A 57,671-nucleotide genomic window follows, 5' to 3' on the forward strand; every position below is an offset into this window, starting at 1 on the left:
CACGCGTTATTCGGAGCAGGGAAAATCCAGACAGTTTCCTTCTTCAACCCAGAAACTCTGAAAACAGGTATATACTGTGCCGACGAAGGCTGAGCCGCATTCCATGCGCAGTTCACAACACTGAAACTTCTTTCAAAACGCTGTCAGAAAGATAATCGGTCTATGACACGGGAGCTTAGATTTCTAGGAGTTACCGGAGTGGAAGTCGGTGATCGCGTCCTTTCCAAATTGTTTTGGAAAAAGGATGTTGAAAGGGTAATACACCTCGACTGAGCGGTTTTTACAATTAACGCTTCAGCAACTGCTTCTGAATTTCCCTAACCCTCTCGCTCCTGTGTTCGTCACCGAGAATTTCAACTTCGATAAGCAATAAATTGGGAATTGTCCTAGTCAAAGAAATTGCCTCTTCTACAGGCACTTCAACGCTATCCGGCCCAAAAACCACTGCTTCGTGGGACTGATCATTTTCATCCCGCAGCGGCGTGTCCAACCAGTACCAGCGAGACCTCGTTCGCGCATAGCCGGATTCTGGATCGATGTAGAACAAAGGAGAGGTCATGACGTCCTGTTCAATGCGTTCCGGGTGACCCGTGACCTGGCCCCACAACGCGACACGCGCTCCGTTTTTACGGTGATCCATTTATGGATGGTTGGAGCATGGCCAAGATTTCTGGAACGCTTCACCTCAACAACATCTCGCAAGATATCTATGGCGTAGTCGATCTCATTTAACACCAATCTATCGTTCATTTTACTCTCCTTGCTTTTGGGAATTGATTGACTTTCAATAGGTAGAATTTCCGGTCAGCATTCTGAGGCTTGGTTAGAAGTGGGGCGCTGGTAACTTGTCGTTTGACAGCAAGTTGGTGAGACGATCACCCGCCAGTACACCTGATTTCATGAGCTCTTCGGCTGCGGTTACAATTTGGGGGACGAGTGGTTCGAGCAGCTGTTGCGCCGCCGTCTCGGCTCTCGACACGAGTTCCGCGACTTCGAGTTGGTGATTGCGCGCGACGACCTTGAACAAGTTGTCTAAGTAGCTGGCTCCCAACCAAATTGGACCATTTTGCCCCAACCCATAGGCGCCGATTTCATTAACGGCTGAGAACATGATCAGGCCCAGATCATGCGATCTCTGTACAGGGTTTCGGCAGTGTGGATGGGCAACTGCCCAGATACGTTGCACTGCGCGCTCTGTGGGTATGCACAAACGTATACGACCGTCAGCGCAGGAAATGCGTTTGCCGCAAAAGCATGCCCGCATTCATGAACCGCCATCCGGAAACGAACATCCTCGGGGTAGCTCATAATCTCGCCAATCAAGGCGCGCGTGATGCCCTCTGTCCTAAGCGGCCGATTTGACCGTCGAGCAGCAGCGCCCCTTGCGTATCGCTGCAGCACAGTCTGCACCTGTCTTTCCAACAGCATGAACCGCACAGTTTTCAACGTCGATATCGCGTTCAGAAGGCCTTAAATGCTGGCGCGTGATCTCCGCCAGATCGGCCAGGCTTGGCAATGGTATGTTCACAACGTCATCGAACCGTCCGGCCCGACGAATTGGTACTGGAATGGGCCCAAGCTGATTGGCAGCGGCAATAACTACTATTCCTTCACGTCCACGGATACCGTCTAGCTGCTCCAGTAGGCCTTTGGTCGCCTTTTGATCGTAGCTTGAATTCTTCCCCAACAGATCTTGTTGAAAGCCATCCAACTCATCGATGAATAAAATACATGGTGCTTTTGCCTGGGCGTTCTCAAAGGAGTCAGGCATGGCCTTCAGGAAGGATCCGAGGTGATTTCCGCACTGCCATTCGGAATATGATGCCGCTTCAAAAGAAAGGCCCGCAGTTTGCGACATGGCTCGCGCAAGTTCAGTCTTTCCGGTTCCTGGATCGCCGACAAGAAGGCCCTCGAGGAACATCTTGCCAATCTAAACGGCCCTCTAGATAAGCCTCAAGCGCAACGATAATGTCCTGAGCTGCGGTTTTAGCAGAGCCAAGCCCGACGATCTCATCGAGCGGCACAACGGCTTCTGCGATCTCATCCGCGCTAGCAGTTTTCTGGATTGGCGCATCTACGTCCATTTCTTGGAGTAGTGCATTGATCAGATTAGCAGCGTCCAAAGCAGATTCCGCGCGGAATGCCAAGATCAAATCATCAAAAGACAGACGTGTAAGATCATTGTCTTCAGGTAATTGATGCAGTGCTTCACCAACTGCATTTTGATCGAGGCCTGGGTATTCGAATGCAAGCGCAATGCCGACAATCTCACTGGGTATAGGTTGAAGCTCAATGACATCGTAGGAACACTGTGGGAGGAGACTCTCTGGCTCACCAGTTTGGTCTAAAATCAAAATGATTGGCTCCCTTCGCGCGAAGAGAGGTTTGAGCTCCTCACTCTTGCGCTCTGTACTCGGGTGCAGTCAATTTGGCGTAGGTAGATGCTGTCGCTTGAGTCCCTCATATCGTAGCGACAGCTTTTTATCCCTTTGCCTCTCTGGGCAAGGATCGCCAGCGCTTTGAAAAAGTCATCTAAAGGCAGATCCGTCCGGATGCATGTGACGGCTTTATCCCGGAAAATATCTCGCGGCTTTGCGGAGATTGCACGGCTAAGAAGAAGAATGAAGAGCCTCGAGTCTATCTCTCCATTATGGAAGATTTCAAAATCCCCGATATTCTCCCCGTTCCGCCCGTTTGCCGACGAAAGCGCGGGCATGTCGTTCTCTTCTGCAAGGAACTCCAAATACTCAGAGATCTTGGCAAAGGCCGTGCGAGGCCAATTCTCATTGGGCTGCTGATTAGGCATGTTCATCCTCCTTCAGGCAAAGCGATTGCGTTCACGAAAACCGTGTTTCAGACCAAACAATCTGTGGTGATTTGACGGCTGAGAATTCCCCTCCGCCGCACAGAACATAGTATGAACATTCAGGCCGGAAAAGAGGGTGCTCGCGAAATAGTCCAGGCAATAAATTGAAATTACATGACTTTCTCAGATTTTTCGCAAACGCACATCAATCGTAATTTTACAATGTGGTTGGGAAGATCGCAAAAAATCGCACGCAAAAAGCGGCGTTTTTCGCAAACGGGTTTTTGGTCAAAATTAAAGTACAAATCTATTGGTCAGCGCGTCAAATCCGGCCCCGTGCGATAGGTGGGGAAGTGTCAAGAACAACGAACAGGGCAATTAGAGTAAGTGCTCCAAACCGTGATTCTTGTCGCCTATTTAGTAAGAATTTAAGCACTGGAGTTCGCATTCTTAACCCCCGATAGGGGGTCCTCCGATTTGGTTAGCACACCCTGACATCGCAACATTCGAAGAAAAACAGACATTCTCTGCCGCCCTAGCAGATGGCGGCTATGCGGACGAAGCCGTCGTTCGCTGCGACTGCGCTATCGCAAAGGCACTACAAGTTTCTTCAGGTCAGCCGACCTTCGCTGCGGTCGCGAACCGGAAGGACAGGTGCAGAGAAGCAGACTCCGTCTCCGTCGAACACTCGCTACGTTTTGCACGGCCGCCAGCCGACGGAGAGCCATTTTTTTCGATTTCTGCGGTTGGAGTGGTCCGCATCTCAATTCCTGGTCAGTAGGAGATTTACAGTGCACTTGTGAGGGTCTGGATCGCCAAAAACCAAGTAAGCGCGCCTTGGCGGTAACCTACCCTCGATCCGCGGCACCGAATAAATTACCTCCAACTGGAATGACGGTAACAGTGTCATCCAGCCTTATGCAGCCAGGCTTCGGATGAAACACTGTTGTCTCGGCAGGAATCACCATTCCGCACTGCAGCTTTTCATCTGCGTCAGCAGTTTGCCAAAAAAACTTTGTAACAGGTGACTATCTGACGGGTGTGGAAGCAGTTTTCGAACCATATTCAGGTGGGTTTTGTCGCCGATCAGTAGTTCGATGAGCAGCTTTTGGTTCCGACGTTTAGCGATGCTTTTCAAACGGTTGACCGTCAAATTTGGTTCGACCCAAACCCAATGCGAGACTTTGGAAACGGAGCTCATAATATAACTGTTTTTCATATCCCGATGAAAATTTCGACCTTCTTAGAATAGCAAAGGCTGTAATATAGATGTGATGTAATCGGCGATTCGCAGATTCCGGAGCCCACCGCTGTAACCGGTCTGCTTGCCGACAGGAGTTAGACCGTTAAACTCAGAGGAGACACGCGAAAGGAACTAGACGCAACCTGTCTTAGGGCTTTGTGAAATTCAGCCAGAGCCATCGTTGCGGGGTTGAATAACCCAGAGCGCGATTGTTGCCGTGATTTATTACCATCCGGCCACGCAACGATCTCACTCAGTGTCGAGCATTTCGGCCAAACCGGCTCCTTCGGCGATCATGCTTGTCGTTTTGTTTTGGACCGACATGTGTCACGGATTCGGCGAGCGGGTTAGCAGTCGGTCGGGGGCCCCGCGGGATAGGCCAAAACGAATTGGTTGCTCCGAAAAATAGGTTGCCTCAACAAAACCGGTTCCTTTGGGAGCCCTGCGGATACATATCAAATTGAAGGACATTAAATGACATCCCTGGGAATCGACGTTGGCACATCCGGCTTGCGCGGCTTGCTCATTGGCGAAGATGGCGGGGTCGTAGGATCCGCCGAACGCAGCTACAGTGCAACCTCCAAGCAGCAGGGTTGGTCTGAACAGGACCCCACCGATTGGATCGCCGCGCTGAACGAAACTGTCGATGAACTGCGTCAGAAATTTCCAAGTTTCAGCCAATTGCGCGGGATTGGTGTGGCGGGCCACATGCACGGCGCGACGCTGCTTGATGCAGCCGGGGAAGTCCTGCGGCCTTGTATTTTGTGGAACGACACGCGGTCACATGTCGAGGCCGCCAGATTGGATAGCACAGAGGGTGTTCGCGCGACGTCGGGCAATATTGTCTTTCCCGGTTTTACAGCGCCAAAGCTCGAATGGGTGCGCAAACATGAACCGGAAATCTACGCCAAGGTGCACAAGGTCCTGCTGCCTGCGGCCTATCTGAATTACTATCTGACCGGTGATTTTGTGGCAGATATGTCTGACAGCGCCGGAACATCCTGGTTGGATGCCGGGCAACGGGCTTGGTCGGATCACCTGCTCAATGCAAGTAACATGCGCCTTGATCAGATGCCAAGGCTCGTTGAAGGCAGCGAAGCCGCAGGCACGCTGCGTGCAAAACTTCAAAGCGATTGGGGGCTGGACGGAGCTGTCACCGTCGCGGGTGGCGCGGGCGATAACGCCGCCTCTGCCTGCGGTATCGGCGCGCTCAACGAAGGACAGGGGTTTGTGTCGCTTGGCACCTCTGGCGTGTTGCTTGCGGCGCGCGATGGCTATCGGCCCGCTCCGGAAACCGCCTTGCACACGTTTTGCCATGCTGTTCCGGATCGTTGGTATCAAATGGGGGTCATGCTTTCAGCAACCGATAGCCTGAACTGGCTGTCCCGAATGGTTGGCAAGAAGCCCTCGGAATTGACCGCAGCCTTGGGTGAGACAATTCAGCCGCCTCAGAATGTTCGGTTTCTGCCTTATCTGTCGGGCGAACGAACACCGCACAACGACCCGGAGATCCGGGGAAGCTTTACAGGGTTGTCCATTGCAACGACGCAAGAAGACTTGACGCGCGCGGTTCTGGAAGGCGTGGCCTTTGGGTTAAGAGACAGCTTTGAGGCCCTGAAGGCGACAGATGCCAAATTGACGGATGTGTTTGCAATCGGCGGCGGAAGCGCGTCACGCTATTGGCTGCAAGTGATCGCGACCTTGATGGACATGCCGTTGAAATTGCCTGGGTCCAGCGAATTTGGCGGTGCCATGGGGGCCGCAAAGCTGGGCCAGATCGCGGCGACGGGCGCGTCGATTGAAGCGGTAATTTCGGTCCCTGAGGTGCAGGCCGAGATCGAACCAGTGCGCGCATTGAGCGATGCTTTTGAGGAGAAGTATCAGGCCTATCGCCGGGCCTACGGGGGCATCAAAGCCATACAGTAAACACAGGGCAATCCAAGGGTTGCTGAAATTTGGAGACAGCGAATGAACTCTATTCCCAATCTAACGATGGCTGATAGGCATACGTTGCCGCAAATCGGTTTTGGCCTGTGGCAGGTCGAGTCAGGCGGTGCAGCTGATGTCGTTCGCGGGGCGCTGCAGGCTGGGTACCGCCTGTTGGATGGTGCCTATAAATACATGAACGAAGAAGCGATGGGCGAAGGGCTGCGCGCGTCCGGCATTCCGCGCGACGATGTATTTGTGACAACCAAGATATGGAACAACGAGCACGGCAAAACCGCTGCCCGAGCGTCTGTTGAACGTAGCCTGCGCCAGATCGGCGTTGAGCAACTCAACTTGTGCCTCATTCACTGGCCTGTCCCGACACAGGACCTGTATGTCGAAACCTGGGAAGCATTGGTTGCGATGCGCGGCGAAGGGCTGATCGCATCCATTGGGGTTTCAAACTTCAATGAGGACCATCTGGACCGCTTGATCGCCGAGACCGGCGAAACTCCAGCCGTCAACCAGATCGAAGTGCATCCGCAGCTGCAACAACCTCAGATGCGGGCAGCAAATGCACAACGGGGGATTGTGACCCAAGCCTGGACGCCGCTTGGCAATGGGGCGTCCTTCGAGGCTCCACCGGTGGCAGATGTGGCCAATCGAACCGGCAAGAGCCCGGCGCAGGTGATCCTGCGCTGGCATTTCCAATTGGGCCACGCGTTTTTGCCACGGTCGTCAAACCCCGAACGGCAGATTCAAAATCTGGATATTTTCGACTTCGAACTGACAGACGCTGAAATGCAGAAAATGAAGACGCTCGATCTTGGAATGCGCACCGGGCCGGACCCCTCTGTGTTCAAGATGATGTAGCTTGGCAATCACCCGTTAGGGCTAAGGATTCGACATCAGATCAACAAGGTGACCAATGGGGCCGTTGTTGTATTCTTCCGGCTTATAGACGACGGCCGAGTCTAGGTCCCACAACTCCCACGAGTTTGGCGGAATGCGGCTCAAGCCGAACTTTTCGGCTGTAGGACCAAAGTCGTCTGGCAGCACGACAACATAGTCGCCCATGCTGGCGAGGCTGAGGATCGTCGCCATCGAGCCGCTTCTCATTGGGATTCTGGGAAGTGCCACGCCCTCAGCCGCACAGGCTTCCGCAACGCTGGTAGCAAACACTTTGTTGTTAAAGAATCCCATCCACGGAAAGTCAACGAGGTCGGCGAGCGAAACGCTTGGCTTTCGCGTCAAAGGGTGATCCGATCTGACATAGGGCCATTGCCGGACCGGGGAAAATCGGCGTTCCTTGAACCCGTTCGGAAGCTGCGAATCCGCGATCTCACCTACCGCAAGGTCGATGCGCCCAGCATCAAGTTCGTCGAGAAGTAGTTTCATCGGCGCGGTCATCAAATCGACGGTGACATTCGGGAAATCGGCCAGCATTTGATGCAGCACGCGGGGCATGCGCAGCCAGCTCCACATGGGGCCGGCCCCTATCCGGATATTCCCGCTGAGACTGTGATCGAAACTGGACATGCGCAACAGGGATTGGCGGGTTTGCGCCTCGATCTTGATAGCACACTCATAAAGCTCGCGGGCCGCAAGAGTTGGCTCCAACCCGCGGTTCTTTCGCTCAAACAGGCGGATACCAATGTCGTCTTCGAGCCGCGACAGGCTTTTAGACATTGCGGGCTGCGTCATGCCCACGGCGTCCGCTGCGTGTTTCAGGTTCTTTGTCTCATAGGTCGCGACAAAGTTGGAAAGGCAACGGTCGTCAAGATAACGTATTGGCATTTCAGTACCCAAACTAAATTTCAGTTATCACTGTATGAAGTTTTAGACGTTTAAGGAAGACCTGAACGCATGTAGGTTTGGAAAAACCGCCTCGGTCGCGGAAATTTTTTCAGGGGGAAAACATGACCAAAACCAGCCAACCCAATATTTTGCTCGTCATGGTTGATCAGATGTCGCATTTTGTGCTGCCGATCGCGCAGCCGGAATACAGAACGCCCCATCACCAAGCCATTGCACCCAATATTGCCGCATTGGCCAAAGGTGGCATGACGTTCACGGACTGCTACACCGACTCGCCGCTCTGCGCCCCTGCGCGGGCGTCGATTGCCACCGGAATGCACGTTCGCGAACATGGCGTTTGCACCAACGGTGACGAATTTCATGCTTCAACGCCCACTTTCATGCACAGCTTGCAGGAACTGGGATATCGCACGACGGTCTCGGGCAAAACCCATTCCATCGGCCCCGACCAATTGCACGGCTTCGATGATCGCCAGACAACCGACATCTATCCGTCTGATTTCATCTGGCAGCGCGACTGGTCGCAACCGGTTCAGCATGACCCCGGCACATCGGTCAAAAAGCTCTCTCAATCCGGGATCATCCGCACATCCATGCAGATGAACTATGACACCGAAGCCAAGAACCGCGCGGTTGAATTCATGCAGGAGCACGTGCTGAACACCGACAATCAGCCGTTCATGATGATGGTGTCCTTTACCCAACCTCATGAGCCGTTTCAGGCGCTGAAAAAGCACTGGGATCTTTACGACGGTCAGGAGTTCGACGCACCAGGCCCCGAGTCGCGTGGCGACGGCGCGGATCATCCCTACAACAAGGGGCTGGAGATCTATCACGGCATCAACCTTGATCCCCCAGGCGATGACCGTATCAAGACTTCGGTGCGTGCGCATCTGGCCATGATCAGTCAAATCGATGATTTCCTTGGCGAAATGATGGACGCATTGGATCGGTTGCAACTGACCGAAGACACGATTGTTGTATTCACCAGCGACCACGGCGAGATGCTGGGCGCCCACCAGATGTGGTTCAAGCGATCCTTCATGGAAGAAAGCGCACATGTGCCGCTTGTGATGTCATGGCCGGGCAAGATCAAACCGGGTGTGTGCTCAGAGCCTGTCAGCCACGTCGACGTTGGCCCGACACTTGTAGATATGGCGGGTGGCACACCAGCAACCGTCAGCGTAAAATGGAGCGGCGACAGCCTGAAGACCATGTTGCTTGACGGTCAAGACTCCGACTGGCGTGGCACGGCCATGGTGGACTATTGGGGCGACGGGACGAACACGCCGATGATGGTTCTGCGCGAAGGCGATTTGAAACTCGCCTATTTCATCGATTATGAGCCGGTTTTGTTCAATCTGCGCGAAGACCCCTACGAGATGACAAATGTCGCGTCGGACCCGAAATATGCGGATCAGATGGCATCAATGATCGCCAAGATGACGGACGGTTTCGATCCGGCTGCCTTCAAGGAAGAACAGATCAGATTGCAAAAGAACCGCATGATGATCCAGCGCGCACGCCTGAAATCTGACAGCGACAGGCTCGGCTGGGACTATCAGCCCAAGCGTGACGCAGGCAAGCAATACGTGCGTGCGGCTGTCAATGTCACTCCCGCTAAATGAGGTATCCGAAATGACTCTGACAGGTAAAATCGCGATCGTAACCGGTGCCGGAAAAGGCATCGGCCGGGCAACAGCAGTGCTTCTGGCAGAACGCGGTGCCGAGGTTGTCGCGATCAGCCGAACCCAGGCTGATCTGGACGGGCTGAGGGCCGATATTGGCGGGCGCTCGATTGCCGCAGATCTGGGCAGTGCCAAAGGTGCCCACGCAGCAATGATCGAGGCAGGACGCGCGGACTTTCTGGTCAATTGCGCCGGTTTGAATGTTCCGGAAAGCCTGCTGGACCTGACGGATGACGGCTATGACCAGGTGATGGATATCAACCTGCGGGCTGCGCTTATCTGCATGCATCACTTTGCCAAACAGGCGGTTGCGGAGAAAACCGGTGGTGCGATAGTGAATGTCACCAGCATTTCTGGGCACCGCGGATATCCCAATCATTTGGCATATGCCGCATCCAAGGCCGGACTTGAGGGCGCAACACGGGTGGCAGCAAGTGAGCTTGGCGAGCATGGGATTCGCGTGAACGCGGTCGCGCCCACGGTGACGACTACCCGCCTGGCCAAAGCATGGATGATCCCCGAAAACCGTGATCGGATGATGCAGCGCCATGCAAGCGGGCGCTATGCCGAAGCCGAAGAAGTCGCCAGCGTGGTGGCCATGCTACTGACCCCGGATACAGCGATGGTCACCGGGGCTGTAGTGCCGGTTGATGGCGGGTTCCTGGCGCTTTGACACTCTCAAATTAAAAGGCAGTACGACGAAATGAAATCTCTGGTCCTTGAAAAAGTAAACGAATTGTCTCTGCGTGATTTCCCGATCGAGAAATCCGAAGAGACGCTTGGCGCGCATGATGTGCGCATCAAGATGCATACGGTCGGCATTTGCGGCTCGGACGTGCATTATTATACCCACGGCAGCATCGGCCCCTTTGTTGTCAAAGACCCGATGATCCTTGGGCACGAGGCATCCGGTACGGTGATTGAAACCGGTTCGGCTGTTTCGACCCTGTCCGTTGGCGACCGCGTCTGCATGGAGCCGGGTATTCCGGACCCAAATTCAAAGGCCACGCGCCTTGGCATGTACAATATTGACCCGGCCGTCAGATTCTGGGCGACACCGCCGGTTCATGGCATCCTGCGTCCGACCTGTGTTCACCCCGAGGCGTTCACATTCAAGTTGCCCGACACTGTCAGTTTTGGCGAAGCTGCGATGGTCGAACCTTTGGCTGTCGGTGTGCATGCCGCCACAAAAGCGCAAGTGAAGCCCGGCGATATTGCTGTGGTTTTGGGAGCGGGGCCGATTGGCCTTGTCACTGCTCTCGCCGCAATCGCAGCAGGCTGTGCGCGGGTCTATGTGACGGATATCGTTGAGCGCAAACTTGAAATCGCCGCCAGCTTGCATCCGGCCATCACCAGCGTGAACGTGGCGTCGGAAAGCATCGCAGATCGGGTGTCTAAGGATACCGGCGGCTGGGGTGCCAACGTCGTGTTCGAGGCCACGGGTTCGCCCCGCGCAGCCCAGGGCATTTTTGAACCGCTCTGCCCCGGTGGCTGTGTGGTTTTGATTGGCGGACAATCCGAGCCCATCGCATATGACGCAGGAGCAGCAATGGTGCGGGAAGCGCGGGTCGAGAATATTTTTCGCTATGCGCATGTGTTCCCGCGCTGCGTTGACATGCTGGCATCCGGCACCATCGACGTGAAACCACTGATCACTCGGACGTTTGAATTCGATCAATCGGTTGAAGCGTTCGAAATTGCGGCATCCGCTCCGCCATCTGATGTGAAGATGCAAATCCTGTTGCCGCAATAGGGTTTGGGTCAACCGACTCAAGCCAAAGACGATAGCCGGCCCGTTACAAGAGCGGGTTGGTTGAAACTGAAATAGAAAGTCAGGGAGGAAACCAATGACGTTTTTCAAAACACTTATGGCGGCCGCAGTCGGTTCGCTTGTCACTTTTACCACCGCAGCGGTGGCGCAGGATGACTATCCGAACAAACCGATCACACTTGTGGTCTCGTTCCCGGCTGGCGGCAATGCCGACATCATCGCGCGGCTGAATGCCGAAGGTCTGAGTCAGGAACTCGGTGTGCCGGTCAATGTGATCAACGTGCCCGGGGGCGGCATGATCCCGGCTGTGATGAACGTCCTCGAAAAACCGGCAGATGGCTACACGCTCTTTCGCTGGACCACGCCGTCGGTTGTAATCGGTCCGCTTGTCCGCAACGCGCCCTATGATCCGATGGCCGACATGACCCCGATCTTTGCGGATGAAACGGTCGCAAACGCGCTTTACGTCAGCGCCGATTCTGAGATCGAAACGTTTGAACAATTCATCGAGGTTGCCAAAACCAAAAAGATGAAGATGGGAGTCAACAACATCGGTGCGCCGCCCCATTTGTCCGCAGTGCAATTGGGCCAGGAATTCGATCTGGAATTCAACAATCTGGTCATGAAAACTGTACCGGCAAGCCTTCTGGGTCTGGTCGGTGGTCAGGTTGAGGTGGCCGTGGGACAGGTCGGCTCTTTCAAGACAATGGGCGATGAAATCCGTCCGTTGGTGATCCTTGATAACGACCGCAAGGATTTCTACGAACGCGATCTGCCGGGTGTCTCTACAGTGGGCGAAGTGTTTCCGGCCAAGAACGCAGCGACGTGGATCAAGGGCGGAGTTGCGGTCAAGGCAGGCACCCCACAAGCCGTCATCGACAAGCTGGTTGCAGCCAGTGAAGCGGCCTTTACCACCGATGAATTCATTGCGCAGGTCAACAACCTGACAGCTTACAGCTGGGTTATCGGTGTCGAGGATACGACCGCGACAATTCAGGAAGGCATCGATCTTTACAAGCCGTTTCTGGACGAACTTGGTCTTCTTGCCAAATGATCAGCAAGTCGGTCTGACACAGCCGCAGGCAGGGGTTTGCCTGCGGTCTTCGAGAAAACAGGTGGGGTTACCATGCTATCGCAACGCGTTGCAAATATTGTATTTTCGGTCTTTTTACTGGCGGCTTGCGGCTATTTCATCAATGCCGCGATTGGGTTTGATGACCTTAGCCTTCCGGGATCGACCCAACTTTCATCAAAATTCTTTCCGATCACCATTCTGCTGTTCATCGCGGGCTGCTCGGGGATCGTTCTGGTGCAGTACATCCTCGACAAAGGCGATGGACTGCGGTCCGAAGAAACGGTTTTTGGCAGTAAGATGGGCGCTTTGCATGGTCTGTTGACCTTCGCCGTGATCGTTGGCTGCCACCTGATTTGGCGCAATTACGGCTTTGTCCCTGCGGCACTGGTCCTTGGACCGGCGGCGGCGCTGGCCATGGGCGTGCGCAAGCCCGCCATATACGTCGCCTTGGTTGTGATCAGCATGATCATCTATTTCGCATTCACCCGGCTCCTGGCCGTTCAACTGTAGGAGACAACCATGTTTGGTGGTTCTGAAGCAATCCTTGCAGCCCTCGCATCACTGGGCGATCCTACCACGATCATGTTGATGGTCGGCGGCATCACGCTGGGTATCATCATCGGTATCCTGCCCGGTCTGGGCCCGCCCATCGCCATTACCATTGCCCTGCCATTCACGTTCTACATGGACGCGGTACCGTCGATCATTCTGCTGCTTTCGATCTATTCCGCGGCGGTCTACGGTGGCTCGATTTCGGCCATTGCCGTGGGGATACCCGGCACCGGGGCGGCCATCGCAACTGTAATCGACGGTCACGCGATGTTCAAAAAGGGCCGCGGCGGCGAGGCGTTGGGCCTGTCCCTGACGGGGTCGATCATCGGCGGCATCTTCAGCGTCATATGCCTTGCCTTCATTGCTCCGCTTCTCGCACAGATCGCGATCAAGTTCGGGCCGCGCGAGTTTCTGGCGATCAGCATCTTCGGGCTTGTCGTAGTTGTGCGGGTCGCTGGCGAGAACCTTTGGAAGGGGCTGGCAATCGGGGGTGTGGGCATTTTCCTGACCACATGGGGGTTGGACGAAGTCAACGGGACCGAGCGCTATACCTTCGGCTCCTACCACCTGTACGAAGGCATTCCCTTTGTCGCCTTCCTGGTTGGTGTGTTCGCCCTGTCCGAAGTCATGATGAACGCTGAAACCGCGCTCAGGAAAGTTGATTTCGACAAGTCGAGCCTATCGGTCAAGCTGCCCGGGATGAAGACGCTGGCAAAGCTCAAGGGCACGATCATGCGGTCTTCTCTTCTTGGCACTGTCATCGGCATCATTCCGGGAGAAGGGGCCGCTGTCGGCGCGTTCTTTGCCTATTCCGAAGCCAAGCGCAGGTCCAAGAACCCAGAGGCATTTGGTACGGGTGAGCCCGAAGGCGTGATCGCACCGGAAACCGCGAACAATGCCACTGTCGGCGGGGCCCTGGTGCCGACACTGACGCTTGGCGTGCCCGGCAGCCCCGCTGCAGCGGTCCTGCTTGGGGCATTCCTGATCCAAGGCCTTGCGCCCGGACCGCGGCTGTTTGCCGAACGCCCGGATCTGATGTACTCGATCTTCATTGGCTTGCTGATCATCAACGTTCTGATGATTTTCATTGGCCTGATTGCCATTCGATTTGCCGCGCAGCTGATCAAGGTGCCCACGTCGGTGATCGTGCCGAGCGTCGTGCTCCTGTGCTTTGTCGGGGTCTTCAGCGTCAGCAACAGCCTGTTCAGCGTCGGCGTCATGATCGCATCGGGCTTTCTTGGCTACACAATCCGAAAGCTAGGGTATTCCATCGCGCCCCTCAGTATTGGCTTTGTGCTTGGCCCCATTCTGGAGCTGTCGTTGCGCCAGTCGGTGCAGATCAGCGATGGCAGCGTGTTCGAGTTCTTCGCAAGCCCGATAGCGCTTGGCATCTACGGCGTCCTTGCCTTGACGATCCTTTGGGGACCGATCCGCGCCCGGGTGAAAAAGCCGATGGAGGGTGTCGACGACGCCTGAGGCGTCCCGAAAACCACCCGTATGCCTTGGATAGATTCAGGAATGCTAAATGACCAATACCGCTAAAAAACACCCCAATATTCTGATAATCTACCCGGATCAGATGCGTTATGACACCATGACCTGCAGTGGGAATCCGGTGATCAAGACGCCAAACATCGACCGTCTGTCGATGGAAGGCGTGCACTTTTCCGAGGCGTACACCTCTTATCCAATCTGTTGCCCGTTCCGCGCATCCATGCAGACAGGCAAATATGCCCAAGGCCATGGCATGGTTCAAAACCATTTCCCGTTGCGCGGAGATCAGACGTTCTTGGCGGATTGCCTGAAAGGTGCAGGCTACCGCACAGGCTACATCGGGAAATGGCATCTGGAAGGTGGACCAAAGCCGGGTTTTGTGCCGCCCGAACGCCGGTTCGGCTTTGAGCACTTTGTCGGCTTTAACCGTGGCCATGATTATCAGGGCTCGATCTATTTTGACGATGCCGGACAGGCCTATCATTCAAAGCGTTACGAGCCAGACTACCAGACCGATCAGTTGATGGAATTCATCGACACCGCCACCAAAGCAGATGATGGCAAACCGTGGTTTGGTTATGTCAGCTATGGCCCGCCGCATTTTCCGATGCAAATGCCCGACCACCTGCGCAAGATTTACAGCGCTGACGAGGTGCCCCTGCCGCCCGGTGTTCCCAACGCCGCATTGCAAGAAGAGTACCAACGCATCCGTAGCGAACAATATTGCAAAGGTGACCCGCGCAGCCCGCATAAAAGCCACGCCGCATATGATAAAAAACCCAAAGGCGAGCCCGAGACAGAGGACGAAATTCGTCAGTTTATCGCCGAATATTACGGGATGATTCACAATGTGGATTGGAATGTGGGGCGCGTTCTGAACCAGTTGGATGCACTTGGAATTGCCGATGATACGATGGTCATCTTCCTCAGCGATCATGGCGATATGTTGGGCCAGCAAGGGTCATTCTGCGGGATAAAGTGCGAAGGCTACAGGGCGGCGATGCATGTGCCGCTCATCATTCGCTACCCTGCGCGATTCAAACCGCACCTGTCCGAGGCAATGATTGATGTTGGCGTCGATATGATGCCAACCCTATTGGATCTTTGCGGGATTCCAGGGCCGGATGACATGCACGGGATCAGCTATCTGCCGGTTCTGGATGGCACGTCGGATCAGCATCGCGACACGATCTGGTTTCAGGTCTTTACCCAGGACGACGGACAGATGGGGGAATTCACGCCCTATGCGCAACGTGGCGTGCGCACCCGCGACTGGCTTTACGTCCGTCACAAGGACCGTCGCGTGATGCTCTACGATCAGCGCGGTGATTATGACGAGCAGAACAATCTCGTCGACCGTCCCGAACATAGCGCTTTGATGGATGATTTCGACGCTCGGATCGCTGCACATATGGCGGCAACCGGCGACGATTGGGACATGGCCGCAAATTTTCCGCCGCCAGACTTTATGAGCCACGCGGAGGCGAAGGAATATCTTGAGAACGTTCTGCTTCCAGCTGCAATTGAAGTTCCCTGAAATCCAATCCCTGGAAGGATTGATGTCTTATGACCGAGAGCGAGAAAAAGGGTTCAAGTGCGTGCTGCGGTCCCGCTCGGGTACGCGACGACCACGCGCTTGGGCATCAGACCTTTCCTACCAGCGATGACTCCGTCGAACACGATATCGTCGACATTCCGGGCGGGACCGGGTTTCTTGGCACAGACAGGCCGGAACTTGCCATTGATGGCGAGGCCCCCTTTCGCCAAAGCAAGGTCAAGCCATTTCGGATCGACACGACAACGGTTACGGTTGCTCGCTTTGCCGCATTTGTTGCCGCGACAGGCTATAAAACAGAGGCTGAACGGCTGGGAGATTCATTTGTTTTCAGGGGGTTCCTTTCCGGCAACGCATTGAATGCGCCATCCGTTCCAGGTGCGCCTTGGTGGCTGATGATTAAAGGAGCCACTTGGCGCGCCATTTACGGCCCCGGTTCCGAAGCGGATACCAACCCTGACCATCCCGTCGTTCATGTGAGTTGGAATGACGCAATTGCCTTTGCGTCCTGGGCTGGTGGCAGACTGCCGACAGAGGCCGAGTGGGAACATGCCGCACGCGGCGGACTTGGAGATATTCGTTTTCCTTGGGGTGACAAAGAGCCCGACGACACCAACTACTTTCCGTGCAACATCTGGCAAGGGCGTTTTCCAGACAAAGACATGGGCCGCGATGGATATATCGGCACTGCACCGGCGCAGTCATTCGAGCCGAACCCTTATGGTCTTTTCAACATGGTGGGAAACGTCTGGGAGTGGACATCCCAGCCTTTCACCGTTCGGTCGCTCAAAAAGTCAGTGAAACGCGCCCATCGCGGCAAAGCCGGGTTCAAGATCACTAAAGGAGGGTCGTTTCTGTGCCACCTAAGTTATTGCTATCGCTATAGAATAGCCGCGCGCACCGGGACTTCTCCTGACAGCGCTATGTCACATCAAGGGTTCAGGTTGGTCTATGATGTCAAAGCTTAACACCCAGCGAAGTGCATAAGATGGATACCCGCCAACTCACCGCTAATTTCAGTCTGAGACGCCCCTGGTATGGGGAAGTAAATCGCGCCACGTTGAAAGACGATGCGGTTGCAGGGCTGACCAATGCCGCAATCGTTTTGCCCCAAGGCGTGGCCTTTGCCGTTATTGCCGGTCTGCCGCCGGAATACGGATTGTTCACGGCGATGATCACCCCGGTTATCGCGGCCATTTGGGGCACCTCAATGATCATGGTGTCGGGGCCGACGACGGCGATTTCCGCGGTCATGTTTGCGACCCTGTCTCAGATGGCCCCTGCCGGAACACCGATCTACATTCACATGGCATTGACCCTTACCATCATGGTCGGGCTGTTTCAGTTGCTCGCGGGTGTCTTTCGGCTTGGCGGTCTGATTTCTTTCATTTCCCATTCCGTCATGGTCGGGTTTACAACGGCCGCAGCACTGTTGATCGGTGCCTCACAGATCGGTGGCGCGCTTGGTATCCAAACCGAAGGGGGTGGTGGTGTCGTCGAGCGCATATGGCAAGTGGCCGAGCACTTGGAGGGCTTCAATCCTGTCGCCTTGCTGATCGCGGGGGGAACGCTTGCGACGATTGTCATAGTCCAGAAAATCAACCGCAAACTCCCGGCCTACCTTTTTGCGCTGGCTGTTGGGGCGGGCTTGGGTGAAATCCTGGACGCGCGCACCTCTGGCATTGCGATGTTTGAGAGCCTGCCTTCGGTGATCCCAAGCCTGAGCATACCGGAAACGTCTATTTCTCAAGTTGTTTCGCTGCTTCCGAGTGCGGTTTCCATTGCGTTCATCGGTCTACTGGAAGCCATCAGCATCGGACGTGCATTCGCAATGCGGCGACACGAGCGATATGATTCAAACCAGGAGATTATCGGCCAGGGGCTGTCCAATGCCGTGGCCGGTTTTTTTCAGGCCTATGCCGGGTCCGGATCGTTCACACGGTCTGCCTTGAACGCGGAAGGTGGTGCAAAAACTCCGATGTCTGCCATCTTTGCGGCGGGCTTTTTGTTGATCATGTTGCTCGTGTTGGCGCCTTTTGTGGACCGGATTCCCAAGCCTGCGATGGCCGGGATCATCATCTTTGTCGCGTGGCGTTTGATCAATTTCGCGGAAATCAGGCACCTGATTGCGAACAGTCGAAGCGAAACGCTAATCCTGCTGCTGACCTTTGTAACCGGGGTCGCTACCGAACTTGAAAATGCGATTTTTGTCGGCGTGGTTGCTTCGCTTGCTGTCTTCTTGCACCGTAGCGCCCGCCCGCATGTCGCGGTGCTTGCGCCGGTCATGTACCATGGTCGCCGTTTGATGCGCGGCGTGCCATTTCATAATCTCGAGCAGTGTCCGCAAGTCCTTGTGCAGCGGCTGGAAGGCCCTTTGTTCTTTGGCTCGGTCGAGCATATTGAACGTGAATTCCGCAGATATGAAACGGCCTATCCAGAGCGAGATTACAAGGTCCTCGCTTTGAAAGGGCTGGGCAAGATTGACTTGTCGGGTGTGGATTTGCTGATGGCAGAGGCTCTGCGCGCACGCAAGAACGGCGGGGATTTTCACCTTGTCGTCGCGTACATGGAGACAGTGCGCGCTTTGGACGAGATGGGTCTTTTTGACGTGTTGGGCCGTGACCATATCCACCCAACCAAGGCCGAAGCCATCGCCGCAGTCGTCGCACAAGTGCGCGACAGTATTTGCCGGGACTGTACAATCCGGGCCTTTTCCGAATGCGGTGCCAAGCCTGCACCACAGGGGGCCGACAAACAGAAACCGCCCCCCGAAATTGAACAGATTTATCGGTTTTAGCGATCACAAAAGTCGCGTCAGCATTCAGCAATATCACAAGTCCAATGATCACCCCAATCAGGGAAGACCTAATATGAGCGAACCAGAAAAAGCCCAGTTGAGTTCCAGTCAGCTGCGAGTACAAGCAAATGTCATTCGTGGGTTGGCGATTGATGCCGTGGAAGAGGCCGGGCACGGCCATCCCGGTGCTGCCATGGGAATGGCCGACATCGCGGCCGTTCTTTATGCGAAACATCTGCGGTTTGACGGGGCCAATCCGGATTGGCACGATCGCGACCGGGTCATTCTGTCAAACGGACATGCGTCTATTTTTCTCTACTCGCTGCTCTACCTGACAGGGGTGCCGGGAGTCGAACTCGATGATATAAAAGCCTTTCGCAAAGCCGGATCCAAGACGCCGGGGCACCCGGAAGTAGGACATACGCCTGGTGTGGAAGTCACAACCGGTCCGCTGGGACAGGGGCTTGGGATGTCGGTCGGAATGGCGCTGGCTGAACGTCGTTTGCGCGACGAGTTTGGCGCCGACGTCTGTTCGCACCGAACCTGGGTTTTTGCCGGGGATGGTTGCCTGATGGAAGGCGTAGGTCAGGAAGCGGCATCTCTGGCCGGGCATCTGAAGCTGGGGCATTTGAACGTACTTTACGACATGAACAGCATCACCATCGACGGCAGTACTGATTTGTCCTTTTCCGAGGATACAGCGGCAAAATTCAAAGCACTCGGGTGGCATGTTGTGACGGCCTGTGGTCACACACATGATGAAATTGATGATGCCCTGGCTGCCGCTATCGTAGAAACGACGCGCCCCTCGATCATCTTGTTTCGGACAACCATTGGCTTTGGCGCGCCGACAAAATCCGGTACATCGGGCGTGCATGGATCAAAGCTTGGGTCAGATGAGGCGGCTGCGGCAAAAGCGGCTTTGAATCTTCCTGCTGCGAAATTTGAAATACCGGATGATCATTTGGCGACCTGGCGCGCCTTTGGCACCAGAAATGATGCCGAACACAATGCGTGGCGCAACAGGTTGGCGCAATTGTCAAAGGATACAGCGGCGTCTTATGACCGACGGATGTCGGGGCAGTTGCCGGACGATCTGGGTCAGCTGGCCCAAGACACAAAGGCAGAATGGGCGCAATCAAAACCCAAAGTCGCCACGCGCAAAGCGAGCCAAATGGCGCTGCAAGTCCTGACCACACATTTGCCCGAGATGATTGGCGGGTCAGCCGACCTTTCCGGATCGAACCTGACAAAAACGACCGCGATGTCGACCGTGTTCAGCGCAGAGGGATCAGGGCGTTACGTCAACTATGGCGTCAGAGAGTTTGCCATGGCCGCAGCAATGAATGGCATCGCCATGCACGGCGGATTTGTGCCCTATGGCGGCACGTTTCTGGTCTTTTCCGACTACATGCGCAACGCGATCCGTCTCTCTGCCTTGATGCAGGCGCGGGTCATTTACGTCATGACGCATGACTCGATTGGATTGGGTGAAGATGGTCCAACGCACCAACCCGTTGAGCACCTTGCCAGTCTGCGTGCCATCCCCGGACTTCACGTGTTTCGGCCGGCAGACACCATCGAAACGCTAGAGGCATATGAGACGGCGTTGACGCTGAATGCACCGTCGCTTTTCGCGTTGTCGCGTCAAGGCACGCCAGCATTGCGCACCGAAGCTACCGCAGAAAACATGGTTTCCAGGGGCGGTTATCTCATTCGCAAACCGAGCGGAAAACGCGACCTTACAATTCTGGCGACCGGCACAGAAGTCGCCATCGCGCTGGATGCGGCAGAACAACTCGCCAGGGAATCCTTCGAGGTTGCGGTCGTATCGCTCGCCTGTTGGTCCTTGTTTGATGCGCAACCCAAAGCCTATCGCGATGAAATCCTGGGCGACGCGCCAAGGCTGGCCGTCGAGGCCGCGAGTTCTTTCGGTTGGACACGTTATGTGGAAAGCGAAGATCACGTCATCAGCGTGGATCGCTTCGGTGCCTCGGCAAGCGCAGAAACCCTTTACGAAGAATTTGGTATCACGGCGCAGGCCATTTCGGAGAAATGCCTGCGCCTTCTGAACAATCATCGCGCACAGAAATCTGTGCAGCGTCAAACGGGAGAGCTCGCATGAAAAGCGCATTGGAACAACTGCAAGAAATGACGGTCATCGTGGCGGATACGGGTGACGCTTCGCTCGTGAAACAACACAAGCCACAGGATTGTACGACAAACCCGTCATTGGTGCTGGCGGCGTTGAGCGCAGATGACGCACAGGGCCTCATTGCCTCCGAAGTCGCGACGGCCAAGAGCCGGGGAATGGATGTGGCGACCCTGTGCAGGACGTTGACCGTTGCCATTGGTGCAAATCTCACAACATTGGTTCCAGGCAGGGTTTCAACCGAGGTGGATGCACGGCTATCGTTTGATGTCGAAGGCTCCATTCGTCAAGCAAATGAGATCGTTGAAGACTATGCAAACCGCGGCGTCGGCAGCGACCGCATCCTGATAAAGCTGGCGTCGACGTGGGAAGGCATTCGCGCCGCAGAGCAGTTGCAGAAAGCCGGAATTGACTGCAATCTCACGCTTCTTTTTGCCATGGAGCAGGCTAAGGCTTGCGCGGATGCAGGTGTTTTCCTGATCTCGCCCTTTGTCGGTCGGATCACCGATTGGTACAAAAAGACAACCGGGGTTGAAGACTATCTGCCTGAGGAAGACCCGGGCGTTAAGTCTGTTCGGGGGATCCATGAGTATTACAAATCACACGGAATCAACACGATTGTCATGGGGGCATCTTTTCGCAACATCGATCAGATCAAGTCTCTGGCAGGCTGTGATCGTCTGACCATTTCACCCAAATTGCTTGCGGAGCTTGGAAAAGACACGAACCCGGTCCCGAGGATGTTGAACGAGCTGTCAGCTTCGACAGAAGGAAACAAGACGGTTTTGCGCGAATCTGACTTCCGCTGGGGCATGAACCAAAGCGCGATGGCGACCGAGAAACTGTCCGAGGGCATTCGCAATTTCAATGCTGATCATCAAAAGCTTCTTGGGTTGCTCGCACAAAAAATTTAGGCGACCAAACGGTTTTCTAACCCAAACAACCGGCCTGATTACCGGCAACAAGGCTTAGACGGTGCGATCAGATGTGCTGTCGTCAGGGGGACCCGCCGGCGCGGGAAAACCCCCTGGCTGACAGCGCCAAAACTCCGATGTCGATGTTCTGGGAGGCAGCTCTGGCGCCGGATGTCCGGTGCCAGAGGCCAACGCCCGGTCCGAAAATGATTGATCAGATGTCAAAATTCGTGGGCAAAACCACTATGTCGCGAATGGTGATGTTGCGTGGCCTCGACAGCATGAAGACTATTGCCTCTGCCACATCGGACGATTCGATAAGACTACCGTTTTCGCGTGCCTTTTTCAGGTTTTCTTCCGGCCAGTCGGCCAGCAACGCCGACACCACCGGACCGGGGGAAACCTGACCGACCCTGATCCCCTTTTGGGACAATTGACGTCGCATGATCTGTACAAAACTGGTCATCGACCATTTGGACGCCGAATAGACTGGCTCCCACCCGATGGCAGCGTGCCCGGCGACAGAGCAAGTGGCAATGATATCGCCCGCACCACGTTCCGTCATATGCGGGATCACGTCATGCACATTCTTGATCACAGCATTGATATTGAGGTTCAACATCCGGTCGATCGCAGTTGATGTTGCTTCAATCAAATCCCCGCCGATATAGCTTCCTGCGTTGCAGTGAAGGATGTCAATCTGGCCGGTCTTTCCCAGAATTTCAGGCACCATGGCAGCGCAGTTGTCGGGATCAAGCAGATCCGTCACTTGCGCCAACGCCCGTCCGCCCAGTCGGTCGGTTTCCTTTTTTAATGCGGCCTCATCACGATCTACCAGCACAACCATCGCGCCTTCCGCAATCAGCGCCTCGGCGGTTGCCAGGCCGATTCCCGAAGCCCCACCAGTGATTACTGCGATCTTTTTAGAAAAATATCCGGCCATCCGATTCTCCATAAAATGATCTCCGCGTCTTACCATTTAGCCTGACATTCCATGAAGCTCGCAATAATCATGAAGGAGTGAATTATTTTCATGCCAAGAAATTCTACACGCGGTCGCATGGGGGACGGGAAACAAGAGACAGTGTGACGTGCCAAACGGCAGAAAGGTCAGCGGCTACGTTTCCCGTGCAATCATCGCATTGCCAATTGCGGTTGCCAACGCCCGGACACGCCGCGGCTGGGCACGACCGGGCGGGAACATCATCTGGAGCGGATTGGCCGGCGGTGCATAGCCTTCCAGGAGGGCGACAAGTCTTCCGGACTCAAGATCAGGAGCCACGTCGAGTTCCGATTTCAGAATGATGCCACACCCTTCCAAGGCCCATTGCCGTACCAAAGAGCCGTCGTTGACCGTCTTGTTGCCGCGCACGGTCACGGTTTGCGGTTTTTTGTCGGTTCCAAAGCGCCAGACATTGTCCAGGGTCGTCCCGAACCGCATGATCAGGCAGTTGTGCTGGGCCAGATCGGCCGGCTTTTGCGGCGCGCCATGCGCATCGATGTAGCTAGGTGACGCGCAGACAATCCGTCGGAAATGGCCCAGATTTCGCAATCGCAACGTGCTATCGGTGATCGTGCCAAACCGCAACGCCAGATCAAACCCTTGCCCGACGATATCCACATAGCCGTCCGACAAAAGCAACTCGATTGAAATCGCGGGGTTTTCGGTCGTAAAGCGTGAGATGACCTCCGACACGATACAGCGGCCAATGTCGATTGGTGCACTGACCTTGATTGGCCCCGAAAGGGTATCGGCCCCGTGGCGGATACGCGTTTCTAGATCTTCGATTTCTCCCAGCACCAGCTTCGCCCCGCTCAACAGTGTGCGCCCCTCATCGGTCAGGCTGAGTTTGCGCGTCGTTCGGTTGAACAGCACAACACCGTAATGCGCCTCGAGGGCGGCCAGTCGCTCCGAGACCGTGGTGGCGGACAGCCCGGCCTCGCGCCCGGCGGCGACAAGGCTGCCCTTCTCGGTGATGGTCAGGAACAAGCGGATGTTATCGATCAACATTGAACGGAATTTCCGGATTATCATTTCGAGTGTTGTCTGTTTATCCGCAAATACCCGCGCTGTATATCTCCCTCATCAGAACAGACATTCAAAGGAACAACCCAATGTCCAAGCTTACAATCGTCGCCAATATTCACGCCAACGCCGACAAGATCGACCTGGTCAAAGCCGAGCTGCAGAAGCTGGTCCCGATCACTCGCGCCGAAGAGGGCTGCATCAACTACGATCTGCATCAGGATAACGAAAACCCTGCGCATTTCATGTTCTACGAAAACTGGGAAAGCCGTGAACTCTGGCAGACGCATATGAACGCGCCGCATCTGGCCGCTTACATGGCCGCCACCGATGGGGCTGTTGCGGAATTCATTCTCAACGAGATGTCCCATATCGACTGAGCGACGCCACGACAACCGGAGACCGCATCATGAAAACGACCCACGCCACCACAGCAGAAATCCAACCAAAGAACTTAAAACGCCCGGACGCGCGGCTGTCGCCACATGACATAGCGGGTATCCGGAACCGTGGGTCAGCGGCATCCGCCGTCGATCTGGCGGGGTGGTTACGACGCGTCTTTCGCAAGTAGCCGTTTTACCGACTAACACAAAACCCTTTCCCGTGATTACCAAAAATCTGGCACCTGCGTGCCGGATCACGGGGAGGTGTGCCTCACATATCCCCACTCCGAAGTCCCAATCGCTCCTCTGAAAGGCACCTCCCATGACACCGACAAAACTGCTCACATCCGCAATTGCTTTGTCCTTCGCATTCGTCGCGCAAACATCTGCCGATACCACCGCTGACCTAATAACCTTTGCGGAAATCAGCGACACGCGCCCCGGCAACATCACCGTGACACCGGACAACCGCGTGATCATCACACAGCAGCCGCTGGATGGCCCCACTTTGCGCGTTGTCGAAGTTCTTGAAGACGGCACCAAGGTTCCGTTCCCGACGCAGGACTGGGCAGATGGCCCCGAAGCGGGCGACGTCGGTATTGCTGGCACCATCGGGATCAAATCGGATGCAAACGGCATCGTGTGGATCCTCGACATGGGTAGCGCGGACAGCGCACCGAAACTGGTTGGTTGGGATACACAGGCCGACGCGTTCCATAAGATCATTGAAATCCCGTCCGACGTCGTCACACCGATCTCTTTCCTTCAGGATTTCGCCCTCGATGAAGAGCGCGGCAAAATTTACATCGCCGACATGACTTTCACGGCACCAGCGGCCGACCTGAAGCCTGCGTTTATTGTGATCGACCTTGAAACCGGCACTGCACGCCGCGTTCTGGAAGCATCCGGGACACTGATGCCATCTGACGAGGATGTAGTCATCGATGGCAATCTGGTTGGCTTCAAAGACGCCGATGGCAACGCGACCCCCTGGCACCTGTCGATGAACGCGATCACAATCGACCCGACGTTCGATAACGTTTACTTCGGTACGATGAATGGCCGCGACATCTGGCGCATCCCCGCTGCCGCTTTGGCAGATGCGGCGCTGGACGATGCCGCGCTGGCGGGCCAGATAACCCGCTACGCCGAAAAAGGCCCGAACGACGGCTTTATCATCGACGGACAGGGCCGAGTGTTCTCCGGCGACGTCACCCGCAATGCCGTGACGGTGTCTACACCGGACAGCTTCGAAATCTTTGCGCAGGACGACAAGCTGCTGCGGTGGGCCGATGGCTTTTCCTTCGCACCGGATGGCACGATGTACATCGTCGCCAACCAGCTGCACACGCACCCCGCGTTGAACATGGGCGACGATGGCAGCAACCACAGCTATGTCATCCTGACCGCGAAACCCTGATCCAACACCTTGCGGCACCGGACAAACGGTGCCGCTCCGATTATTCCAGTCTCGGAGAATGAAGATGAAAGCCATCGGCTATACCACCAACGGCGCCATTGATCGCGCCGACGCCCTGATCGACCTTGAGATCGAACAACCGACCGCAAAAGGCCACGACATCCTAGTCAAGGTTGCGGCGGTGTCGGTCAACCCCGTCGACACGAAGGTTCGCCAGAACCGCCCTGCAGAAGGCGACACGCCCGTGATCCTCGGCTGGGATGGCGTGGGTGAGGTTGTTGAAATTGGCGGCAAGGTCAGCCAGTTCAAAACCGGCGACCAGGTCTGGTTCGCGGGCGCGATCAACCGCTCCGGCACCAATGCCGAATATCACCTCGTCGATGCCCGTATCGTCGGGCACGCGCCAAAGACAATCGAAACCTCTGCCGCCGCCGCGCTGCCGCTGACCACGCTCACCGCGCAGGAGATGATTTTTGACCGCCTGAAGGTTACCGATCCGGTGCCAGGTGCTGCGAATGCCATTGTGATCATTGGCGGCGCGGGAGGCGTTGGATCCATCGCGATCCAGCTTTTGCGCCAGCAGACGGACCTGACGATCATCGCGACAGCCTCGCGTGCCGAAACCCAGGACTGGGTCAAGGAACTGGGTGCGCACCACATAGTAGACCATTCCAAACCGCTGCCCGAACAGATTGCCGCGCTAAACATAGGCGCACCTGCCTTCGTGTTCTCGACCAACTATTCTGAAACCTATGTATCGCAGATCGCCGAATTCATCGCGCCGCAGGGCCGCTTTGGCCTGATTGACGACCCCAAGGGCTTTGACATCATGCCGTTCAAGGGCAAAGCCGTGTCGATCCACTGGGAGTTGATGTTTACCCGCTCGCTGTTCACTACCGACGACATCGCGCGTCAGGGTGAAATCCTCGATACCGTGGCTGGCCTGATCGACGCAGGCAAAGTGCGCTCTACCGCGACCGTGAGCTTCGGTACAATCAATGCCGAAAACCTGAAGCGCGCCCATGCACTGATCGAAAGTGGCAAGGCAAAGGGCAAGATCGTACTGGAAGGCTTCTGAGATCCAGGTGCGCAGACTTGATCACGTCAACATCCAAACCACCCAGGTCGAAGCGTTGGTGGCCTGATACGGCGACATATTGGGCCTGCACACCGGCCCGCGCCCGAACTTTCCATTCCCGGGCGCCTGGCTTTATGCTGGCGACGCCGCTGTCATCCATCTGGTCGGGCATGGCGGTGATCCGGCGGACGGTTCCGAGGTGAAACTCAAACTCGAACATTTCGCCCTGACCGCGACAGGCAAAGCAGATTTTGAGGCAAAATTGAGTCACAGAGCCGTTTCTCATCAGCGCTTCGAACTGGACGAGATCGGAGTTGTGCAGTTCCACCTCCGCAGTCCCGATGGCAATCACGTCTACATCGATTTCATTTCGCAAGAATGACGAGCAATGGCGGTCGGCAGTTTTATTAAGGTATCCTGCGCCGTGAAAGCGAAGCAATTTTGGATGTCACAGATTTAGTCCCGACGAAAACAAATATGGCCCGCCATCCTATTTATACGTTTTAAAGCAACAAGCTGAATGGTTCCGCCTAGTATAGTTTGGTGCCTGTGAGTGATCGCGCTTCAGAAGCCCGGTGCAGCACAAAACAGCCATTGCTACGGGGCGGAGGGCCTTCTGCATCGGCGATAGCCACTCCGGAGATATGTCGGATTTTTCCGCGCAACCGTTATCGAGCCTGTAAGAATGCTGTGCGATGGATGAATGGCTGGAATGCGAAAGCTGCGGTGCGGCGCTCGACGTGGAGGTGAGTGACCGGTCTGAGCCGTCGAGGCCTAAGTGTTTTTCTGTGTTTGCAACATTCTGCAGCTGCGAGCGTGGTAGGTATGGGCTCATTTTTCTCTTTCGCCGCGCTCTGGTCGAAGGTCCGCTTTCACAAAACAACTGGCAAATCCGCTTTTGCTCGGAAGCTCCATAATGGTATCAAGCGTGCGCGAGGCTATGGGCGTAACGTGCTGTCTAAAATATTCTAGGAATCAAATATTTTTGGTTGTCCTATAAGTTGAGATCAAAAAATCGATCGGCTAAGACATCAAGTGTCTGACGTCATCGCTTATGGGTCCAATTAGGGCAATTTGATAAGAGCGTGTTCTTGGCTCATCGTAACCACCAAGGAGTGGACGATGAGAAAGACAAGTAAGAGCCCCGGCGAGAAGTTCTTTATGAGCAACTGCGTCAATGGGCGAAGGAACCAGTGAGCCGAAGCGCACTAACTATCGAAGAGATCAATCAGATAATCTCATTTCTTTCATCGCTCGAGTATGTCTCAAGGGTCGAGGTTATTAGCCCGAAATAGCGATCAAACCCAAGCTGGATCAGAAACTACCTTTCGCCCTAAGCGGCCGTTGATGTTTAACGGAGCGAATACGGAAGTCTGCTTTTGCGCATTGCCGACATTTGTTCAGACCGCAGCAAAAGACCGCTTTCCGCCCCATGAGTTACGGTTAGTCGATCGCTGCAATGCCACTAATAAATATAGGATCTCTAGTAGTTTTCGGTATTCTGTATCAGCAAGTACTTTACTTCCGATCTACGGTTCAGCCATGAGCCATCTTTCCAACGATCTACCGACCGTTGTCATTCGACAAACCGAGGGCTGTCTACCGATATAGCCTTCGACCATATCCAGTGATGAATCGGAAATGGCAACAGTCCGATCAATTCCTATGCCCAGACTTGGTGCAGCTCTCTCGACGAATTCCATAACGTCGTCGACAGCCTGAAACATTGATCCATCCTCATTGAGCGGTAAAAAACGCCGGGTAGCTAAATCAATTAACTCCGGCCAATAAACAAGGTGGCGCCAAAGTGTAGGTACCGCCGGGTTACGACGTTCAGCACCAATGAACGTTGTTCTTTCAAGGATGTTCCAGTTTTCCGATGAAATTTGGTCTTTTTCCAGCAAAGGTTTCAAAGCAGAGCATTCTGGTCTGGCTGATACCATTTCTTTAAAATAAAATGCCTTTCCGGGAGTGCGCGCGAGAGCGGTCAGAGCAATCAAGGACAGGGCGTTAGCTCTGTTATAGGCTCGAACAATCATCAATATTTCTGATTGATCGGCTTTGAGACAATCAAAGGAAGCCAATTCTTCTGATGCAGTATTCGAAGGCGTAGGAAAAACAACGTCCTTCTCTAAAGCCAATATGAACTGATCAGCTTGGCCATTTTCTATTACTGGGCGAACAGCGGTCCAAACTGCTTCTAGATCACCATCGACACCGGCCAAACCACGCCAGATTGCCGTGACTATGGGCACGTTCATCACCGATCTAATATCCGCGAAGATTTCGGCGGTACGGCCCGTCGCACCGGCTTCGGAGATCGCCCCAACTGGATCGTGTTCGTGATTTTGGCTTGAACTCACGCGCCCATCTTTTCTGCAAAATCGATGAAGTCAGTGGCATGAACATCGATACGCTCATCACCCACCAGATCGGGTTCACGGTCGCTGTCGCCGAATTCATCTGGGCGTACGATGAAACCCGCCCGCAGACCGTTTTTACGTGCGTTATAAAGATCAGAGAGATGGCAAGCAGCAACCATGACCTCATGTGTTTCATATCCAAGGAGATCAACAGCGCCCAAGTAGACTTTTGGATCTGGTTTGTAAGACCCAAAATTTTCGGCACCCATAATAACATCCCACGGCAAGCCGGCGTTTTTTGCCATATGCACCAAGAGGCCGTTGTCGCCGTTGGACAGCGTACCAATCATATATTTTTGCTTAAGACGGGTCAGCCCTTTAACACTATCCTTCCAAGGGGTAAGTCGGTGCCAGGCTTTGTTCAAATGGCGCAATTCGGCTTCGGACAGTCGATCCAGACCATAGTTTGCTTTCAGCAGGTTCAAGCGTTCCCAATGCAGCAGGTCCGCCTTTTTCCACGGTTGTTTCTCCAGCAAAAAGGCCCGCGAGCCCTCGTTGTAGCCGGCGCGCCACTTGTCTGCGAATTCTGACCAGTTGGCATCAATGCCATGGGTCTGGCCGACCTCTTCGAGTTCACGCAGGATAGAGCCTCGCCAATCCACGACAGTGCCGAAGACATCAAAGATTATGGCTTTTACTTGGCCGAGTGCATCACTCATGAGCATTCGCTTTCTTTATAAAGAGTTTGTTAGACAACACCGCCGTCAACGATCAGGGTTTGCCCCGTCACGAAACGCGCGTCAGAAGACCCAAGCCAAAGCGCAGCTTCGGCAATGTCATTAGGCTTGATCAGGTCTGGAACACATTGAATTTGACGGGTTTCGTCATACCATGCTTCATCCACATCATCTGCGACCCGTTCCGTCAGCACGCGCCCAGGGGCAATCGCATTCACCGATACTCCTTTGCCGCCCAAATCACGCGCCAAACCACGTGTCAAACCGATGATCCCGGCTTTTGCAGCATGATAGGCGGCAAGGTTTCCAGCCAGTTTCATCCAAGCCGAAGACGATAGGTTCACAATTGCAGCGTGGCCGGATGCCGTGTCCATTTGTTCTGAAACCGCAGAGCTTAGAACCGCGTAGTGATCAAGGTTCAACGCCATCATGCGCTGCCAGTCTTCTGCGGACAGTTGATCAAAGGCGATCCGACGATCCACACCTGCGTTATTGACCAGAACTTTAACGGGACCATGGGCAGAGATCGCTGCATCCGCAACGTTTCTTAACCCGCCTAAATCGGTCACGTCACAGGGCTGCGAGACGACGTACCCCTCGGCTTGCTCAGCTGTCTCAGCCAAGCCTGCTTCATTGATGTCAATCGCTGTGACTATTGCGCCTTGTTGCGCATAGGCAATTGCAATCGCGCGTCCAATGCCCGCCGCAGCGCCTGTGACAATCACATGGCTGCCGCGGAAATCGTCATAGATTACAGCCACGCGCGGACCTCGTGGATTGGCTGACCCGCGATATCAACGTCGATCGCGAACAGACCGCCGGACAATGGGGCCTCTTCCAAAACATCCGCAGGAAGACGGATAGACGCGCTGGTGATGTAGAGCGTTTTTAGATCATCACCGCCAAAACACAGGCTGGTTGGTCGTGGAACGGGCATATTGATTTTGCGCAGCAACTGACCCTGTGGATTATAGTAGTTCACACACCAAGCATCCCACAGCGCGACCCAGATATTACCAGCGCTATCAACGCACAGGCCATCCGGTTTGCCTTCGTGTGGTTTGAAATTCAGGAACACTTCACGATTGGTGGCTATGCCGGCTTCGCTGTCAAAGTCATAGACAAACACATTGCCCACGGCACTATCGACGAAATAGAAACGTTTCTCATCCGGGCTCCAGCCCAGACCGTTAGCAACCTGTAAGCCGCCATCGACAGCCCGTGCGCTGGTGGCATCATCAAAACAGTACAAAGATCCCGACGGCATCGAAGCATCAAGGCTCATCGTACCTGCCCAAATACGCCCTTTACTGTCAGTCTTGGCATCATTGAAACGGTTCGTCGATATATGGGCTTCGGGGTTGTATAGCGTGCGGAAGCTTTGTGTTTCAGCATTGTAGCTTTCCGCCCCGTTTTGGGTGATGGCCACAAGCTTGTTGTTTTCAGCTGGCAAGATCGCACTCACCAGATAGGGCACCGGATGGGCAGCATCTCGGCCCGTTTGGGGATCAAAGGCATGCAACGCTGGCGCAGCCAAGTCGGCCCAACGCAACAGACCTTCGCGTTTATCCCAGACCGGACCTTCACCAACAACTGCGCCAACAGGGGCCACACATCGTAGGTCTTTCTCGACAGGCTCGACTGGACGTGAGTTAGGCATAATACTCAATGGTGCGCTCCCGATGAGGCCCATAATGCGGCGTGATGCTTCCATAAGATCACGACCGATAATGTGACGACGCTCAAGCGAGATACGATCCGCAAGAGCAGTGACAAGGATGGCACCGTTGCCCATATCAGGCCCGCCAATGATCGGCGCGGCGATGATAAGGACGCCATCAAGCGTCGCAGACGGTGCGATGGTGTATCCGCGGGCACGGCTTATGGCAAACTCAGCATCCAACTCGGCACGTTCTTCTTGGGAGAGACCAGAAAGGAACCGGTTGGTTAAGTTTGGCGGCATGCCCGCGAGGATGGCGCGGCCCGCTGCGCTAACGACAGCAGGCAGACCACTTCCGATTTCGACGCCAATGCCCAAGCGATTGCTTGAGCGACGCACATCAACGCAGATCGACCGGTCCTTTTCCAATTTGGCAAGGCTAATCGTTTCATTGATGTCCTCAGACAGGCGCGTCAATTCATCTGCAGCTGCACTTCTCAAATCGATGTTTGCAAGTGAGTTGCTTCCGAGTTCGACAAGCCTGTGACCGAGGCTATAGGTTTTCAGTCGTTCATCATGCAGAACATATCCAAATTCGATCAATGCATTGAGAAGCCGGTACAGGGTCGCTTTCGGCAACTTCGTTTGACGTAAAAGTTCTGCCGAAGTGCACGGCTTATCTGCTTCGTAAAGGTACTCAAGAATTTGAATACCTTTCACCAGCGTGCCTGCTCCAGGATATTTCTCCGCAATATTTTCAAATTTGTTCAAGGTTCTTAGTCCAAAGCCACGTATGTATTAGGATCAAATACGTGTATTTTCTCTTTCGGGAAACCCATAGAAACCGATTGATCAATCGCGTACTCTAGATCATCGATCACTCGGATCAGCATAGACTTCACGTCACGATCCGCATCATCTGGTCCGAAATCCGCTTCTTCACTCTTCAAGCTTTGGCTCTCAGGCGTGTCGAAATGCAGGATTTTCTCCGTACCAAGAGTCTCAACCAGCGTGAGTTTGGACGGCAGGCGACCACCTCCGATTTCGATATGTTCAGGACGGATCCCAAAGATCGCCTCCTGCCCCACTAGACGCTCTGCAGCTTGTGGGATTTCCACGTCATGGCCCGCGAAAGTCGTCGTGACTTTTCCATCGGCGGATTTAACCGGCCCACGGAAAAAGTTCATACCTGGCGAACCGATGAACCCTGCCACGAAAATATTGCGCGGATGGTGGAACAGATCATGTGGTGTCCCGATCTGCTGCACAACGCCGTCACGCATAACAACGATCTTATCGGCCATTGTAAGCGCTTCGGTTTGGTCGTGTGTCACGTAAATCGTCGTTGTGCCGATCCGTTTCTGCAGGTTCACGATTTCAGAACGTGTCTGAACCCGAAGCTTCGCATCGAGGTTTGACAGTGGTTCATCCATCAAGAAGGCGCTTGGTTCACGGACAATCGCACGACCCAGAGCAACACGCTGACGCTGACCGCCAGAAAGCGCCTTTGGACGGCGATCCAGATAATTTGTCAGCTCCAGAATTTTTGCAGCTTCTTCTACCCGTTCGTTGATCTCTGCAGAGGACATGCCCCGCATTTTCAGACCAAAACCAATGTTCTTGCGCACTGACATATGCGGATAAAGCGCATAGTTCTGGAAAACCATCGCGATGTCGCGTTTGCCAGGCCCCAGATCCGTGACATCACGGTCACCGATCCGGATAGAACCTGATGTGGCAGGCTCAAGGCCAGCCAGCATCTTAAGGGTGGTGGATTTACCGCAGCCCGAAGGCCCGACGAACACACAGAACTCTCCATCTTCAACGGTAAGATTGAAGTTTTTTACCGCCTCGAATGAGCCGTATGTTTTGTGGATATTTTCAAATTCAACTACAGCCATGATAGTTCCTTATTTTTCAGCACCGGAGGCGAGACCGCCAACGAGAAAGCGTTCCAGGACGAGGAAGACAAGAAGGATTGGAAGTGACGCCATGAGCGAGGCCGCCATAATGACGTTCCAGTCGGTCACGAATTCCCCCTTCATTGCTGCAATCCCCATGTTCAGTGTCCATTTTGATTCAGAGGTCTGCAGGAACGTCCGTGAGAACAGAAAGTCCGACCAGCTGATCACAAAGGCATAGAGTGCGGTAGCTGCGAGGCCTGGGGCCGCCACTGGCAGAACGATCCGCCAGATTGTGCCCAAGGGTGAACAGCCATCAACAAGTGCCGCGTGCTCCAATTCTTCGGGAATGGTGTCGAAGTAACCTTTCAGCATCCATGTGCAGAAAGGCACGATCAACGTGGCCTGCGTGATCACGACGGACCAAAGCGAGCCAACCATCCCCATCGATCTAAAGATCGCAAAGAACGGGATCACAAGCAGCGTTGCCGGCAGCATTTTTGAGGTCAGAATGAACAGACCAATCGTTGTGCCACCGCGCAGACGGTACCGAGACAGTGCATAGGCCGCGAAAATGGACACAGACAGTGCCAGGATCATCGTCGCGATCGCGATGGTGACCGTGTTTTTCAGCCACAAACCAAAGGGTTGGTTTGCCAAGAGCGTGGAAAACACATCCCATTGCGGGGATTCCGGCCAGAAGGACGGCGGAAAGCTACGCAGTTGGTGAACAGGAGACAGCGCGGTCACCACCATCCAGTAGATCGGGAACAGAAGTATGGCGATCACGAGGATGACAGTGATATAAATGGCCGCCTGCCGAAGTTTTGAGTCTTTCATCGGTCCTATCCTTAATGCGGAGAGTTAGCGAAACGGCCCACCAGCGCGCGGCTGATGAATGCACAGATGATGAGCGTAACCACACCCACAGCGGCACCTTGGCCCATGCGGAAGAAGCTAAACGATTGCTCATATGTCATGATCGACAGCGATGTTGTCGCACCAAGCGGACCACCTTCGGTCAGAACGTGGATAATCGCAAAGTCACGGAAGACCCAAAGCGTTGTCATAACGAGCGTCACACCGATCACAGGCATCAAGTTCGGGATGGTCACATACCAGAAACGCTGGAATGGTCCGGCACCGTCTACTTTGGCAGCCTGATATTGCTCTTCTGGAATGGATTGCAGACCTGCGAGCAGCATGATCGACATCAACGGATAGCCTTTCCAGATCATCACGAAACACACAGCAAAGAAGGCTGCATTTGCATCGGAGGCAAACTGGATCGGCTGATCGATCAACCCGACCTGCAACAGGCCCCAGTTAATCACACCAAAGGAACTGTCGAGCATCCAAGCCCAGACGACGGTCGCAACAACTTCGGGCACGGCCCAAGGCAGGGCTACGAAAAGACGCGCAGCTGCGCGGCCTTTGAAGCGTTGATTGACGAGCATTGCCGTTGCGAGGCCGATCACCAATGCTGTGCCACCAACAAAAAATACCATTTTTGCGGTTACCCAGCCGGCGCGCCAGAATTCATGTGATCCAAACAGCCAACGGTAGTTATCAAGGGTACGCGGTTTTGCGTCTTCGCCGATTCTGGCGATACGAACATCCTGCAATGACACGTCTACCGACAATAAGATCGGATAGACAATGATTGCAGCCATCAGGATTACCGCTGGAGCCAGCAGCAAATATCCGAAGGTTTTGCGGTTCTTAGGGGCGCTAAAGTCAATCATTTCCGGGACCGATCTTGCGAATGTAATGAGTAAGGTAAGGCCACCAGAATAGTGGCCTTACCTGCTAGTGAAGTGCGTTGGGTCACTTTTTGATGGCCAACACGCGTTCTTGGATTGTCTTGCCTGTCACGGCTGGATCGATGTCTTCGATCAGCATGCGCTGAACTTCTTGGAGAACAATCTTACCCACTTCTGGGAATTCGATCTCTAGGCCGCGTGGCAGGCGATCAACGCCAGCTGCTGCCGCTGCATTGGCTTGCTCAGCGATCAGCTCGAAGTAAGGCTCAGCTGCGATTTCCGCAGAGTAGTCCAGACCTGGACGTGGTGCCGGTGAGCTAGAGATCGCGGAGAAACGCTGCTGATACTTCTCAGAGGCTGCGATTTGGATAAAGTCCCAAACCAGATTTTTGCGCTCATCTGAAATGTCGCTTGGGATCGCTAGAACATTGGACGTACCGCCGACAGGAGGCGAGAACGGCGTTTTGGCAAGCTTCAGGTTAGGAAGCATATCTTCTGCAGCGCGTTTCTGTACGCCACGAACCCAGGGACCATCGAGTAGCATCGCGATGTGGCCTTCGATGTGCAATTGACGCATGTCGCTGGTGCCTAAGTCCCGGGGAGTTAGCCCCTCGTCAAACAGCTGTTTCCAGCGACGCAACCCTTCAATTGTGCCTTCGGAGTCGAACGTCGGTTTTCCGTCAACAGTCCAGTCGCCACCGGCACCCAGAACGAAATTCAGAATGCCGTGCATCACCGAAGATGCGCCTTTTGTCGGCATGCCCACGCCGAACTTATCGGTCACGCCATCGCCATCTGTGTCTTTTGTCGCAGCCCGCGCTGCGGCCAAAAAGCTTTCCCAATCAGTTGGCGGGGTGGTGACACCGGCATCTGCCAGAAGCGCTTCATTATACGCCATGACATAGCCAGCATAGAGAAGCATCAGGCAGGATGTGTTGCCATCCCATTCGCATGTCGCCTGACCTGCCCAACCGGTTAGATCCAGACCTGACTCGGCGATGTAAGGATCGAGAGGCTCCAGCCAGCCCTCAGCCGCGAATGGCTGATATTCGAAAGCCGCCAAATGTACGATGTCTGGCGGAGCTGCGCCTGCAAACATTGTAAACATAGATGTGGCGTATTCGTTACGTGCCACACGTGTCATTTCGATGTCGACACCCTCATGAGTGGCTTCGAATTCGGCGATGACCTCATCCCACCAAGCACCAAAGCTTGGGTCATCTTTTTGCCAGCTCACGAAAGTTAGGGTTTCAGCAGAAACCGACAGCGCTGAGAGCGTTGTTGTCAGCGCCAGCGCGGTCGTTGCCGCTATTCTGGACAATCGCTTCATTGTTAGTCCTCCTCCATTGTCATAAGAAAACGAGTTCAGTTAGATGGGCAAGCCCATCCGCATTCGGGGTAACACCGTGACCTAGTGTATCCGGAATTTCGAAGGCGCCTGATTGGCAGGCCGTAGCCCCATCCAATAATTCAGCGTTGCGCCCAAATATCGTGTGTTGGAATTCATGGCTTTCCGCACCGGCGGCAACGCTAGCGCGCAGACTGGCGGACATAAAGATGCCCAAACCAATTGTCGCATGTGGGATCAATCGGCTACTCGCCTTGACCGCACGTTTCGCCATGCGCATGAACTGCGTTACTCCGGTATGCCCCATCTCTGGTTGTACGATCGAACATGCGCCAACACGTGGAATGTAATCCCACTCACTTCGCCATTCTTCACCCAAGGCGAGCGGCGCTTTGATCGAGCGACCAACAGCGACCTGAGCCTGAATATCTTCAGGTTTAACAGGCGCTTCCAAGAACCAAGGATTATATGGTTCCAAATCTTGATCCATCTCTGTCACTTCAGACACAGAGAAGGCCCAGTGCAAATCTAAGGCAATGCGGTGATCGTCACCCAGTGCTTCCCGCAGGGCTGCAAACTCGCCAACCACGTCGCCATCGTCTGTCGCGCTGACCGGTATCTTAATGGAATCAAATCCAAGGCCTTTCCAACGCAGTGCTTCTTCGATCCGCCCAGCGCGGGTTTTCTGAGGCAAGCCAGAAACATAGCCATGCAGTTTATACGCTCCTGGTTTTCCCAACACAGCCTGAAGGCTTTTCCCGCATTTGCGCGCGTGAATATCCCAAAGCGCGATGTCGATCGCGGCCAAGGCGTCGGCAAGATAGCCCCCCCAATAGCCGCGCACGCGTTGCAGATCGTATAGCGCGTCCCAAACCTTGGCCGGGTCGCTGCAATCAAGCGTTTTCAGGTAAGGGCCGATCAAATCTTCGATAATCGCGAGGATGGTTTTCGGAGCGACCAAACCATAGGTTTCACCCCAGCCAACAACCCCATCCGCATCGGTCAATTTCAAAACGACAGAGCGATCTTGGCGCGGATAAATCGTGCCGTTGAAATGGCGCACGACATGGTGATCACCAATCGCCTGCTCGCCTTTCGCGACCTCGCCCAGATAGTTCTCATCTCTTTGACGTTCAAAGACGAAAACCTGGATATGTTCAATCCGGTCAGTCACTTGAGGCCTCAGAAGTTTTGTAAGACATGGCCTCTTCATAGAATTCTATGATCAGCATTTTAAGCGCATCATCCATGTCTGGAAGTCTTTCGCGAACGATATCGGTTTCAACCAACCCGCGGTGTTTCAATATCAGCTTGGTCAAGCGCATCCGAAACGGGGCTTGGGTCAGCAAGATCGGCAAGCTGCGCACATAAAGCGCCTTAGCCGTGTCGCGATCTCCGCTCAGATAGGCCTGCATCAAATCAACATGCAGTTCGAGCAACTCAATCGCAGGCATGGTTGCGACAGCGCCGCGATCAAGCTCTTCAAGTAAATAGCGCGCGCCGCCTCCGCCGATCACCGCATCCAGATCCGGGCCGCATGCTGCGACAAGCTCTGACACTTTGATCCCTGATGGCACGCCTTCTTCTTTGACATAACGAATAGAGGGCACAGCTTTCGCCAAAGCAATCATCTCTTCCGCGCTTAGATCCGCGCCGCGCGGCGCAAATAGGTTTTGCAAAATAATAGGCAGCCCACCTGAGGCCTCTTCGATCTTGTGAAACCAGCCAGCGTAGTCCGGACGCATATCAGGCACGGCCATCGCCATAATCGCCTGCACGTTCTGCGCAGCAACCTTGCCTGCCAACGCCACCATCTCTGCTGGATCAGCAGTGTTCACCCCTGCGATCACTGGGACACGACCATTGGTACGGCTCACCACCACATCCAGACATGCCATCCGCTCCTCAGAGGTCAGATGAACATCCTCACTGGCGACGCCGGGGTAAACCAGCGCCGCTGCGCCAAAAGCGATTGCATCATCAACCACTTTGGCCAGGGAGGAGTGATCTGGCGTGCCATCCACCGCGAAGGGTGTTGGCACAATAGGAAGTACGCCGGTCAGTGTTTTCACATCAGTCCCTATAATTGCAACTCGTGTTTCATACTTGAAACTAGCTTATGTTATGGGTACCTTGTCAACAACTTTTCCAGATTTCAGGAACCGAGATGCCGCAACCTACTAATTTTATGAGTGATGAACGCAAAGCGGCGCCTTTGCCTTTTGTCGCTACGTCAGTAGTGCGAGGCTCCTGCGATTCGATTCGCCACACTGAAATTGGGAAATCCCTTTATTTCATTCGCCTTAAAGGCGTTTCGAGCGCGATTCTGGGGTCAATGCAATGAGTCAGAATCTGGTTGTCATAATGTCTGACCAGCATCGGCGCTCTGCATTGGGCTGTTATGGGCACCCAGTTGTTGAAACCCCGGCACTAGATGCATTGGCACAATGCGGCACGCGATTCTCGCGCGGTTATTGCAATGCACCTATATGTGTCCCTTCGCGCGCGAGCATGGCGACTGGGCTTCATATCAATGAGGTCTCTGCCTGGGATAATGCAGCCCCCTATCGTGGGCAGCGCCGGTCTTTCATGCATCGCGCGCAGGATACCAAGCGCGAAACAGTGTCCATCGGCAAGCTGCATTTCCGGAATACCGAAGACGACGTTGGCTTTGATCAGCAAATCCTGCCGATGCATGTTGTGAACGGCACCGGTACCTTTACGTCGCTTTTGCGCAATCCGCTGCCAACCGTTCAAACAGCCGGAGACTTGCTGCGCAATGCTGGTGCGGGCGCATCCCCTTATGCGGCCTATGATCAGTCGATCTGCGATGCCGCGGTGGATTGGCTAGAAAATCGCAGCGCCGACGACGCGCCATTCTTATTGTTTGTGTCGTTCACAAACCCGCATCCGCCATACCTGGCCGAACAAGAGCTCTTTGACATATATATGTCACGTGATCTGGCGGAACCTAATGTGAGAGATGCCGCGCATCTTGATCACCAAACCCTGCAGAACCTCAGAACTTATTTTGACATTGATCTTGATGCGCTGTCCGCAGAGCAGATCAAATCCATCACCGCGGCGTACTATGCCAATATCACTGCGCTGGACCGCCGTATTGGCAAGGTTCTGGACGCGCTGCGCAACAGCCAAGTCGGTGACGAAACACACATTATATATACAAGCGACCACGGAGAGGCGCTTGGCACCCATGGGCTCTATGGAAAATGCAGCCTGTTAGAGCCCTCTGTGGGTGTCCCGTTGATCATGGCGGGCCCGGATATGCCCTATGGCAAAACCGTCAATACTCCGGCGCAACTGCTGGATATTTACCCAACCGTTCTGGATCTTTTTGACGCCACCCCGCAGCCACTGGATAAACGTCGCCGTGGCCGCTCGTTGCGCCAGATCGCACAAGAACCCAGCACGCAACGTCCCATCGTGGCGCAACAACATTGTGCGGGGGCAACATCGGGCGTCTATGGCGTGACCGAAGGGCGTTGGAAATATATCTGCACGCCAGATGCAGACCCGCTGCTGTTTGATCTGCTCAAAGATCCCACAGAAAGCCAAAACCTGCACGGCACGCCAGAATTGGCACAGACCGAGGCCTCTCTGTTGAATGAAATCCGCAAAGTCGCCGACCCAGTCGCGACGGATATCGCCTGCAAGCAATCGCAGATGGAACGCATTGTAGCGACAGGTGGTTACGAGGCCATCACGCAAACACCAAACGCCGGGTTCACTCCGGCCCCGTCATGAGCAAGCACATGCCTCTGACACAAACCCACCGCAGCCAGGGCCTGGCGCTCTTTTCGATTTTCTCGGCGACCGCGTCTTCGGTTTTGCTGAAAACCGTTGACGTTACCCCAATAAGCGAGGCCGTCGCCATTCGCTCGGTCTTTGGTTTCATCGTTTTGGGCTTCATCATTCTGGCGTGGTCAACACCAAATGCCGCTCCAATCGGCCGCAGCGCCGTATTCCGCGCAGCGCTGGATGCTTTGGCGGCACTCACGCTGTCCTTCTCAATCTTTCTTTTGCCGCTGAGTTTGCTGGCCAGTATTCACGCGACATTACCAATTCTTTCAATTGTGCTGTCTGCGATCATGCTCTCTGAGCGCATGTCGATCCAAAGCTGGGTCGCCTTGATCCTCGCACTGGCAGGCACGCTTCTTATTTTGAGCCCCGGCATCGACTATTCGATTGCGGGTGTGCTGCTGGCGATCATTTCGCTTTTCGCCTACGCCTTCCGGGATGTCGTAACGCGCCGCATGCCGCAAGATCTCGACCTGCGTAAAGTCACCCTGATTTCCTTGGCGTTTGTTTCGCTTTCCTCATTGGCTGTGTCTGCACAGCAACCTTGGGTGAAACCGGCCACACCGGAATTGTTGGCGATTTGCCTGGCCGGGCTGACCTTCCTTGTCGCCAACTTCATGATCGTTGCGGCCCTGCATCGCTGTGCCGTGAACCGGATCGCCCCCCTGCGCTACACCGCCATACTTTGGGCTCTGATCTTTGACTGGGCTGTATGGGGCTACCTGCCAGAACCTATCGCCTGGGTCGGCATCGGTTTGATCATGGCAGCTGGCCTTTTGTTGATGCTGCAACCTCATCCTGCGGAGCAAGTTGAATGAGTAAACATCCCAATATTCTGTTCATCCTACCGGATCAGCTGCGCGCAGATTTTCTGGGGTGCTATGGCGCGGATTTCCTGAAGACCCCGCATGTCGATGGGCTGGCAGAAATCGGCACTCGGTATGACGCCGCCATCTCCCCGAGCCCGATTTGCGTTCCAGCCCGCGCCTCTATGCTGACCGGTCAAGATGCCCATGAGACCGGCGTGGTGCATAACCTTGCCTGGCTGCGCCCGGACCGCCGCGAGATGGGCATTGAAACCTGGCCTGAGCGTTTAAACGCCGCCGGGTATCACACGTTGGCCATCGGCAAGATGCATTTCTACCCGTGGGACATCAACGAAGGATTCCAAACGCGCGTGATCGCCGAAGACAAACGCCACATCCACATTCATGACGACTACCATGATGCATTGGCCTCAGAGAATTTTGAAAAGCTGCACGGCATTGATCAAGAAGGTTACGCTGAGCAAAAAGGTGCCTCGATCAACGCACTACCAGATCACTTGCAACCAGACCGCTGGGTTGCTGATCAGGCCATTCAAGCGCTGAAATCCCATGATCCGGATCAGCCATTTGCGATGATGGTTGGCTTTCCGGGGCCGCATTGCCCCTATGATCCGCCAGCAGAAGCGCTGAAGGATGTCGATGCAGGCGCTATGCCTTCAGCAATCCCGCAAACGGACGAGGCACGCACACATCACGCGGAATTTGTGGCGTCTTATAAACGGCCTTGGGCGGACATTGATTATAGCAACCTGTCTGCCGCTGAAATTGAAACCATCCGCCAATATTACTGCGCCTCCGTAGAGCGCATTGACTCGGATGTGGGTCGCCTGCTTAACACGCTGCGCGAGACTGGCCAGCTGGACAACACCATAGTGGTGTTTTCCTCAGATCACGGCGACTACCTTGGTGACTTTGGCCTGATGGGCAAAGGCTATTTCCACGAGCCGTCTATTCGCGTGCCGCTGATCGTAGCTGACTTCCGCGCGCCAACGCAGGCAAAGGTCGACAACAGTGTTGTTTCGCTCACCGATCTACATGCAAGCTTTGCAGCCTGGGGCAGCATCACGCCAAGCGCTGCGGCCACTGGCCCGACATTGGGGTCTGCACCTGCTGATCGCGTTGTCATCGGTGTCACAAGCCAAGGCATGATGGCGCGTTCGCAGCGTTGGAAACTGGTGCGTTACAAGAACGGTATGCAGGCGCTGTTTGACCTATCAAACGATCCGACAGAACAGATCAACCAGATCGCCGAACACCCCCAAATTCGTGAAGAATTGGATGCGGCCCTCACGGCAAGCCTGCTGGAGGCCACAAAGACATCCTTTGCGGATCGCTATGTGGCGGAAGCAAAGTCGCCCCCCGATCACCCATTTCACCGGCGCGATTGGCGTCGTGATTTCCCAAGCAGAATTGGACAGGACGCCAGCAAGCTTTGACTTGCGCAGCCTGAACGAAAGACGAATTAACAGGAGTTCCAGAAGATATGGACCACAAAACACGCGAATATGATCTGGTTGTCGCCGGCGGCGGCATTTCCGGCTTTTGCGCGGCTATCACAGCTGCACGGGAAGGCATCCGCGTTGCCCTCATCGAACAACGTCCACTTTTGGGTGGGAACTCCAGTAGTCTTGCCCTTGTTCCACCTCATGGTGCGGCCTCTTTCTGGCACAACCGGATGGCGCGCGAAGGTGGTATTCTCGAAGAGATCATCATGGAATACGCGAACCGCTCTCAGCAAGCGGATAACCGTCGTATTTGGGATCTGATCCTATCTGAATGGTGCTTGCGTGAACCGACGCTCGATCTGTTTTTGAACGCGCGCCTTGGTAGCGCAGTCACCGAAGACGATCGCATCAAAAGCGTGCAGGTCACTCAGCACTCGACAGAAACCGTATTCACCATGCATGCGCCGGTGTTCCTGGACGCAACAGGTGACGCGCTTCTGTCTGACTTTGCTGGGGCGGAATTCACCATCGGTCGCGAAGGCACAGCGGAGTTCGGCGAACGCCTGGCACCGCCGGAAGGGGATTCAAAAACCCTGCCAAGCGCACTTTATGTGATTGCGCAACGCCGCAGCCGCCCTGTGGAATACACGCCGCCACCTTGGCTGAAGCGCCGCCTCGGCTGCGAAGATTTCCCGCACCGTCCACATATCATCGACAAATTCTCGAAATCAAAAGCTCTGAGTGAAGATGGATCAACCATCCAGCTTTTCTGGTGGTTCTCGCTGGGTGGAGACAAAGACACCATTAAAGACAGCGAAGAGATCTACAACGACCTTCTGGCTGAATCTATGGCCGTTTGGGATCACCTCAAGAACCACTGTACGCCGGAAACTCAAGATGCTCTGAAATACTACGAAGCCACATGGTGGTCCCCGTTCCCGCTGCGCCGTGAATCCCGCCGGGTTGTTGGTGACTATATGCTAACCGAAGGTGATATTTTCGAACCTCAACTCTTTGAAGACCGTGTGACTTATGGTGGTTGGCCTGTGGATGTTCACCCACCAGAGGGCATGCACAGCAAAGAGCCACCTTGTGATCAGAGTTTTGTGAACGAACTCTACAGCGTGCCTTACCGTACCATGTATTCACGCAATGTCTCCAATCTGTTCCTTGCTGGCCGTTGCCTCAGCGTTAGCCACGTCGCGATGGGATCCATCCGCGTGATGAACAGTCTGGGTGCTGCGGCGCAGGCTGTTGGTATGGCTGCTGTACTCTGTAAGCGTCACGGCGTTGATCCGCGTAAGGTGGGCACCTCCCACATGCGCGAGCTTCAACAGGAACTTCTGCGCGTAGATCACCACATCATTGGTGTATCTGGCGATGACGCCGACGATCTGGCGCGTCAGGCAACAGTGGAAACCTCAAGCGCTTTGGTCGATATCGTCGACGAAGCCGATGACTTTCTTGATCTGGTCTATGACACCGCTCAGCAGGTTCCTGTACAAGCGGGCCCATTGGATCAGGTCTCGATTCGTCTGAAATCGGCAGCGGATGCCGACACAGACGTCAAAATGCGCTTTATCCTCAGCGATACGCTGGGCCGTTTTGATCACAAGAACCCAGTGGCCGAGCATACACATTCGATTGCTGCGGGTGCTGAGGAATGGGTGGATTGCCCAATCGATACAACGCTCGACAAAGATCAACTGCTGTGGATCTGCATCGACGAAACACCGAATGTGCAGTGGGCTTATCGCCGCAAAGAAGCCTTCACCACACGCTTTGCCGTGCGCTTTGAAGGTGAGCTGGTGCCGCGGCCATCCCATGGTAAGGCCCGTATCGCGCCCACAAACGACGATTGGTTCCCGATCAACCACAACGGCCGTTTGCCACACGAACTGCACGATTGGATTTCTGAAACCGTCGGTATAGATTTTGACCGCAAGGTACGCGCCACCATGTGTCATCGCATCACCCCAATGCCCCAACCATATGGCGGCGAAAACGTTCTAAACGGAATTTCCCGCGCGGAACATTGGCCAAACATCTGGATTTCCGACCCGAAAGCAAAAGGCAATGACCATCTAACATTGAAATGGGACGAGACCAAAAAGGTTTCCGAAATCCGCCTGACCTTTGACACGGACCTTGACGCGCCTGACCGCTGCTACGGCTGGCCGCGCGAAGAACACCGCTTCCTCTTCCCGGTTGCGGAATGTGTGCGCGACTACCGTGTGATGGGTCTGTTCAACGGCGAATGGCAGGAGCTGGACTCTGTTGAAGGCAACTACAACCGCCACCGCATCCACACGCTGGACGAACCAGCCATGCTGGATGCCGTGCGCGTCGAAGCCTTGGAAAGCAACGGCGCCGACACCACCCGCCTTTATGAAATCCGCGTCTACTAAGACGCGGGCTTTCAGCAAAACTAACGAAACCATAACGAGAGACACTCATGGCATTTATTACAGATATGACAGAGAAGGCTCAGCGCGGCATCCGTAATCTTGAAACGCCCACTTTCGACAACAAACCTTGGGTTGTCGGCCCGTCAATGTCGGAACGCAAAGTGACAATGATTTCCTCTGCGGGCCTGCACCTGCGTAGTGATCAACGCTTTATCGGCATGGACAGCAGCTATCGCGCGATCCCATCCTCTGCGGATCCAAGCGATGTGTTGATGGGCCATGTTTCCACCAACTTTGATCGCACGGGCTTTATCCAAGACATCAACGTTGCTTACCCGATTGAGCTGCTGCGGTCCTTGGTGGACGAAGGCTTTATCGGTTCCATGGCAGATGCGCATTACTCCTTCATGGGCGGCGCATATCCGATGGATATGGAAGACCACGCGCGCGCATTGGCGGCGAAGCTACGCGAAGAAGGTGTCGATACGGCCCTCTTCGTTCCAACCTGCCCGCATTGTACTCGCGCGGTCAGCGTTCTGGCACATTTCCTTGAAGAAGAAGGTATCGCAACCACGGTCGTCGGTCTGCTGCGCGAGCTTATCGAACGTGCGGCACCTCCGCGTGCAATTTGGGTGCCATTTGAAATGGGCCGCCCATTGGGGAACCCGTTTGATCGCGACACGCAGATGTCCGTGATGAAAGCAGCGCTTGGCCTCTTGGACCGTCAAGATGGCCCCGGCATCATCGAAGACTTCGACGGTGACATCAGCAAGAAAACCTCGGATTGGAAACCTGCTGTCGTCACCTCGCGCACAGATGCGCCGGCCAGCGATATTGATGCGTTCCGCGTTGCATTGGCTGCCGAACTTGAAACGGTTGCGCCGCATCGCGCGGCAGCACTTCAGCGTCTGGGCCGTTCCAGCTTTGGCAACAGCGCCTTGCTGATCGAAAAGATCAACGAACTCTTGTTGTCCTATTTGGCAGAAGCCCCAATCGAAAATCCGAACGAGGATTTCTCACCGCTTCTGACACTGCGCTTTGCGATGGACGACATTAAAACTTTCTACTTTGAGGCTGCCGTCAGCGAGACAAGCAGCCCACAAAGTGTCCCAATGGAAGATTGGTTTTGGAAGCACACTGTCGCAGGTCAGTTGCTAATCGAACTGCGCGACCTCGGTCTGCGCGGCTCTGATCCAAAATTCGAGCGTGTGAGTACGAATTTCACAATGCCCCACAAGTACGTGGTGGAGCTCAACTTGCGGTCTGTCGACAACGCCCCCCTCCCCGGGAAGTAGACAGACAACCAACCGCCACTGGGGGGCATTGTTCCCCCGGTGGCCTTAGCTAGATAGACAATTGGAAAGTCAGATGACTAAGTCAACCAAACCCACCGGCGCAACGATCATCGCAGATGTGATCGAAAAACATGAAAAGGTAGATACCATTTTCTTCGTCGATGCAGTTCTGCGCTACACCCTGCTGCAACTGGAAGAGCGCGGCATCAAGCGTATTCTGGCGCACAGCGAAAAAGCTGCGGCCTATATGGCCGACGGCTACGCCCGTGTGTCCGGCAAAACTGGCGTCTGCATGGCGCAGGCTGTTGGCGCTGCGAACCTGGCCGCTGGCCTGCAGGACGGCTACCTTGATCGTGTTTCTATGTTAGCGCTGACGGGCCGCAAGGCAGACACCCATCTGGATCGCAACGCCTACCAAGAGGTTGCGCATGGTCCAATGTATAGCTCTGTCACCAACTACACCGCGCAAGTACGCACCGTTGAAGAGCTGCCACGCATGCTGGGCAACGCCCTGCGCGCGACCCGCACCAACACCCCACGCCCGGCGCATTTGGACCTTGATGGCTTGAAAGGCGACAAAGTCGAAGAGGCAACTTTCGAAGGAAATGCTGCGCTTCTGGACTTCCCTGCATCTGGTATCAGCAAGCCGGGTCTGCCGCATGTAGACGCGCTGAACGAAGCGGCTGAACTGATCAAAAACGCGAAGAAACCGATGCTGGTTGCAGGCGTTTCCAGCCTCTATTCCAAAGCAGGCGCAGGCCTCAAAGCCCTGGCCGAAGCGGCAGGCATCCCGGTGGCGACCTCTGTGGGTGGCCGTTCCGTGATCGAGACCTCGCATCCAAACCACTTTGGCATTGTGGGCACCTACTCTGCCCCTTACGCGAACGAGCTGCTGGCCGAAGCTGATCTTGTGATCTACGTCGGTTGTCACATGGGTGACCAAATCAGCTGTGACTGGACCATCCCGGCGCTGGGGACAAACATCATTCAAATCGACACCGATGCAGCAGAGCTGGGTCGTGGCTATCCAAACGTTCTGGGCCTGTGTGGTGATCTGAACGACACCTGTCAGGCACTGTCTGGCATTTCTGGCGAGGCCACATCAGACGATTGGCTGACAAAATGTACCTCTGCAGCACAAACATGGTTGGAAACATCCATGGCGGGCATCCGTACCGAAACCGGCCTGATCCCTGCGCCACGCTTGGCGTATGAAGTGGGTGAAGCACTACCAGACAACGGTGTGGTAGTGGCTGACACAGGTTTCTCTGCAACATGGACTGCGCAATACACGGCCTTTGACAAGCCGGGCCAGACTTATCTGCGCGCTGCGGGCTCTCTGGGTTGGGCCTTCCCAGCGGCATTAGGGGCGGCGCTTGGCGCACCTGATCGCCCGGTGGTCTGCTTCACCGGTGATGGCGCGCTTTACTATCACATCGGCGAGCTGGAAACGATGCGCCGCTGGAACATCCCAATGGTCTTGGTTGTGAATAACAACTCTGCCCTCGGTCAGGGGCTGCGCAGCGTCAAGAAACTCTACTCGGAACGCGATGGTAACCTAGGTGATCTGGTAGAATTCCAGAAAAACAACTTCGCGGATATGGCCAAGACCTACGGCATCAAATCCTTCCGCGTTGAGAAGGTCGAAGACATTCGCCCAACCATCGAACAAGCCATCGCTCTGCGCGAGCCTGTGGTTGTCGATGTGGTCACCGACCCAGACAGCAACCCAGAGCCAGCGTGGTTGGTCTAATGTCTCACTACGCGAAAGTCACTGTTGCAGGTGCAGGAACGATGGGACATGCCATCGCGCTTGTGCATGCAATCGGCGGGTGTCGGGTCACACTGACCGACCTCTCTCCCACCCAGCTAGAATGGGCTGGCACCCGCCTCCAAGAATTGGCGGTCGAATTGGTGGACCTTGGTTTGATCAAAGCCGAAGAAAGTGCCTCTGTCTTAGATAGAGTCACTTACACCACCGATCTGGCAGCTGCGCTCAAAGGCAGCAATCTGCTGATCGAAGCCATCATTGAAGACGCTGACATCAAAGAAAAGTTCTTTGCTCAGGTTGCAGAGCTCATGGATGAGACCTGCATTCTGGCTAGCAACACATCCTTCCTGGATGTCTTTCCTCTGCTGCCAGAAAGCCTGCGTCACCGTTGCTTGATCGTGCATTGGTACACCCCGCCTTATCTGATCGACCTGGTGGATGTGGTTGCAGCCCCCGATACCCCGGCACAAGTTGCGCTGGATATGAAAGCCTTTTTGCAAGGTCTTGGTAAGAAGCCGGTGATCTTGAAAAAGTTTGTCCCAGGTTACATCGCCAACAATGTGCAAATGGCCATTGAAAGCGAGATTTTCCGCCTGCTGGATGCGGGTGTCGCAGATGCCTCTGACATCGACGAAGCCGTGCGCTTTGGCCTGGCGCACCGTCTTGGCCTGATGGGTCAATTCAAAAAGATCGACTACACCGGCCTGCAGGTGGTGCGCGATATCCACGAGATGCGGCTTTATACGCCGCCGTCCAAACCAACCGGTTCCAAGAAGCTCGAAGAGCTGCTGAACAATGGCGACAAGGGATTGCTGACCGGACGGGGTTTTTACGATTATTCCGATGAGGATGCGTCAACCTACCTTAAACGCCGCGATCGCAAGCTTCTGAAGGTTAAGAAAGCTTTTGAGGGTGACGATGAACCTCTCTAAGACCAACCAATGGCCGATTGCAGTGTTTGATTGGGGCACAACAAACCTAAGGGCACATGCGGTTGATCAGGGCGGGAATATCCTCAGAACGATCACCTCGCCCAGTGGCATTAAATTCATCGAACCAGGCACCTGCCCCGCTCGATTTGCTTCTATCATGGGCCAATTGCGAGAAAGCCACCGCTGCAAACACGCCTATCTAGTTGGCATGATTGGCAGCGCACTGGGTTGGCATGAGGTTCCGATGCAACCGGGTCCGATGAATGCACGGCAGATCGCCCAAAACTTGTCACCCGTGCAAGGATTGCCCGCCGTGATTGTACCGGGTGTTACCGCACCATCTATTGCAGGTCTGCCAGACATGATGCGTGGGGAAGAAACCCAGATTTTTGGTGCCTGTAGAATAATTAACCGTGAATCCTTCCACCTGTGCCTTCCTGGCACCCATTCAAAATGGGTATTTCTGAAAGATGGCGCGATCACGAACATCACAACAGCCATGACTGGCGAGCTTTTTGAGCTGCTTACCAACGCAAGCATTCTGAAACAACAAGTTGCCAAGGAACTTCATTCTGTTGATTTGCAGGCCTTCAAAGAAGGCCTGGCTGTAGCGAAGACAGGCCTGGGCGCACAGATATTGGCGTTCTCGACGCGACCAAGAAGTCTTGTCGCGGGGAAGCCTGAAGGAAACAATGCGGCGAACTATTTGTCGGGCATTCTGATTGGGTCAGAAATCCATGCGATGTGTAATGCGCTGAAAACTCCGGTATCGGAGATCGCATTAATTGCGGAAGATTCGATTTCTCGTCTCTATGCTTTGGCATTTCAAGAACACGACATCAAAGTGCGCCGCATCGATGGAGCACATGCTGTGGCCATGGGTGCAGCCATGTTGCACCGAAACGCAATCCAAAAAGCAAAATAGTCCAAGCAACTTAAACCAGCGTTAGAATTAGAATAGGTAATTCGGGCAAAAAAAAAGAATTTTCCACTTTTGGTTTTGGTCACTAATGCCGGCTCGCTACACTTCGACCAAGTGACCTAATTAGGAATTCCGGAAGCGAGCCAAACGCTGCTGTAAACGGTCAGATAATATTGCCTTTTATGGGTCAGAGATTCAGGCTTTGCTCTCTGAAATTCTGTCCTCGCCGAAGTTTTGCGACCGATCCGCGCAGGCGGTTCTAGCTGCATAATCGGCGAGAAACAGCTCTTCGCTGCAATTGCAAGCAACTGGTTTTCGAGATTCAGTCACTCCGCCCAACCGCACAATCAATCATTGCCGGCCTTCCATTCACGGTATCGTAAGACACTATTTGCACCGAAAGAGAAGAAGGGCTCTGGCAATAAACACTTTGGGCGGTGCTCGTTTCCAAAGTGATCTGAAATTTCAGATCGCGTACCCGCGGCCATTTCGGCTGCGGCAATTCCGGTAAGGGTTCCGCGGGTGGTTCCCAAACCATTCTGCACGCAGCCGGAAAAGACGCCTTTATCGATCTCTCGGGTCACCGAAACACCATTTAGGCTCAGGCAAAGGTGGCCCGCCCAACTATGTTCCATTTCCAACCCTGCCAATTGTGGAAAGCGCCGATCAAATTTACGGCGCATGACCTCTTTTGCACGCGCCAAATCACCTTTTCTGGTGGTCATACACGACCGAACCACGGCACAAGTACGCGTTATGATGCGATTTCCACCTTGCAGTTCATCGATCTTACGCATGGTGGTGCCCATAGGATCAGATGGTGTTATCCCCCATCGGGAATGACCACCAAGCAATTTCAGCGCTTCGGCGTCCAGCTTTGGCGTCATATTGGCGAATAGAAATAGTTGCATAAGGCGGCCACGTTCCAAACCAAAACTCGCAAGGTGACCGTTAACCGTCAATATGACTTTAGGCGTCGAAACGACAGCGTTTTTGGTCTTAACATCCCAACCTATTTTATTTGGCGAAAACTTGATAACGCCACTGTTTTCAAATAGTTGCACACCATCTCGCTTTAGGCCACCTGCAATTCCGCGCATTAGCCCTGCCGGCTGCAGCATAACTGTCCCTGCGGTATATAACCCGCCGAGATAATGTCGACTTCCCGTCATCTCCTTCATCTGCTGTGCATCAAGCATTTGGGACGCTTCCCCCAAAAATCGAAGATGTGCTGCATAGTTGATATTATGCCTAATGGCGGCCTGACTTGCAGCGCCATTCACTTTTCCAGCGCGGTCGAAAAAATCAGCCGATATGTCGTAATCGCGAACTGCATCTCCCACGAATTCAATGGCTTTTCGGTTCAATCTGATGATCTTTTTGTCATCACCTTCGCCAGCATAATCCTCTGAAGTGAGCTCGTGAGGCAGATCAATCATAAAGCCCGAATTTCGCCCAGATGCACCTTCAGCGAATCGTCCGGCTTCTAGAACCACAATCCGACTATTCGGCATCAACTGCACCAGCCGGCGCGCCGCTGCCATACCGGCAAATCCAGCGCCGATCACGACAAAATCTGCTGATGTGTTCGCGGTCAACTCAACCGGAGCGCTTTGCGGTTCCAATATGGAATTCCATCCTGCTGGTCCGCAATGCTTAGGTTGACGCTTTGCTACATAGCCCGTCAAGCAACAACCTCATCTGCATCATCAGCCAAATCAATCCAGATGGTTTTCAACTGCGTGTATTGATCATGAGCATGAACAGAATTGTCACGACCGCCGAAGCCAGACTGTTTGTAGCCACCAAATGGCGTGGAGATGTCGCCTTCGCCAAAGCTGTTGACTGTGACGGTTCCAGCCCGCAACGAACGGGCACCGCGAATCGCGCGCTTGGTGTTTGCCGTGAAAATCGAAGCGCATAAACCATATTCGGTGTCATTGGCGATCTGAATAGCCTCATCGAAACCTGAAACTTCGATTACGGTCAGAACTGGGCCAAAGATTTCTTCGCGCGCCAAAATGGAGTCATTGCTTGGGACACTCACAACCGTCGCGTCCACAAACCCGCCCTTGGCATTGCCACCTATTACCACATTTTCGGCCTGTGCAATGTAGCCTGCAACCTTGTCGAAGTGAGCTTGGGATACAAGAGCCCCTAGCCGAGTTTCAGGATCTAATGGATCACCAACATTCCATTCCCTTGCGTGATACGCGATGCGATCCAGAAGATCGACTTTTACATCTTTGTGGACAATCAAACGCGAGCTTGCAGAACAGTTCTCTCCCATGTTCCAGAAGGCACCATTCACGATGTGCTGCGCCACACGGTCCAGGTTTTCTGCGTCATCCATCACGACAGCTGGATTTTTCCCACCCATTTCCAGCACCACCTCTTTAGCGTTGCTTTCCGCCGAATATGTCAAGAATCGTTTACCGGTAACGGTTGACCCGGTGAAGGAAACCATGTCGATATCCATATGGCGCCCAATCGGCTCGCCGACATCAGCACCCCCACCCGGAACAATATTCAGTACCCCCTTGGGTAAGCCCGCTTCGGAAGCGAGTTCAGCCAATCGAAGCGTGGTCAAGCTGGTTTCCGCGGCTGGCTTCACCACAACAGAACAGCCCGCTGCCAAAGCTGGTCCAATTTTCCAAGCCAACATCAATAACGGGAAATTCCAGGGGAGAACCAATCCGACCACACCGATGGGCTCGCGCACCACCATCGCAATATGGTCATCCGAAGCAGGAGCGACCTGATCGTAAATCTTGTCGATTGCCTCTGCATGCCATTTTAAGCAGTGAATAGTCTCTGGAACGTCTACCGTTTCACAGTCGAAAATAGTTTTGCCGCTGTCGATGCTTTCCATTACCGCCAACTCACGTGCATTACGGGCTAGCAATTTACTCAAACGTATCAGAACATCTTTGCGTTCGCTTGGATGTAATTTACTCCAACGGCCGTCATCAAAAGATTCGCGTGCTTTCAAGACTGCAAAATCCACATCTTCTTGAGCGCAGGCAGCAATATCGGCGATTATTTCACCCGTAGCGGGGTTCACAGAGCTAAACGTTTTGCCCGAAATCGCGGGGCGGTAGCCACCATCAATGAATGCGTTGGTTGGTAGTATCAGATCCGCAGCAATTGCGCGGTATTCGTCTTGAGTCAGCAGGCTCATTTCGTGCCCTCCGCTGTGATGTTTGCTATTGTTGCTTTCAAAACGCGAACCACTTGTTCAAGCGTGCGTTTATCGTCTTTGTTCAGCCCCTTGAGCGGAGGGCGCATAGCGCCCGTTTCCAGCCCATTCAGTGCAACACCATGCTTGATGGTTTGGATGAATTTTCCGCCTTGTTCCAAGACGCTCATCAAGGGGAGCATGGCCGACATGATTTTGCGCCCTTTGGCATAATCCCCATCGATCACACAGGCTTTGTAAAGCGCGATGTGTTCCTCTGGAAGGAAGTTAGATCCTCCACACACCCAAAATGGTGCGCCCCAAGCAAAAAACTCCAGCGCTTGATCGTCCATGCCGCAGCCCATTTGGATATGCGGGTAATTCCGCGCCAGAAGGTGCACCCGGTTGATGTCGCCAGAGCTTTCTTTGATACCGCAGAAATTCCGGCTGCGACCCACGCGATCAAGAAAGTCTTCTCCCATCATGGTGCCTGTGCGATGCGGGTAATTGTAAAGCATAATTGGCAGATCAGCTGCCTTGTCGATCGCAAGCGCGTTCAGCGCGTTTTCGCGGTCCGTCGGAACGGAATAAGCAGGCGAGGCCAAAAGAATGGCTTCAGCTCCAATATCCTTGGCACCTTGAGCCAAAGCAATTGAATCGTCAGTGATCATCGCCCCCGTCCCTACGACCAAGGGTATACGACCTTTGATACGCTCTTTGGTGAACTTTGCCACCGCGATGCGTTCCTCAACAGTTTGAGCGTAGTTTTCACCAGTGGAGCCGCCTGAAATCAGACCATGAACACCTTTTTCAACAAGGTATTCGATTACGTCCGCTAGGGCGTCCCAGTTAAAGGCACCGTCTTCGTTAAACGGCGTCACGACAGGAGTATAGATCCCATCAAAGTTAAATATCGGAGTCATTCGTTCCTCATGCAGAAGTAGATTTCGAGAGCGTCCCTAATGGCACTTCCAGCGCCTCTGGCATGACGAAAACCTCGATCTGCCCACGGGACAGATTCCAATGTTCGTCAGCCAATGTTCCGGCCAGCTGCTCATTTCGTGTTTCAATTGCCGAAATGATCTGATCGTGCTGATCGCTTGCTTTGGCGAGGTTTGAGACCATTTCTGTATTCTGTGGTTGGTAAAACGTCGTACCGATCCTTGCGTGATCGATCAGTAAACGCTGGAAAGAAGGCTGCAAAAAAATATTTCCAGCCATATCCCCGGTCACTTCATGGAAATGGTTGTTCGCCAAAGCACGGTCCCCTGCGGATCCGATGCGAAGGGCTGCTTTGAACTTCTGCTGTGCTTCCTTGAGCTCATTGAGTTGGCTGTTGGATGCGTTCAACGCGGCGAGTCGAAGGATCGCTCCATAGATCATGGGAGCGGCGAGGAAAAAATCACGGAGTGTCCGGTAGGACAAATCTGAAACGCGCGCGCCTTTGTTAGCACGCAATTCCAGATATCCGGCACCACTCATTTCGCGAAAAACCTCTCTAAGAGGCGTGCGGGATAGGCCAAATGCTGCGGATAGCTCCGCCTCATCTAGGTCTGAACCAGGAAGAAGTTGCTGCGTAAGAATCGACACCTTCAAGTGTTCGAACAAATCTGCCTTGCGCCGACGTGCTTCTTCTTTCATCCCATCACCTCGATTTCACTCATTTTTTTCAACCTTCGACGGCTACAACTATTGGCCACCTGTAGGGGGTATCTCAATCATCTTTTCAAAAATACATCTTGTGTACAATCAAAAAACATGCAGCATACTAAAAAAAATGCTCAGGGAGATGACAGTGACTGACGCTTTGGCAGATCCGGTGATTGATTGCCGAAATCTATGGAAGATTTTTGGGAAGCAAGCCGACGCAGCGATGAAGGCCGTGCAAGAACAAGGGCTTGGAAAGTTAGAAGTACGGGATCAATTTGACTGCATCGTCGGCGTCCAAGATGCATCCTTCACCGTAAGACGAGGTGAGATATTCTGCATTATGGGCCTCTCTGGTTCAGGAAAATCAACGTTGATTCGTCACGTAAACCGTTTGATCGAGCCAACGACAGGTCAACTCTTTATCGAAGGCGAAGACGTAAACGCCCTTTCTGCGAAAGACCTCCGAGAGCTGCGCGCCGAAAAAATCGGAATGGTCTTTCAGAACATGGCGCTAATGCCACATCGAACCGTCATCGATAACGTATCGTTCAGCCAAGAGGTCCGAGGGTATGAACCTGACAAACGCCGCGAAAACGCGATGCGCGCGATTGATGCCGTAGACCTGAATGGCTGGGATCAGAAATACCCTGATGAGCTTTCAGGCGGCATGCAGCAACGTGTCGGCCTTGCGCGCGCGATTGCTGCTGATCCATCTATTTTGTTAATGGACGAACCGTTCTCAGCGCTTGACCCGCTTATTCGGCGCCAATTGCAGGACAAGTTTATGTCGCTTTCTGCAAATATGAACAAAACCACCTTATTCATCACCCACGATCTGGACGAGGCGATTCGGATCGGAGACCGCATCGCCATCATGAAAGACGGTGCATTGGTGCAAGTCGGAACACCTGAAGACATTGTCACCAACCCAGTCGACGACTACGTCGCAGATTTTGTAGCAGGCATCTCAAAACTAGATCTCGTTTCGGCAGGAAAAATTATGGAATCGGTTGAAGCGTATGAAGGTCGCCGTGGCCCCATTGATGATCCCGCTACTTGGCCTGAGGCACATCCAAGCCAATCACTGGATGACTTAGTGAACCTCTCCATCTCAACACAGAACCCGATCATGGTCAAAGTGGACGGTCGTCCGATTGGCGTGGTGACCAAAAATGCTCTGCTGCGCGGCATCCAGGGTGATGTCGATGACGAAGCAGCAGTGAAACACTGAGGAGCCCATCATGGACGAAAAAAAATTTAGTATCCTTGATCCATTTTCTTCTGTTGACCTTGGCATCGCTGAATCTGCCGACGGAGTGAAACAATGGGCGATTTCCAATCGTGGGGTCATCCAGCCGATCAAAAATGTCTTCAACGAATTCATCGTTGGCATCGACACCGCTTTGAATGCGGTTCCGCCGTTGATCATGTTGATCTTACTGGCCTTGATTGCATGGCAGGCCGCGGGTCGTCGCGTGGCTATACTGGTCTCGGTAAGCCTGTTTGTTTTGGGCTTCTTAGCACCAAATGCTTGGACCCTTGCGATGACCACACTGGCAATCGTAGTCTCTTCGGTTCTCTTGTGTTTCATCATCGGTTTGCCGTTAGGCGTTTTGGCCGGAAAGAATGACCGTTTCGAAACCACCATTCGCCCAGTGTTAGACACGATGCAGACCATTCCAGCCTTTGTTTACTTGGTGCCTGTGGTGATGCTGATCGGCATCGGCAATGTATCTGGCGTGATCGTCACTATCATCTTTGCATTACCACCCTTGGTTCGCCTGACCTCGCTAGGAATTCGAGGCGTGAATGAATCTGTGGTCGAAGCGGCGAAGGCCTTTGGTGCCAGCCCACGTCAGATCCTTTTCAAGGTAGAACTCCCATTGGCCACCCCTACCATTCTGGCAGGCGTGAACCAAACCATCATGCTGTCACTTTCAATGGTTGTGATCGCCTCGATGATCTCGGTCAAAGGGCTTGGAAACGAAGTTTTGCGCGCAATGGGGCGCCTTGATGCGGGCAAAGCGCTCGTGGGCGGCCTTGGCATTGTAATTCTCGCAATTGTTCTGGACCGGATCACACAAGGGATGGGCCAATCAGGACGAGAACGCGGGCACCGCCATTGGTGGCAAGGAGGGCCAATCGGCTTAGTCCTGCGCTCCATCGGAAAAGCATAATAAACCAACAGAGGAAAACCAAAATGTTCAAGAAAACTGCAATCTCAAGTTTGCTTGCCACCACACTCATAAGTGGCACGGCCTTCGCAGAAAGCATGCCAGGTGAAGGCGTTACCGTTCGTCCCGTCATGCAGTCCTACTTGGAAGAATTCTTCCAGCACCGCATCCTATTCCGCGCACTCGAAGATCTTGGTTATGAAGTTGCCGAACCACAAGAAGTTGAGGCACAAACTGTGCACCTCGCCCTTGGTACGGGTGATGCCGATTTTACCGCCGTGCATTGGAACACTCTGCACGATACGTTTTTCCAAGAAAGCGGAGGTGACGAGGTTCTTGAAAAAGTTGGCACTTTGATCGAAGGCGCGCTGCAAGGATATCTGGTCAGCAAATCGGCCTATGATGCAGGTGTTCAAAACCTCGGTGATCTGAAAGACCCGGATGTGGCCAAGATGTTTGACGCCGACGGCGACGGCACTGCCGATCTGGCTGGCTGTGTTCCTGGCTGGGGCTGCGAACGCGTCATCGAGCACCAACTGACAGAGTTTGGCCTGCGCGAAACCGTATCCCACAATCAAGGTGCATATAATGCGATCATCGCTGACACGATTGCGCGCAACGGGTCTGGAGAAAACATTCTGTATTACACTTGGACGCCGTATTGGGTTTCAGGCGCGCTTGTCCCAGGTGTCGACGTAGAATGGCTGGCGGTTCCATATAGTTCATTGCCTGATGGCAATACTGCCAACACCGAATTTGACGGCAAAGACCTTGGCTTTG

At 54.2% G+C, this 57,671-nt stretch carries 51 protein-coding genes (1 of these 51 running past the window's edge); 29 read left to right on the forward strand and 22 right to left on the reverse strand.

Features of this window, described 5'->3' with window-relative positions; all coding sequences use genetic code 11:
• Positions 1-286: 286 nt before the first annotated feature.
• From ABXG94_RS17165 to ABXG94_RS17185, 5 genes are all read right to left on the reverse strand, one after another.
• The gene (locus tag ABXG94_RS17165) at positions 287-640 is read right to left on the reverse strand and encodes a DUF6634 family protein (protein WP_353536215.1); all 354 of its coding nucleotides are present in this window, start codon (positions 638-640) and stop codon (positions 287-289) included.
• Between the two features lie 183 nt (positions 641-823).
• Complete coding sequence (locus ABXG94_RS17170; RefSeq protein WP_353536216.1) at positions 824-1,111, reverse strand: hypothetical protein; 288 nt, start codon at positions 1,109-1,111, stop codon at positions 824-826.
• Between the two features lie 234 nt (positions 1,112-1,345).
• Entirely contained in the window at positions 1,346-1,858 is a 513-nt protein-coding gene (locus tag ABXG94_RS17175) for an AAA family ATPase (protein ID WP_353536217.1), read from the reverse strand.
• Positions 1,859-1,871: 13 nt separating this feature from the next.
• Positions 1,872-2,354, reverse strand: coding sequence for a hypothetical protein (locus ABXG94_RS17180; protein ID WP_353536218.1), 483 nt, complete (start codon positions 2,352-2,354; stop codon positions 1,872-1,874).
• Positions 2,351-2,806: a hypothetical protein gene (locus tag ABXG94_RS17185; protein ID WP_353536219.1), complete on the reverse strand. Its 456-nt coding sequence runs from the start codon at positions 2,804-2,806 to the stop codon at positions 2,351-2,353. The genes ABXG94_RS17180 and ABXG94_RS17185 overlap by 4 nt, the downstream gene beginning before the upstream one ends.
• Before the next feature lie 1,717 nt (positions 2,807-4,523).
• On the opposite strand from ABXG94_RS17185, the gene xylB reads away from it, so the two are divergent.
• Both xylB and ABXG94_RS17195 read left to right on the forward strand, forming a co-directional pair.
• On the forward strand, positions 4,524-5,975 hold the full coding sequence (gene xylB / locus ABXG94_RS17190) for a xylulokinase (RefSeq protein ID WP_353536220.1): 1,452 nt from the start codon (positions 4,524-4,526) through the stop codon (positions 5,973-5,975).
• Positions 5,976-6,017: 42 nt separating this feature from the next.
• A complete protein-coding gene (locus ABXG94_RS17195) occupies positions 6,018-6,848 on the forward strand; it encodes an aldo/keto reductase (RefSeq protein ID WP_353536221.1) in 831 nt (276 codons plus the stop codon).
• A 21-nt stretch (positions 6,849-6,869) separates the two neighbouring features.
• Here ABXG94_RS17195 and ABXG94_RS17200 read toward each other — a convergent pair whose 3' ends face one another.
• Positions 6,870-7,772, reverse strand: a complete 903-nt coding sequence (locus ABXG94_RS17200) for a LysR family transcriptional regulator (protein WP_353536222.1) — start codon at positions 7,770-7,772, stop codon at positions 6,870-6,872.
• Positions 7,773-7,894: 122 nt separating this feature from the next.
• Here ABXG94_RS17200 and betC point away from each other — a divergent pair, with 122 nt between their 5' ends.
• The 11 genes from betC to tal all read left to right on the forward strand — a co-directional run bounded on the left by betC (position 7,895) and on the right by tal (position 21,791).
• The gene (betC, locus tag ABXG94_RS17205) at positions 7,895-9,421 is read left to right on the forward strand and encodes a choline-sulfatase (RefSeq protein ID WP_353536223.1); all 1,527 of its coding nucleotides are present in this window, start codon (positions 7,895-7,897) and stop codon (positions 9,419-9,421) included.
• 10 nt (positions 9,422-9,431) lie between these two features.
• Positions 9,432-10,154, forward strand: coding sequence for an SDR family oxidoreductase (locus ABXG94_RS17210; RefSeq protein ID WP_353536224.1), 723 nt, complete (start codon positions 9,432-9,434; stop codon positions 10,152-10,154).
• Between the two features lie 30 nt (positions 10,155-10,184).
• The gene (locus tag ABXG94_RS17215; RefSeq protein ID WP_353536225.1) at positions 10,185-11,234 is read left to right on the forward strand and encodes an NAD(P)-dependent alcohol dehydrogenase; all 1,050 of its coding nucleotides are present in this window, start codon (positions 10,185-10,187) and stop codon (positions 11,232-11,234) included.
• Positions 11,235-11,328: 94 nt separating this feature from the next.
• Positions 11,329-12,306, forward strand: coding sequence for a Bug family tripartite tricarboxylate transporter substrate binding protein (locus ABXG94_RS17220; RefSeq protein WP_353536226.1), 978 nt, complete (start codon positions 11,329-11,331; stop codon positions 12,304-12,306).
• Between the two features lie 72 nt (positions 12,307-12,378).
• Positions 12,379-12,837 (forward strand): tripartite tricarboxylate transporter TctB family protein, encoded by a 459-nt coding sequence (locus ABXG94_RS17225; protein ID WP_353536227.1) that lies wholly within the window; start codon positions 12,379-12,381, stop codon positions 12,835-12,837.
• Between the two features lie 9 nt (positions 12,838-12,846).
• Positions 12,847-14,355: a tripartite tricarboxylate transporter permease gene (locus ABXG94_RS17230; protein WP_353536228.1), complete on the forward strand. Its 1,509-nt coding sequence runs from the start codon at positions 12,847-12,849 to the stop codon at positions 14,353-14,355.
• Positions 14,356-14,404: 49 nt separating this feature from the next.
• A complete protein-coding gene (locus ABXG94_RS17235) occupies positions 14,405-15,910 on the forward strand; it encodes a sulfatase family protein (protein WP_353536229.1) in 1,506 nt (501 codons plus the stop codon).
• Between the two features lie 29 nt (positions 15,911-15,939).
• A complete protein-coding gene (locus ABXG94_RS17240) occupies positions 15,940-16,896 on the forward strand; it encodes a formylglycine-generating enzyme family protein (protein ID WP_353536230.1) in 957 nt (318 codons plus the stop codon).
• Between the two features lie 20 nt (positions 16,897-16,916).
• Entirely contained in the window at positions 16,917-18,725 is a 1,809-nt protein-coding gene (locus tag ABXG94_RS17245; RefSeq protein WP_353536231.1) for a SulP family inorganic anion transporter, read from the forward strand.
• A 73-nt stretch (positions 18,726-18,798) separates the two neighbouring features.
• The gene (gene tkt / locus ABXG94_RS17250) at positions 18,799-20,850 is read left to right on the forward strand and encodes a transketolase (RefSeq protein WP_353536232.1); all 2,052 of its coding nucleotides are present in this window, start codon (positions 18,799-18,801) and stop codon (positions 20,848-20,850) included.
• Complete coding sequence (gene tal / locus ABXG94_RS17255; RefSeq protein ID WP_353536233.1) at positions 20,847-21,791, forward strand: transaldolase; 945 nt, start codon at positions 20,847-20,849, stop codon at positions 21,789-21,791. The genes tkt and tal overlap by 4 nt, the downstream gene beginning before the upstream one ends.
• Positions 21,792-22,005: 214 nt before the next feature.
• Here the strand turns inward: tal and ABXG94_RS17260 are convergent, their stop codons facing one another.
• Entirely contained in the window at positions 22,006-22,734 is a 729-nt protein-coding gene (locus ABXG94_RS17260) for an SDR family oxidoreductase (RefSeq protein ID WP_353536234.1), read from the reverse strand.
• A gap of 174 nt (positions 22,735-22,908) precedes the next feature.
• Positions 22,909-23,802 (reverse strand): LysR family transcriptional regulator, encoded by an 894-nt coding sequence (locus ABXG94_RS17265; RefSeq protein WP_353536235.1) that lies wholly within the window; start codon positions 23,800-23,802, stop codon positions 22,909-22,911.
• 104 nt (positions 23,803-23,906) lie between these two features.
• On the opposite strand from ABXG94_RS17265, the gene ABXG94_RS17270 reads away from it, so the two are divergent.
• The 5 genes from ABXG94_RS17270 to ABXG94_RS17290 all read left to right on the forward strand — a co-directional run bounded on the left by ABXG94_RS17270 (position 23,907) and on the right by ABXG94_RS17290 (position 27,080).
• Complete coding sequence (locus ABXG94_RS17270; RefSeq protein WP_353536236.1) at positions 23,907-24,197, forward strand: putative quinol monooxygenase; 291 nt, start codon at positions 23,907-23,909, stop codon at positions 24,195-24,197.
• 29 nt (positions 24,198-24,226) lie between these two features.
• Positions 24,227-24,388, forward strand: a complete 162-nt coding sequence (locus tag ABXG94_RS17275) for a hypothetical protein (protein WP_353536237.1) — start codon at positions 24,227-24,229, stop codon at positions 24,386-24,388.
• Positions 24,389-24,522: 134 nt separating this feature from the next.
• Positions 24,523-25,620, forward strand: a complete 1,098-nt coding sequence (locus ABXG94_RS17280) for an L-dopachrome tautomerase-related protein (RefSeq protein ID WP_353536238.1) — start codon at positions 24,523-24,525, stop codon at positions 25,618-25,620.
• Between the two features lie 64 nt (positions 25,621-25,684).
• A complete protein-coding gene (locus ABXG94_RS17285) occupies positions 25,685-26,698 on the forward strand; it encodes a zinc-binding alcohol dehydrogenase family protein (protein ID WP_353536239.1) in 1,014 nt (337 codons plus the stop codon).
• A 79-nt stretch (positions 26,699-26,777) separates the two neighbouring features.
• The gene (locus tag ABXG94_RS17290; RefSeq protein ID WP_353536240.1) at positions 26,778-27,080 is read left to right on the forward strand and encodes a VOC family protein; all 303 of its coding nucleotides are present in this window, start codon (positions 26,778-26,780) and stop codon (positions 27,078-27,080) included.
• 1,147 nt (positions 27,081-28,227) lie between these two features.
• On the opposite strand, the gene ABXG94_RS17295 is transcribed toward ABXG94_RS17290, so the two are convergent.
• The 10 genes from ABXG94_RS17295 to ABXG94_RS17340 all read right to left on the reverse strand — a co-directional run bounded on the left by ABXG94_RS17295 (position 28,228) and on the right by ABXG94_RS17340 (position 38,542).
• On the reverse strand, positions 28,228-29,061 hold the full coding sequence (locus ABXG94_RS17295) for a hypothetical protein (protein WP_353536241.1): 834 nt from the start codon (positions 29,059-29,061) through the stop codon (positions 28,228-28,230).
• The gene (locus tag ABXG94_RS17300) at positions 29,058-29,780 is read right to left on the reverse strand and encodes a haloacid dehalogenase type II (protein WP_353536242.1); all 723 of its coding nucleotides are present in this window, start codon (positions 29,778-29,780) and stop codon (positions 29,058-29,060) included. The genes ABXG94_RS17295 and ABXG94_RS17300 overlap by 4 nt, the downstream gene beginning before the upstream one ends.
• Before the next feature lie 29 nt (positions 29,781-29,809).
• Positions 29,810-30,559 carry an SDR family NAD(P)-dependent oxidoreductase gene (locus tag ABXG94_RS17305; RefSeq protein WP_353536243.1) on the reverse strand — a complete coding sequence of 250 codons (750 nt, stop codon included), beginning with the start codon at positions 30,557-30,559 and terminating at the stop codon, positions 29,810-29,812.
• Positions 30,550-32,229: an SMP-30/gluconolactonase/LRE family protein gene (locus ABXG94_RS17310; RefSeq protein WP_353536244.1), complete on the reverse strand. Its 1,680-nt coding sequence runs from the start codon at positions 32,227-32,229 to the stop codon at positions 30,550-30,552. The genes ABXG94_RS17305 and ABXG94_RS17310 overlap by 10 nt, the downstream gene beginning before the upstream one ends.
• Positions 32,230-32,234: 5 nt before the next feature.
• Entirely contained in the window at positions 32,235-33,359 is a 1,125-nt protein-coding gene (locus ABXG94_RS17315; RefSeq protein WP_353536245.1) for an ABC transporter ATP-binding protein, read from the reverse strand.
• Between the two features lie 9 nt (positions 33,360-33,368).
• Positions 33,369-34,199 (reverse strand): carbohydrate ABC transporter permease, encoded by an 831-nt coding sequence (locus ABXG94_RS17320; protein ID WP_353536246.1) that lies wholly within the window; start codon positions 34,197-34,199, stop codon positions 33,369-33,371.
• Positions 34,200-34,210: 11 nt separating this feature from the next.
• Complete coding sequence (locus tag ABXG94_RS17325) at positions 34,211-35,104, reverse strand: carbohydrate ABC transporter permease (RefSeq protein WP_353536247.1); 894 nt, start codon at positions 35,102-35,104, stop codon at positions 34,211-34,213.
• An 82-nt stretch (positions 35,105-35,186) separates the two neighbouring features.
• On the reverse strand, positions 35,187-36,452 hold the full coding sequence (locus ABXG94_RS17330) for an ABC transporter substrate-binding protein (protein ID WP_353536248.1): 1,266 nt from the start codon (positions 36,450-36,452) through the stop codon (positions 35,187-35,189).
• A 19-nt stretch (positions 36,453-36,471) separates the two neighbouring features.
• Complete coding sequence (locus ABXG94_RS17335; RefSeq protein ID WP_353536249.1) at positions 36,472-37,644, reverse strand: enolase C-terminal domain-like protein; 1,173 nt, start codon at positions 37,642-37,644, stop codon at positions 36,472-36,474.
• Entirely contained in the window at positions 37,637-38,542 is a 906-nt protein-coding gene (locus ABXG94_RS17340; RefSeq protein WP_353536250.1) for a dihydrodipicolinate synthase family protein, read from the reverse strand. Before ABXG94_RS17340 ends, ABXG94_RS17335 begins: the two co-directional genes overlap by 8 nt.
• A 268-nt stretch (positions 38,543-38,810) precedes the next feature.
• Between ABXG94_RS17340 and ABXG94_RS17345 the strand changes: the two genes are divergently transcribed.
• The 8 genes from ABXG94_RS17345 to ABXG94_RS17380 all read left to right on the forward strand — a co-directional run bounded on the left by ABXG94_RS17345 (position 38,811) and on the right by ABXG94_RS17380 (position 49,892).
• Positions 38,811-40,235, forward strand: coding sequence for a sulfatase-like hydrolase/transferase (locus tag ABXG94_RS17345; protein WP_353536251.1), 1,425 nt, complete (start codon positions 38,811-38,813; stop codon positions 40,233-40,235).
• A gap of 8 nt (positions 40,236-40,243) precedes the next feature.
• Entirely contained in the window at positions 40,244-41,107 is an 864-nt protein-coding gene (locus ABXG94_RS17350; protein WP_353536252.1) for a DMT family transporter, read from the forward strand.
• Entirely contained in the window at positions 41,104-42,552 is a 1,449-nt protein-coding gene (locus tag ABXG94_RS17355; RefSeq protein ID WP_353536253.1) for a sulfatase family protein, read from the forward strand. The genes ABXG94_RS17350 and ABXG94_RS17355 overlap by 4 nt, the downstream gene beginning before the upstream one ends.
• A 47-nt stretch (positions 42,553-42,599) precedes the next feature.
• Positions 42,600-44,969 carry an FAD-dependent oxidoreductase gene (locus ABXG94_RS17360; RefSeq protein ID WP_353536254.1) on the forward strand — a complete coding sequence of 790 codons (2,370 nt, stop codon included), beginning with the start codon at positions 42,600-42,602 and terminating at the stop codon, positions 44,967-44,969.
• Between the two features lie 47 nt (positions 44,970-45,016).
• Positions 45,017-46,264, forward strand: coding sequence for a glycine/sarcosine/betaine reductase selenoprotein B family protein (locus ABXG94_RS17365; RefSeq protein ID WP_353536255.1), 1,248 nt, complete (start codon positions 45,017-45,019; stop codon positions 46,262-46,264).
• A gap of 73 nt (positions 46,265-46,337) precedes the next feature.
• Positions 46,338-48,017, forward strand: a complete 1,680-nt coding sequence (locus ABXG94_RS17370; RefSeq protein ID WP_353536256.1) for a thiamine pyrophosphate-binding protein — start codon at positions 46,338-46,340, stop codon at positions 48,015-48,017.
• A complete protein-coding gene (locus ABXG94_RS17375) occupies positions 48,017-48,967 on the forward strand; it encodes a 3-hydroxyacyl-CoA dehydrogenase family protein (RefSeq protein WP_353536257.1) in 951 nt (316 codons plus the stop codon). Before ABXG94_RS17370 ends, ABXG94_RS17375 begins: the two co-directional genes overlap by 1 nt.
• Positions 48,954-49,892 (forward strand): 2-dehydro-3-deoxygalactonokinase, encoded by a 939-nt coding sequence (locus ABXG94_RS17380; protein ID WP_353536258.1) that lies wholly within the window; start codon positions 48,954-48,956, stop codon positions 49,890-49,892. Before ABXG94_RS17375 ends, ABXG94_RS17380 begins: the two co-directional genes overlap by 14 nt.
• A 344-nt stretch (positions 49,893-50,236) precedes the next feature.
• Here the strand turns inward: ABXG94_RS17380 and ABXG94_RS17385 are convergent, their stop codons facing one another.
• From ABXG94_RS17385 to ABXG94_RS17400, 4 genes are read right to left on the reverse strand one after another with little or no spacing between them, the layout of a single operon-like run.
• Positions 50,237-51,514, reverse strand: coding sequence for an NAD(P)/FAD-dependent oxidoreductase (locus ABXG94_RS17385; RefSeq protein WP_353536259.1), 1,278 nt, complete (start codon positions 51,512-51,514; stop codon positions 50,237-50,239).
• A 59-nt stretch (positions 51,515-51,573) separates the two neighbouring features.
• Positions 51,574-53,070: an aldehyde dehydrogenase gene (locus ABXG94_RS17390; protein WP_353536260.1), complete on the reverse strand. Its 1,497-nt coding sequence runs from the start codon at positions 53,068-53,070 to the stop codon at positions 51,574-51,576.
• Positions 53,067-53,990 (reverse strand): dihydrodipicolinate synthase family protein, encoded by a 924-nt coding sequence (locus tag ABXG94_RS17395; RefSeq protein WP_353536261.1) that lies wholly within the window; start codon positions 53,988-53,990, stop codon positions 53,067-53,069. The genes ABXG94_RS17390 and ABXG94_RS17395 overlap by 4 nt, the downstream gene beginning before the upstream one ends.
• Before the next feature lie 7 nt (positions 53,991-53,997).
• Positions 53,998-54,708, reverse strand: a complete 711-nt coding sequence (locus tag ABXG94_RS17400) for a GntR family transcriptional regulator (protein WP_353536262.1) — start codon at positions 54,706-54,708, stop codon at positions 53,998-54,000.
• Positions 54,709-54,862: 154 nt separating this feature from the next.
• On the opposite strand from ABXG94_RS17400, the gene ABXG94_RS17405 reads away from it, so the two are divergent.
• The 3 genes in view from ABXG94_RS17405 to proX are tightly spaced (at most 23 nt apart) and all read left to right on the forward strand, a layout consistent with a single transcriptional unit that may run on beyond the window.
• Positions 54,863-55,948, forward strand: a complete 1,086-nt coding sequence (locus ABXG94_RS17405; protein ID WP_353536263.1) for a quaternary amine ABC transporter ATP-binding protein — start codon at positions 54,863-54,865, stop codon at positions 55,946-55,948.
• Positions 55,949-55,958: 10 nt separating this feature from the next.
• Positions 55,959-56,894, forward strand: a complete 936-nt coding sequence (locus ABXG94_RS17410) for an ABC transporter permease (protein WP_353536264.1) — start codon at positions 55,959-55,961, stop codon at positions 56,892-56,894.
• 23 nt (positions 56,895-56,917) lie between these two features.
• Positions 56,918-57,671, forward strand: partial view of a glycine betaine/L-proline ABC transporter substrate-binding protein ProX gene (proX, locus tag ABXG94_RS17415; RefSeq protein ID WP_353536265.1) — the 5' portion only. Its footprint extends 236 nt past the window's final position; the window shows 754 of its 990 coding nt (coding positions 1-754); its start codon is at positions 56,918-56,920; the stop codon falls past the right edge of the window.

It is taken from the genome of Cognatishimia sp. WU-CL00825 (genome assembly GCF_040364665.1).
Classification (GTDB): domain Bacteria; phylum Pseudomonadota; class Alphaproteobacteria; order Rhodobacterales; family Rhodobacteraceae; genus Cognatishimia.

Excerpts from the sequence above, each read along its gene's own strand:
- ABXG94_RS17165 (WP_353536215.1), bottom strand. The coding sequence starts at position 640 with ATGGATCACCGTAAAAACGGAGCGCGTGTCGCGTTGTGGGGCCAGGTC.
- ABXG94_RS17170 (WP_353536216.1), bottom strand. The coding sequence starts at position 1,111 with ATGTTCTCAGCCGTTAATGAAATCGGCGCCTATGGGTTGGGGCAAAAT.
- ABXG94_RS17175 (WP_353536217.1), bottom strand. The coding sequence starts at position 1,858 with ATGTCGCAAACTGCGGGCCTTTCTTTTGAAGCGGCATCATATTCCGAA.
- ABXG94_RS17185 (WP_353536219.1), bottom strand. The coding sequence starts at position 2,806 with ATGCCTAATCAGCAGCCCAATGAGAATTGGCCTCGCACGGCCTTTGCC.
- xylB (WP_353536220.1), top strand. The coding sequence starts at position 4,524 with ATGACATCCCTGGGAATCGACGTTGGCACATCCGGCTTGCGCGGCTTG.
- ABXG94_RS17195 (WP_353536221.1), top strand. The coding sequence starts at position 6,018 with ATGAACTCTATTCCCAATCTAACGATGGCTGATAGGCATACGTTGCCG.
- ABXG94_RS17200 (WP_353536222.1), bottom strand. The coding sequence starts at position 7,772 with ATGCCAATACGTTATCTTGACGACCGTTGCCTTTCCAACTTTGTCGCG.
- betC (WP_353536223.1), top strand. The coding sequence starts at position 7,895 with ATGACCAAAACCAGCCAACCCAATATTTTGCTCGTCATGGTTGATCAG.
- ABXG94_RS17210 (WP_353536224.1), top strand. The coding sequence starts at position 9,432 with ATGACTCTGACAGGTAAAATCGCGATCGTAACCGGTGCCGGAAAAGGC.
- ABXG94_RS17215 (WP_353536225.1), top strand. The coding sequence starts at position 10,185 with ATGAAATCTCTGGTCCTTGAAAAAGTAAACGAATTGTCTCTGCGTGAT.
- ABXG94_RS17220 (WP_353536226.1), top strand. The coding sequence starts at position 11,329 with ATGACGTTTTTCAAAACACTTATGGCGGCCGCAGTCGGTTCGCTTGTC.
- ABXG94_RS17225 (WP_353536227.1), top strand. The coding sequence starts at position 12,379 with ATGCTATCGCAACGCGTTGCAAATATTGTATTTTCGGTCTTTTTACTG.
- ABXG94_RS17230 (WP_353536228.1), top strand. The coding sequence starts at position 12,847 with ATGTTTGGTGGTTCTGAAGCAATCCTTGCAGCCCTCGCATCACTGGGC.
- ABXG94_RS17235 (WP_353536229.1), top strand. The coding sequence starts at position 14,405 with ATGACCAATACCGCTAAAAAACACCCCAATATTCTGATAATCTACCCG.
- ABXG94_RS17240 (WP_353536230.1), top strand. The coding sequence starts at position 15,940 with ATGACCGAGAGCGAGAAAAAGGGTTCAAGTGCGTGCTGCGGTCCCGCT.
- ABXG94_RS17245 (WP_353536231.1), top strand. The coding sequence starts at position 16,917 with ATGGATACCCGCCAACTCACCGCTAATTTCAGTCTGAGACGCCCCTGG.
- tkt (WP_353536232.1), top strand. The coding sequence starts at position 18,799 with ATGAGCGAACCAGAAAAAGCCCAGTTGAGTTCCAGTCAGCTGCGAGTA.
- tal (WP_353536233.1), top strand. The coding sequence starts at position 20,847 with ATGAAAAGCGCATTGGAACAACTGCAAGAAATGACGGTCATCGTGGCG.
- ABXG94_RS17260 (WP_353536234.1), bottom strand. The coding sequence starts at position 22,734 with ATGGCCGGATATTTTTCTAAAAAGATCGCAGTAATCACTGGTGGGGCT.
- ABXG94_RS17265 (WP_353536235.1), bottom strand. The coding sequence starts at position 23,802 with ATGTTGATCGATAACATCCGCTTGTTCCTGACCATCACCGAGAAGGGC.
- ABXG94_RS17270 (WP_353536236.1), top strand. The coding sequence starts at position 23,907 with ATGTCCAAGCTTACAATCGTCGCCAATATTCACGCCAACGCCGACAAG.
- ABXG94_RS17275 (WP_353536237.1), top strand. The coding sequence starts at position 24,227 with ATGAAAACGACCCACGCCACCACAGCAGAAATCCAACCAAAGAACTTA.
- ABXG94_RS17280 (WP_353536238.1), top strand. The coding sequence starts at position 24,523 with ATGACACCGACAAAACTGCTCACATCCGCAATTGCTTTGTCCTTCGCA.
- ABXG94_RS17285 (WP_353536239.1), top strand. The coding sequence starts at position 25,685 with ATGAAAGCCATCGGCTATACCACCAACGGCGCCATTGATCGCGCCGAC.
- ABXG94_RS17300 (WP_353536242.1), bottom strand. The coding sequence starts at position 29,780 with ATGAGTGATGCACTCGGCCAAGTAAAAGCCATAATCTTTGATGTCTTC.
- ABXG94_RS17315 (WP_353536245.1), bottom strand. The coding sequence starts at position 33,359 with ATGGCTGTAGTTGAATTTGAAAATATCCACAAAACATACGGCTCATTC.
- ABXG94_RS17320 (WP_353536246.1), bottom strand. The coding sequence starts at position 34,199 with ATGAAAGACTCAAAACTTCGGCAGGCGGCCATTTATATCACTGTCATC.
- ABXG94_RS17325 (WP_353536247.1), bottom strand. The coding sequence starts at position 35,104 with ATGATTGACTTTAGCGCCCCTAAGAACCGCAAAACCTTCGGATATTTG.
- ABXG94_RS17330 (WP_353536248.1), bottom strand. The coding sequence starts at position 36,452 with ATGAAGCGATTGTCCAGAATAGCGGCAACGACCGCGCTGGCGCTGACA.
- ABXG94_RS17345 (WP_353536251.1), top strand. The coding sequence starts at position 38,811 with ATGAGTCAGAATCTGGTTGTCATAATGTCTGACCAGCATCGGCGCTCT.
- ABXG94_RS17350 (WP_353536252.1), top strand. The coding sequence starts at position 40,244 with ATGCCTCTGACACAAACCCACCGCAGCCAGGGCCTGGCGCTCTTTTCG.
- ABXG94_RS17355 (WP_353536253.1), top strand. The coding sequence starts at position 41,104 with ATGAGTAAACATCCCAATATTCTGTTCATCCTACCGGATCAGCTGCGC.
- ABXG94_RS17360 (WP_353536254.1), top strand. The coding sequence starts at position 42,600 with ATGGACCACAAAACACGCGAATATGATCTGGTTGTCGCCGGCGGCGGC.
- ABXG94_RS17365 (WP_353536255.1), top strand. The coding sequence starts at position 45,017 with ATGGCATTTATTACAGATATGACAGAGAAGGCTCAGCGCGGCATCCGT.
- ABXG94_RS17370 (WP_353536256.1), top strand. The coding sequence starts at position 46,338 with ATGACTAAGTCAACCAAACCCACCGGCGCAACGATCATCGCAGATGTG.
- ABXG94_RS17375 (WP_353536257.1), top strand. The coding sequence starts at position 48,017 with ATGTCTCACTACGCGAAAGTCACTGTTGCAGGTGCAGGAACGATGGGA.
- ABXG94_RS17380 (WP_353536258.1), top strand. The coding sequence starts at position 48,954 with ATGAACCTCTCTAAGACCAACCAATGGCCGATTGCAGTGTTTGATTGG.
- ABXG94_RS17390 (WP_353536260.1), bottom strand. The coding sequence starts at position 53,070 with ATGAGCCTGCTGACTCAAGACGAATACCGCGCAATTGCTGCGGATCTG.
- ABXG94_RS17395 (WP_353536261.1), bottom strand. The coding sequence starts at position 53,990 with ATGACTCCGATATTTAACTTTGATGGGATCTATACTCCTGTCGTGACG.
- ABXG94_RS17400 (WP_353536262.1), bottom strand. The coding sequence starts at position 54,708 with ATGAAAGAAGAAGCACGTCGGCGCAAGGCAGATTTGTTCGAACACTTG.
- ABXG94_RS17410 (WP_353536264.1), top strand. The coding sequence starts at position 55,959 with ATGGACGAAAAAAAATTTAGTATCCTTGATCCATTTTCTTCTGTTGAC.